This is a genomic window from Streptomyces sp. NPDC002044, from assembly GCF_040296725.1.
Classification (GTDB): Bacteria; Actinomycetota; Actinomycetes; order Streptomycetales; family Streptomycetaceae; genus Streptomyces; species Streptomyces antarcticus.
On record NZ_JBEOXU010000023.1, the window covers coordinates 1 to 55,675 of the forward strand.

Consider the following 55,675-nt stretch of genomic DNA (forward strand, 5'->3'; position numbering starts at 1 on the left):
GCCGGGACGGCCGGGACGGCCGGGACGGCCGGGACGGCCGGGACGGCCGGGACGGCCGGGACGGCCGGGACGGCCGGGACGGCCGGGACGGCACGGAGGGCGCCCCGGATGCCACGGGTGCCCCGCACGGCGGCGGGGACGCCCCTGCGGACGGCCGGTCCGGCGGCGGGCGGGCCCGGTCCCGTACGCCCGCCCGGGCCCGGACCCGGGCGCGGAAGCTGAGGCCGCCGAGGCTGTCCCCGCGGGACGTCCTGCACGTCGGCTCGGCGGGGCTGCGCTCGCGCCCCATGCGGGTGTTCCTCTCCGCGCTCGGCATCGCCATCGGCATCGCGACGATGATCGCCGTGGTCGGGATCTCCTCCTCCAGCCAGGCCAAGCTGCTGCGGGAACTCGACGCGCTGGGCACCAACATGCTGGTCGCGACCCCCGGCAAGGGCATGTTCTCCGGCCAGGACACCAAGCTGCCCGAGGACGCCCCCGGCATGATCTCCCGCATCCGGGGAGTCGAGTCGGTCGGCACCACCGGGGACGTGGCCGAGTCCGTACGCCGCTCGGAGAACATCCCGAAGGAGGAGACCGGCGGCATCGCGCTCAAGGCCGCCAAGGACGACCTCCTGGGCACCCTGCGGGCCCGGATGAGCAGCGGCACCTGGCTCAACGACGCCACCGGCCGCTACCCCTCGGTGGTCCTCGGCGACGTCTCCGCCCGCCGGCTCGGCATCACCGGACCGGGGCAGCAGGTCTTCATCGGCGGCCGGTACTTCACGGTGATCGGCGTCCTGGAACCGATCCCGCTGGCCCCGGAGATCGAGCGCTCCGCCCTCATCGGGTGGGACGCGGCCGGGCGGCTGCTCGGCTTCGACGGCCACCCGACGGCGGTGTACGAGCGGTCCGCCGACGACCGGGTGGCGGACGTCCGCGACCTCATCCCGCGCACCGCCAACCCGCGGACCCCGAGCGCCGTCGAGGTCACCGACCCCTCGGCGGCCCTCCAGGCGAAGGCGGCCACCGAGGGCGCCTTCAGCACCCTGCTGCTGGGCCTGGGCGGGATCGCCCTCCTGGTGGGCGGGGTCGGCGTCGCCAACACCATGATCATCTCGGTGCTGGAGCGGCGGCACGAGATCGGGCTGCGCCGCTCCCTGGGCGCCACGAAGGGGCAGATCCGCATCCAGTTCGTGACGGAGTCCCTGCTCCTGTCCGGACTCGGCGGCCTGGCCGGCATCGCCCTGGGCGGTGCGGCGACGGCCGTGTACGCGAGGGCGGGAGACCTCCCCTGGGTGGTACCCCTCTGGGCGGTCACGGGCGGCTTCGCCGCCACCCTGGCGATCGGCACGGTGGCCGGCCTCTACCCCGCGGTCCGCGCGGCCCGCCTCTCGCCGACGCTGGCACTGGCGGCGGGCTAGAAACGCCCCGGGGGCGGCCCGGCGGGCTCGGGCCGGTCCCGGGGCGGGACCGGCCCGGGGTCCCGGAGGGGGCGGCGTACGATGATCTGATGCGAACTCCCCGCCACGCCGCACGCGTTGTCATCGTGTCCCCGTCCGGATCGGTGTTCCTCTTCCGCGAGAACAACGTCGAGGTCGGCATCCACTGGCTGCCGCCGGGCGGCGGGATCGACCCGGGCGAGAGCCCCGAGGACTGCGTGCTGCGGGAGCTGCGCGAGGAGACCGGGTGGACGGACCTGTCGCCCGGCCGGCTGCTGTGCACGTGGGAACACGACTTCACGCACCAGGGCGTTCCGGTCCGCCAGCACGAGCACATCTACGTCACCACCGGCCCACGGCGCGAGCCGGTGCTGGAGTACCCCGGCATCCACTGGCAGTGGCTCTCCCCGGAGCGCCTCGCCTCCCTCGGCGAACCGCTGTGGCCCCCGCGCCTCCCGGACCTCCTCGCGGACACCTCCGCGCAGCCGGTCCACCTGGGGCTGATGGCCTGAGCCCGGTCCCCCCCGCCGACGGCCGCCCGGGACACCCGTACAGTGCCTGCGCACAGGTTCGACGGGAGGGGCACGCATGGAAGCGCGGGACGAGTCGGCAGGTCACAGACCCGAGGGGGCCGGGAGCACCCGGCGGCCGGGGAGGGCCCTGGGCGCGTGGGCGCTCGCCCTGCTGGTGCTCGGCGCCGCCCTCATCGGCGCGACCGCGGCGGCCACCGCCTGGGAGCAGCGGCAGGGATACGGCGTCTGGGAGACGTACGGAGCCGAGATGAAGCCCGGCTACCGGCACGGGGACCTGCTGCTGGCGAAGCCCGCCACGGGCGAAGAGGTCGAGCGGGGGGACGTGGTGATCACCTCCGTGCCCTGGTACATGAACGGCGACCTGATCATGCAGCGGGTCGTGGCGCTGCCCGGCGACCGGATCGCGCACCGGCTGGGTGACGACCGGCTGACGCTCAACGGCGAGCCGCTGGACGAGCCGTACCTCGCGGAACCCGGGATGCCCTCGACGGTCGCCTTCGACGTCTCCGTGCCCGAGGGGCACATGTTCCTCATGGCGGACAACCGGACGAAGTCCTGGGGCTCCCAGTTCGCCGACAACGGACCCGCGCCCCTCGCCGGGGTCGAGGGCCGGGTCGTGGCCCATTCCGGGACCGTGGCGGCCGCGCTGTTCGCCGGCTGGGCGTCGGGCGGGGCACTGCTCCTGACCGGGGCCGGGCTCGGCTGCGCCTGGCTGGTCGGCCGCCGCCGCCGCAAGCGCGCCCTGGCGGCCCTGACGCGGGCCCGGTCCTCCTTCCTGCACGTACGGCCCGACGGGGAACCGGAGGCCGACGGGGCCGGAGAGGCCGCCGGGGCCGCCGCGAGCCCCGCCGGAGGCCGGACCGGCCACCGGCCCGGGGTCTGAGGGGCACGACGGCCCGGACGGCACGCCTGGGCGGTGACCGGGCGGCGGTCTGGGCACTGCTGGGCGGCGGCTAGGCGGTGGCCTTGGCGTACAGCGAGGCCGCGTACGGCCCCAGGACGGTGCTGGTCGACACGTCGTCGGTGTCGCCGCCCGTCAGGATCCCGATGATCTTCCCGTCGCGGGCGATCCAGGCGCTGCCGCTGGTGCCGCCGGGGAAGTCCGCGCAGTCGAAGCGCTGCTCGGTGGCGCTCTCGCGGACCGCGACCGCCGTACAGGTACGGGGCACCTTGCGGTCGGCGGGGTAGCCGGTGACGGTGACCTCCTCACCGGCGCGGCCGCTCGTGTCCAGCGCGGCGGCGCCGGTCACGTCCTCGATGGCCCGGCCCCGGTCGTCGGGGGCCAGGCGGGCGAAGGCCAGGTCGTAGTCGTCGTCCGCGCCCCGCGCCCAGCGGTCGTCCTCGAAGACCCGTTCGAGCTTCCATGTGCCGTACGGCGCGACACCGTTCGCGTACGCCGGTGCGAAGACGGCGCCGTCCTCGCCCTGTTCCCCGTCGAGCAGGCAGTGACCTGCGGTGACGATGAGGTCGCGGCCCGGGCTGTGCACGACGGTCGCGGTGCAGAAGTGGTCGCCGTCCAGGCCCTTCGTGAACAGGGCCCCGGTGAACGCCGCGGGCCCGCCGGGCCGCGGCACCACGGCGGGCGGCAGCGTCCTCGCCGGCGGGGGCGAGAGCTGCGGCTTCGCCGCTCGCGAGCGCGAGGCGTCGCTCGCGCCGGCGTTCCCGCTCCCGCTCGCGCTCCCGGTCGCGCTCCCGGTCGGCGCGGCCTTGGCCCGTACGCCCGCCGCCCCCTCGGGCGGCGGCACCAGCTCGGCCACCGCGGCCGAGGCCCCCAACGCCGCAGCGGCGCACAACACCGCCGTCACCACGGACCGCCTGTCCACCGGCACGATGATCACTCCCCTTCGCCCCGGCGAAGCATGCCCGGCACCCGACGCCGGGTGCAAGGCCGGCCCCCGGCGCCCGGGCCCGGGCGCCCGGTCAGGCGCACCCGGTCAGGACACTCGCCTCAGGCGCCCGCCCACAGTCCGTCCGGGGTGAGGCTCAGGAGGTCGATCGCGTTGCCGCGGACGATGCGGTCCACCACGTCCGGGGCCAGGTGACCCATCTGGGCCTCGCCGACCTCGCGGGACTTGGGCCACGTGGAGTCCGAGTGCGGGTAGTCCGTCTCGTACAGGACATTGCCGACGCCGATCGCGTCCAGGTTCTTCAGGCCGAAGGCATCGTCGAAGAAGCAGCCGAAGACGTGCTCGGCGAAGAGCTCCGACGGCGGGCGCAGGACCTTGTCGGCGACCCCGCCCCAGCCGCGGTTCTCCTCCCAGACCACGTTCGCGCGCTCCAGGATGTACGGGATCCAGCCGATCTGGCCCTCCGCGTACATGATCTTCAGGTTGGGGAAGCGCTCGAACTTGCCGCTCATCAGCCAGTCGACCATCGAGAAGCAGCAGTTGGCGAAGGTGATGGTGGAGCCGACCGCCGGCGGGGCGTCCGCCGAGGTGGACGGCATGCGGGAGGAGGAGCCGATGTGCATGGCGATGACCGTGCCGGTCTCGTCGCACGCCTCCAGGAAGGGGTCCCAGTCGTCCGTGTGGATGGACGGCAGGCCCAGGTGCGGGGGTATCTCGGAGAAGGCGACGGCGCGCACGCCCCGGGCGGCGTTGCGGCGGACCTCCGCGGCGGCGAGGCGGGCGTCCCAGAGCGGGACCAGGGTGAGGGGGATGAGCCGGCCGTGGGCGTCGGGGCCGCACCACTCCTCCACCATCCAGTCGTTGTAGGCCCGGACGCCGAGGAGCCCCAGCTCCCGGTCCTTGGCCTCGGTGAAGGTCTGGCCGCAGAAGCGCGGGAAGGTGGGGAAGCAGAGGGCGGACTGGACGTGGTTGACGTCCATGTCGGCGAGCCGTTCGGGAACCGAGAAGGACCCCGGGCGCATCTGCTCGTAGGTGATGACTTCCAGCTTGATCTCGTCGCGGTCGTACCCGACGGCCGTGTCGAGGCGGGTGAGCGGGCGGTGCAGGTCCTCGTACACCCACCAGTCGCCGATCGGGCCGTCGTCGCCCCGGGCCCCCATGACGGGGGCGAACTTCCCGCCGAGGAAGGTCATTTCCTTGAGGGGGGCGCGGACGACCCGGGGGCCGGTGTCCTTGTACTTGGACGGGAGCCGGTCCCGCCAGACGTGGGGGGGCTCAACCGTGTGGTCGTCCACCGAGATGATCTTCGGGAAGGTCTCCATGAGTCCTACGGTAGCGCCCATCTGACGAACCGTCAGCTAGTTGGACGCGTATCGGAACGTGACGGGCTGACGTGTACGCGCGACACAGGGCAGACTGGCCCTGACAACGACGGAAGGCAGGGGGGACGACAGATGGACGGCGTACCGGCCATCCCGCAGCCGCGGAACCACCCCGAGGCAGCCCGGACCAGCTCCGCGGGAACCAGCCCCGCGTTCACCGGCGCCGGGACCACGGCCGCCGTCACCCGCGCCGCCGCCCGTTCCCAAGCCGCCCGGCCCACCGCCGACAGAGCCCGCCCCACCGCGGCCGGCCCCGCTACGCCCGTCCTCGGCCCCCCGCCCCCCGGAGCGGGCCCCGCCCCGGCCGCCCCCGGCGCGCCCGGAAGCGACCCCGGGGCGGGCCAAGACCCCCTCCCCGGCTCCCGGTTCGCCGTCCTCGGTCCCGTCCGGGCCTGGCGCGGCGCCGAGGCGCTGCCCTCCGGCACCCCCCAGCAGCGCGCCCTGCTCGCCGCGCTCCTGCTCCGCGACGGCCGCACCGCCACCGCGCCCGAGCTGATCGACGCCATCTGGGGCGAGGACCCGCCCCAGCAGGCCCTCGCCACCATCCGTACGTACGCCTCCCGCCTCCGCAAGGTCCTCGACCCGGGGCTGCTCGTCACCGAGTCCGGCGGCTACGCCATCCGCCTGCGCGCCGGCGCCACCCTCGACGTCGGCGTGGCCCGCGCCCTGGCCGCCGACGCCGAGACGGCCCGTACGGCGGGCGACCGCGCCCTCGCCCGTACGCTGCTGGCCCGCGCCCTGGACCTGTGGGACGGCGAACCCCTCGCCGCCGTCCCCGGCCCGTACGCGGAGACCGAGCGGACCCGGCTCGCGGAATGGCGGCTCCAGCTCGTGGAGACCCGGCTCGACCTCGATCTGGAGGTCGGCCAGCACGCCGAGGCGGTCTCCGAGCTGACCGCGCTCACCGCCGCCCACCCGCTGCGCGAGCGGCTGCGCGAGCTGCTGATGCTCGCCCTCTACCGCAGCGGCCGCCAGGCCGAGGCCCTCGCCGTGTACGCCGACACCCGCCGGCTCCTCGCCGACGAGCTGGGCGTCGACCCCTGCTCCGAACTCTCCGCGCTCCAGCAGCGCATCCTCAACGCCGACGCCGACCTCGCCCGCGCCGAGGACCCGGCGCCCGCAGCGGCGTCCGTCCAGGTAAGGCCCGCCCAATTGCCCGCCACCGTCTCCGACTTCACCGGCCGCAGCAGCTTCGTCGACGAGCTCGGCGGCATCCTGGCCGGCAGCGCCGGGGCGGGCCAGGTCATGGCCGTCTCCGCGCTCGCCGGGATCGGCGGCGTCGGCAAGACCACCCTCGCCGTGCACGTGGCCCACGCCGCCCGTCCGCACTTCCCCGACGGCCAGCTGTACGTCGACCTCCAGGGCACCGAGCCGCGCCCCGCCGAACCCGTCGCCGTCCTCGGCTCCTTCCTGCGCGCGCTCGGCACCCCCGACACCGCCATCCCCGACTCCCCCGCCGAGCGGGCCGCGCTGTACCGCTCCACCCTCGACGGCCGCCGCGTCCTGGTCCTCCTCGACAACGCCCGCGACGCCGCGCAGGTCCGCCCGCTGCTGCCCGGCACCGCGGGCTGCGCCGCGCTCGTCACCAGCCGCGTCCGCATGGCGGGCCTCGCCGGAGCCCACCTCGTCGACCTCGACGTGATGAGCCCCGAGGAGGCCCTCCAGCTGTTCACCCGGATCGTCGGCGCCGAACGCGTCGGCGCCGAACGGCAGGCGGCCCTCGACGTGGTCGGCGCCTGCGGCTTCCTGCCGCTCGCCATCCGCATCGCCGCCTCCCGCCTGGCCGCCCGCCGCACCTGGACCGTGTCCGTGCTCGCCGCGAAGCTCGCCGACGAGCGCCGCCGCCTCGACGAACTCCAGGCCGGTGACCTCGCCGTCAAGGCCACCTTCGAGCTGGGATACGGCCAGCTGGAGCCCGCCCAGCAGCGCGCCTTCCGGCTCCTGGGCCTCGCCGACGGCCCCGACATCTCCCTGGCCGCCGCCGCGGCCGTGCTGGACCTGCCCGAGCAGGACACCGAGGACCTCCTCGAGGCTTTAGTCGACTGCTCCCTGCTCGAATCCGCCGCCCCCGGCCGCTACCGCTTCCACGACCTCGTACGCCTCTACGCGCGTGCGTGCGCCGAGCGCGACGAGCAGCCCCCGAGCGGGCGCGAGGCCGCCCTCGACCGGCTGCTGGACTTCTACCTGGCCACCGCCGCCGGGGTGTACGCCCTGGAGCGCCCCGGCGACCGGCTGCCCGCGCACCTGTCCGCCACCCGCCACCCCGGGCTCGTCTTCACCGATCCGCGCGCCGCGCTGGACTGGCTGTACGCCGAGGCCGACCCGCTGCTGGCCTGCGTCCGGCAGGGCGCCGTACGCCAGGACCGGGAGGGGACACGGGTGCTGCGCCGGGCCGTGGACCTGCTGTGGGCGGCCAAGGACCTCGCGGAGTCCGGCGCGAACTCCAAGCAGTACGAGTCGGCCGCGACGGCCCTGCGCGACGCCGCCCACGGCGCCGGCGACCCCCGCGCCGAGGGCCGGGCGCGCACCACCCTCACCAACACCCACCTCGTCGCCGGCCGGTTCACCGAAGCCGACGACGAGGCCCGGCAGGCCACCGCTCTCGCCCGCGAGGCCGGTGACCCGCTGCCCAGCTGCTGGGCGCCCAACGACCGCGGGATCATCGCCCTCTACCAGGGCCGGCACGCGGACGGCGAGCGCTACCTGCTGGAGGCCATAGAGAACTTCCGCGCCGACGGCAACCACATCGGCGAGGCGAGCGCCCTGTGCAACCTCTCCCGCATCCACGTGGAGCTGGGCCGCCTCACGAGCGCCATCGACCTCGCCCGGCAGGGCATCGCCGTCTACGACCGGATGGGCCTGACCCTGCGCCTGGCCAACGGCCGCTATGCGCTGGGCATCGCCCTCACCCAGGCGGGCCGGCACGGCGAGGCCCTGGCGCAGCTCACCGAGGCGCTGTCGCTGTTCCACGACAACCGCCAGCCCCTGTGGGAGGGCGTGACGCACTTCCGGCTCGCCGAAACCCACCTGGCCGCGCGCCGGCCGACGCTGGCCGCCTCGCACGCCGAGCAGGCCATCGCGCTGCGCGGCATCGGCGGGGAGTGGCGCCGGGCCACCGTGCTGATGGTGCTGGGCAAGGCGCTGCTGAGGCTGGGCCAGTCGGACCGGGCGCGGGCCTGCTGGCGGGACGCGGAGGCGGTGTTCGAGCAGCTGGACTCCTCGGAACTGTCCGAAGTACGGGCACTGCTGGACCCCGAGATCGCCGCCTGACGGGTCCGCCGCCGCCCCCCGCACCCCCGTACACGGCTCTGACCTGCGACGCAGGACGATGAACGGGACGTTCATCGTTCGTTTATCGCCCCACGGCACGATAGGCACATCGACCCGCCGCTCGGGGGACTGGAGGGTCGGTCGGAGGACTACCCGTTCGGCGGTCCGCGGGGGAATCGCCGAACGGGCCCTACCCACCCACCAGGAGAATCCGATGACGACGAACGAGAACATCGTGCCGCTCGACAACCACGCCTCGGGCGTCGAGATCAAGCCGCTGGAGCAGCCCGCCGAGAAGCCCGCGGAAGTGCCGCTCGACGGCACCCAGGCCGCGGACGAGCAGATCCAGACGCTGGACAACCACGCGTCCGGCCCCCGCCCGTAACCAAGGCGGGCCGGCACGAGAACCACGGGGGAACACGGGTGTGCGGCGGTCACGGTGGCCCGGAGGGGGAGCCATCGCGACCGCCGCACACCCGCGCCCGGCCAGGGCGGCGGGTCACTAAGCTGGGAGTGTGTTCACCTCCCAGGGGCCGGGCGTCCGCGAACTCGCCGTGCAGGCCCTCTCCTCCGTCGAGCGCGGCTACGACCTCCTCGCGCCGAAGTTCGACCACACGCCCTTCCGCACCCCCGACCGGATGCTCGACGCCGTCGAGGAGACGCTCGCCGCGCGGGAGGGCTCCTTCGGCTCCGGCCTCGACCTGTGCTGCGGCACCGGCGCCGCGATCGGCATGCTGCGCCGGCTGTGCCGGGAGCGCGTGACCGGAGTGGACCTCAGCGCGGGCATGCTGGCCCAGGCCGCGCGGGCGCACCCGGACGCGCGGGTCGACTTCGTACGGGCCGACGCGCTGGCGCTGCCGCCCGCGCTCGGGGACGCGTACGACCTGGCGGTGAGCTTCGGGGCCTTCGGGCACTTCCTGCCGTCCGAGCGGCCCGCCCTCTTCGCCGGGGTGCACGCCGCGCTCCGCCCGGGCGGCCTGTTCGCCTTCCCGATCGGCGCGCCGATCCCGCCCCGCCACCCGGCGTGGTGGGCGGTGGCGGGCTTCGACGCGGCGATGCGGGTGCGCAACGCGCTCTGGCGGCCGCCGTTCGTCATGTACTACCGGACGTTCCCCCTGGGCCCGGTCCGCGCCGACCTGGAGGCGGCCGGCTTCACGGTGGAGACGGCCCCGCTGGAACACTTCGGGCGCCTGCCCTCGGGCGCCCCGCGCTGGCGGCTCGTACGGGCCCGCAAGGCGGCCGGCTAGCGCGCCGCCTCCGGGTCCTGGCGGATCCGGAGTTCCCGTTTGAGGACCTTGCCGCTCGCGTTGCGGGGCAGTTCGGCGACGAACTCCACCGTGCGCGGCACCTTGTAGTTGGCCATCTCCCGCCGGGACCAGGCGATCAGGTCGTCGGAGGTGAGGGTGGCGCCGGGGCGCCGGACGGCGTACGCCTTGCCGACCTCGCCGAGGCGCGGGTCGGGGACGCCGACCACCGCGACGTCCGCGATGTCCGGGTGCAGACCGAGGAGCTGCTCGATCTCGGCGGGGTAGGCGTTGAAGCCGCCCACGATGAACATGTCCTTGATCCGGTCGGTGATCCGCAGGTTCCCGGCCCGGTCCAGGACCCCGACGTCGCCGGTGCGCAGCCAGCCTTCGGGGGTGACGGCCGCCGCGGTCTCGGCCGCGTCCTCGAAGTAGCCCCGCATGACGTGGTGTCCGCGGACCCACACCTCGCCCGCCGTTCCGGCGGGCTGCGGCGAGCCGTCGGGGCCGGCGATGCGCAGCTCGGTGCCGGGGATGGGCCGGCCGGAGGTCTCGGCGATGACGCGGGCGGGGTCGGCGCGGCGGCACATGGTGACGATGCCGCTGGCCTCGGAGAGCCCGTAGGCGGTGAGGACGGTGGCGATGTGCAGCTCGCTGCGCAGCCGTTCGACGAGCTGGAGCGGGACGACGGCCGCCCCGGTGACGACGAGGCGCAGGGCGGACAGGTCGTGGTGGTCGCGCTGGGGGTGGTCCAGGAGCGACTGGTGGAGGGTCGGCGGCCCGGGGAGCACGGAGATGCGCTCGGCGGCGACGTTGGCGAGGACGGTGTCCACGTTGAAGACGGGCTGCGGGACCATCGTGGCCCCGCGCATCAGGCAGGCGATGATCCCGGCCTTGTAGCCGAAGGTGTGGAAGAAGGGGTTCACGATCAGGTAGCGGTCGCCTTCGCGCAGTCCGGCGAGCTCGCTCCAGACGGCGTAGCAGCGCAGGGACTGGGCGTGGGTGATGACGGCGCCCTTGGGGCTGCCGGTGGTGCCGGAGGTGAAGATGATGTCGGAGGGGGCGTCGGAGGGGATCGCCGCGGCGCGTGCGCGGACGGCGTCGGCGGACACGGCGTCCCCGCCCGCGAGGAAGTCCTTCCAGGTGCGGAAGGAGTCGGGGGCGTCGTCGGCGAGGACGACGACCTGCTCCAGGTGCGGCAGCCCGGGCAGCGGCCCGTCACCGGGCCCGTCGGCGGCGGCGCGGCGCAGGGAGGCGACGTACGAGGTGCCGAGGAAGGTGCCGGTGACGAACAGCAGCCGGGCGCGGCTGCGCTGGAGGACGTACGCGGCTTCGACGCCCTTGAAGCGGGTGTTCAGGGGGACGAGCACCGCGCCCGCCGAGACGGCTCCGAGGGCGGAGACGATCCATTCGAGGGTGTTGGGCGCCCAGACGGCGACCCGGTCGCCGGGCTCGACCCCGGCGGCGACACAGGCGGCCGCGGCGCGCTCGACACGTTGGCCGAGCTGGGCGTAGCTGACCCGCACGCGGCCGTCGACGACGGCCTCGCGGTCGGCGTACCGGACCGTGGCCTCCCTGACCAGCCCCGCGATGCTGCCCCAGCGCAGGTCGCCCCGCGGGTCTGCGCCCGGGCCGGCGGCGCCCTCGCCCGGCCCGCGGGCCGGCCCGCCCGCCGGCCCCGCGTACCCGCCGCCGTCCGTGCACCCGCCCTGACCTGTGCCGCCGGGGTCCGCGCCCCGGTCGCCCCGGTCGCCCCGGTCTTCGTGCGGGCCCTCAAACGGGCCCTCGCGCAGGCCCTCGTACGGGCCCTCGCCCCGGTCTTCGCGCAGGCCCTCGTACGAGCCCTCGTGCTGCTCTTCGTTCGCGCCCTCGTCGTCCATCGTCCGCCCTCCCCGGCACCAGTAGCTGACTATCCGTCAGATTAGCTGTAGCCTTCGCGGCTGTCAGTACTGGTGCACCCGGAGGTGGCGATGGCGGCAACGCTCAAGGACGCTACGGCGATAGTCGGCATCGGCCAGACCGCCTTTGCCAGACAACTGCCGCAGTCCGAGAAGGAATTGGCCTGCCGGGCCATTCTGGCGGCACTGGCCGACGCCGGCATAGAGCCCGCCGAGGTCGACGCCTTCTCCTCCTACACCATGGAGGAGACCGACGAGGTCGAGGTGGCCAAGGCCATCGGCGCCGGCGACGTCACCTTCTTCTCCAAGATCGGCTACGGCGGCGGCGGTTCCTGCGCCACCATCGGCCATCTCGCGGCCGCCGTCGCCACCGGCCAGGCCACCGTCGGCGTCGCCTGGCGCTCGCGCAAGCGCGGCTCCGGACCGCGCCCCTGGAAGAACACCGCCGTCCAGCTGCCCACCCCCGGGCAGTGGACCCGGCCCTTCGGCCTGCTGCGCCCCGCCGACGAGATCGGCATGCTGGCCCGCCGCTACATGCACGAGTACGGCGCCACCCGCGACCACCTCTTCAACGTGGCGATGGCCTGCCGCAACCGGGCCAACGAGAACCCGGCCGCGATGATGTACGAACGCCCGCTGACCCGCGAGATGTACATGACCTCCCGCATGATCAGCGACCCGCTCTGCCTCTTCGACAACTGCCTGGAGACCGACGGCGCGCTCGCCTGCGTGATCGTCTCCGCCGAACGCGCCCGGGACTGCCGCCAGAAGCCCGTCTACGTCCACTCCGCCGCCCAGGGGCTGCCCGCCCAGCACCACGGGATGGTCAACTACTGGAACGACGACCCGCTGACCGGGCCTGCCTGGACGGCCGCCCGGCACCTGTGGAAGCAGGCCGACTTCGGCCCGCAGGACGTGGACGTCGCCCAGATATACGACGCCTTCACCCCCCTCATCCCGCTCTCCCTGGAGGGCTACGGCTTCTGCGGCCGCGGCGAGGGCGCCGCCTTCACCGAGGGCGGCGCGCTGGAGATGGGCGGCCGGCTCCCGGTCAACACCGGGGGCGGCGGCCTGAGCGAGGCGTACGTCCACGGCTTCAACCTGATCAACGAGGGCGTCAAGCAGCTGCGCGGCACCTCCACCGCCCAGGTGCCGGACGCCGCGACCTGCCTGGTGACGGCGGGCGAGGGTGTCCCGACGTCCGCGATCCTGCTGAGAGCCTGAGGAGCCGACCCATGACCGCGCCCCGGACCACCCCCGCGACCGCGCCCGCATCCGCACCCGCGACCGCGCCCCTGACGGGGACGGGCTCCCCGCCCGCCCCGGACGCCGACGCGCTGCTGCTCCCCGTACCCGACGAGGACGGCGCCCCCTTCTGGGAGTACGCCGCCCGCGGCGAGCTGCGCGTCCAGGGCTGCGCCGACTGCGGCAGGCTCCGCTTCCCGCCCCGCCCCTGCTGCCCGCACTGCCGGTCCTTCGCGAGCGAGTGGCGCCCGATGAGCGGCCGCGGCCGCATCTGGTCCTACGTCCGCCCGTACCCGCCGCTGCTGCCCGCGTACGCCGCGCAGGCCCCGTACAACGTGATCCTCGTGGAGCTCGCCGACGCCCCGCACATCCGGCTGGCCGGCAACCTCGTCACCTCCGCCGACGCCCCGCTGGACTCGGTGGACCCGGCGCGGCTGCGCATCGGGGCGCGCGTCCAGGTGGTCTTCACCGAGACGGGCGCGATGGCCGTGCCGCGCTGGGTCCTGGAGAAGCCGTGACGCTGCGGGTGGAGCGCGACGCGTCGGCCGGGGTCGCGGTCGTCACCCTGGACCGGGAGCGCCGGCACAACGCCATCGACCTGGAGACGGCCGCCGAACTGAGCGCGGTGTGGCAGGAGTTCCGCTTCGACGACCAGGTCCGGGCCGTCGTGCTGACGGGCGCCGGGACGGCCGCGTTCTGCACCGGCATCGACCGGGGCGTCGACGTGCCGCAGCCGGGCTCCCCGTACTCGGTGGACGATCCGCTGGTCGCGATCGGCCCCAAGACGGCCGACCTGTGGAAGCCGGTGATCGCCGCCGTCAACGGCATGGCCTGCGGCGGGGCCTTCTACCTGCTGGGCGAATCGGAGTTCATCGTCTCCTCCGAGAGCGCGACGTTCTTCGACCCGCACACCGCCTACGGCATGGTCAGCGCGTACGAGGCCGTCTACATGGCGCAGCGGATGCCCTTCGGGGAGGCCGCCCGGATGTCCCTGATGGGCACGGCGGAACGGCTCTCCGCCCGGCGGGCCTACGAGATCGGCCTCGTCTCGGAGCTGACGGCGCCCGAGGAACTGCTCCCGGCGGCGCTCCGGTCGGCGCACACCCTGGCCGGATTCCCGACGGAGGCCGTGCAGGGCACCGTACGGGCGCTGTGGTCCGCGAAGCGGGCCGCGCTCCGGCAGGCCCTGGACCAGGCCCCGGCGCTGATCACGCTGGGGAACCTGGCGCCGGAGCGGCAGGCGGAGCTGTTCGCCTCCCGGCGGCCGGGAGGCGAGTACCGCCTGCGCTGAACGCCGGCACGGGCCGGGCCGGGGCCCTCGGGGTTCAGGAGCGCCGCTTGGTGGACTTCGGCTTGGGCTTCGAGGTGGGCCCGCTCGTGGAACCGCCCGACGACGAGGTCGGCGCGGGGCTGCCGGTGGCGGACGCCGACGAGGACACGACGGAGACCGTGCCGATCCGGCAGGTCTTGACCTCGGCGGCGCGCGCCGGTTCCTTGAGGGCGACGTCGACCGTGCCGGTCGCCCGCGCCTCCAGGGTCACCCGGGCGGTGGTCGCCTCCAGGACGCTGCCGGACGCGGTCTCCCGGTACAGGTTCACCTCGAAGGTGGCCTTGCGGTCCAGCCGGGAGGTCACCTTCACGGTCGTGACCGGCGGGGTCGCGCCGGCGCACGAGACGACCACGGCCGCGGCCGGGTCACCGCTCGGGCTCGCGGACGGCGTGGCGCTCGCCGAGCTGCCGCTGCCACCGCGCCCGCTCCCGGTGTGCGTCTTCTTCTTGCTGCTCTTGGAACTGGAGCAGCCGCCACCGCCGCTCTTGCTCTTGCCGCCGCTGCCGCTCCCGCCGGTCGACGAGAAACCGGTCAGCGCGAAAACGACGGTGATGAGCACGGCCGTGAACCGCATGTGACGTACGGCCACCATGGCCCCACCCCTCCCCCTGGACAACGGCGGGTCACGGTATCAGCCACCGGCCGGGCAACGCCCGGTCAGCACGGCGTCTCCACAACCTCCGGCGCCCGGCTCCTCCCGCGTGCGGCGGCGGGTACCCGGGCGTAGCGTCGGGACGGGGCCGCCATCCGAAGGGCCGGCCATGATCCGCAACGCACTCGGTTCGCTGCTGGGGCTCATCGGCGCGGCCGCCGCCGTCTGGAGCCCGTTCCGCGCCTGGTACGACGACCGCCAGGGCCGCGACTACCGCATCGAGGAGCTGTTCTCCGGCGCCGGCATCACCGACGACGGGGCTTCCCTGTTCGGGTCGATCCTGCTCCCCTTCCTCTTCGCCGCCCTCCTGGCACTGGTCGCGGTCGTGCTCCGCTCGCGGCTGCTCATGGGGCTGGCCGGGGTCGTCGTGCTCGGGTTCGCCGTGCTGTGGATGGTCCGCCAGGGCCAGGCCGCGGGCAGCCTCTCGGTCGGCGGTGACGGTCAGGGCCTCGGCGACGGCCTCGCCAACGCCTTCGGCGGAGGCGCGCTGCTGCTCCTGGGCGCGGCCGTGATGAGCGGCCGCCCCTCCCACCGCCGCTCCTCCCGCCGACGCCGGACCGCCGACGCCGTCCCGGCCCACCAGGACCCGGAGCCGTACGGCTCCCCGTACCCGCCGTCCCACCAGGACCCGCCGTCCCACCAGGCCCCGGGCCGGGACGCGGCCCACCCCCCGCACGAGACCTACCCCCCGGAGCCCCCGGAGCCCCCGGAACCGTCCGGCCCCGCGGGCTGGGGCCCGCGGCCGCCCCAGGGCCGGCCGTAACCCCTCGGCCCGGCCCCCCGGATACGGCGGCGGCCCCGCCCCCCGTGAGGGGGCGGGGCCGGCCGGCACGCGGGTGCGGGGGTCAGGCGGCGTCGACGACGCCCGAGGCCGCGATCTCGACCTTGCCCTTGGGGGCGCCGGACTGGGAGCCCAGGGCCTCGATCTGGTCGACCAGCGCCTGGCCCTCGACGACCTCGCCGAAGACGACGTGCTTGTTGTCGAGCCAGGAGGTGACGACGGTGGTGATGAAGAACTGCGAGCCGTTGGTGTTGCTGCCGGCGTTGGCCATCGACAGCAGGTACGGGCGGTCGTGCTTCAGCGTGAAGTTCTCGTCCGCGAACTTCTCGCCGTAGATGCTCTTGCCGCCGGTGCCGTTGTGGTTGGTGAAGTCACCGCCCTGCAGCATGAACTGGGGGATGACGCGGTGGAAGCCGGAGCCCGCGTAGCCGTAGCCGTTCTGGCCGGTGGCCAGCTCGCGGAAGTTCCGCGCGGTCTTCGGGACGACCTCGTCGAAGAGGTTGAAGACGATGCGGCCCGCGGGGGCGCCGTTGATGGTGATGTCGAAGAAAACGTTGCTCATGGGGTCCATCCTGTCACTCCCGGTGCGTTCCGCTACCGGGAGGGGGCGAGTCGCCTCAGCCCGCCGTACGGGTTCCGGTGCCCTTCGCCGCGTCCAGGGCGTACACGCAGCGGTCCTTGCTGCACGCGTAGACCACGCCCGCCTCCGCCACCGGGGCGCCCGTGATCTCGCCGCCCGTGGCCAGTTTCCAGCGGAGCTGGCCGCCCGCGGCGTCCAGCGTGTAGAGGCAGTGGTCGGCCGAGCCGAAGTGCACGCGGCCGTCCGCGACCGCCGGCAGGCCGGTGATCTCGCCGCCCGCCGCGAAGCGCCACTTCGGGGTGCCGGTGACCGCGTCGAGGGTGTACAGCGCGCTGCCCGCGCCGAGGTGCACGTTGCCGTTGGCCACGAGCACCGGGTCGGCGGAGGCCCGCGACTCCGTCGCGATCCGCCAGCGGTCCTTGCCGGTGGCCGCGTCGAGGGCGTAGACGGTGCCCAGGTGGTCGGCGAGGTAGACCCCGCCGCCGGTCACCGCGGGCCCCGGCGCGAACGCGGGGGCGGCCAGGAACACCGCGGGGGCCTCGAAGTGCCAGCGGACCCGGCCCGAGGACCGGTCCACGGACAGCACCCGGGTTCCGGCGCTGACGTAGACGTTGCCGTCGGGGGCCGGGGTGACCCGTACGGGCACGTTCCCGCAGGAAGCCGCGTCACCGACCGGGTACGACCAGGACTCGCGGCCGCTGCGGGCGTCCACGGCGCGCAGCCGGGCGTCCTGCCACACGTACACGGTGCCGTCGTGCAGGACGGGGGCCGCCTCCGGGGTCTCGAAGTCGGTCTGCGCGCCGGACAGCTCCCACAGCCGGTGCCCGGTGGACGCCTCCCAGCCCTGTACGCCGCCGCCGCGCGTGGCGGTGACGACGGTGCCGCGCTCCGCGCTCAACGCGTACACCCAGGCGTCGGTGGACAGCCGCCACCGCTCGGAGCCGTCGGTGGCGTCGAGCGCGTACAGGGAGGGGCCGTCGGAGGCGTGGATGCGGCCCTCGGAGACGGCCATGGACCAGGCGACGTCGCGGGTCTTGAACTGGCGGCGGCCGCTGGCCACGTCCAGGGCGTGGACCTCGAAGGAGGTCACGTACAGCAGGTCGCCGGCCACGGTGGGGGTGCCCCACACCTCGTTGGACATGCGGAAGCGCCACGGGCGCCAGCGGCCGCTGTCCGGGGCCGGACCCGGGTTCGGCACGGCCGCCACGACCGAGGGGGCCGCGGTGGAACCACCGGGCGGGCGGATCCAGCCGGTGGCGGAGTCCGCGGCGGCGTGCGGGGCGGGCGCCACCGCCGTCGCGCGCGGCCCGGGCCCGATCGGCACCGGGGAGCCGCCGAGGCGTACGGGCTCGCCGGACGGCACCGGGGCCATCGGCGGGTGGTGGGGGCGCTGCGGAACGGCGTGCCCGGTCCGCGGGTCCGCCCACGGGTCGGCGCCACGCTGACGGCGGTGCGTGGCGGCCCCGGAGTCCGGGCCGCGGGAGCCGCCGGGGCGGGGCGCGGGGGCGCGGACCACGGCGGCGGGGGGCGTGCGGTTCCCCGACCGGCGGGCCTCGATCATCGCGACGACCCGCTCGGGCAGCCACGCCGAGGCGGTGCCGCTGTCGTCACCGCCGTCGAAGAGGTGCGGGGCGAGCTGCGCCTGGAGGTCGGCGGGGGTCGGCCGCTGCGTGGCGTCCATCTGCATGCAGGAGTCGATGAGCGGCCGCAGCTCGTCGGGGAGCCCCTCCAGGTTGGGGCCCTCGCGCAGCAGCATGAAGACCGTCTCCACCGGATTCGCCCCGTGGTACGGCGGGTGCCCGGTCGCGGCGAAGACGAGGGTGGAGCCGAGCGAGAACACGTCGCTCGCGCCCCGGACGCTGCGCGAGTCCTTCGCCTGCTCCGGCGACATGTACGCCGGGGTGCCGACGGCGACGTTGGTCATCGTCAGCCGGGTGTTGGAGACGCCGCTCGCGATGCCGAAGTCGATCACGCGCGGCCCGTCCTCGACGACGAGCACGTTGGACGGCTTCAGGTCGCGGTGGACGAGGCCGGCGCCGTGGATGGACTGCAGCGCCTCGGCGATCCCGGCGGCCAGCCAGCGCACGCCCTGGGCGGGCATCGGCCCGCACTCGTTGACGATCTCCTCCAGGGAGGGCGCCGGGACGTAGGCGGTGGCCAGCCAGGGCACGGCGGCGCGCGGGTCGGCGTCGACGACGGCCGCCGTGTAGAAGCCGGAGACCGCGCGGGCGGCCTCGACCTCGCGGGTGAAACGCACCCGGAACAGCTGGTCCTCGGCCAGTTCGGTGCGCACCGTCTTGATCGCGACCCGCCGTCCGGACGCGGACCGCGCGAGATAGACCAGCCCCATGCCGCCGGCGCCGAGCCGTCCCAGCACCTCGAAGGGGCCGATCCGTCTCGGGTCGTGCTGCGTCAGCTGCTCCACCACTCGCCTCCACACCTCCCCGTACGGGCCCTCGCCGGGTCCGCTTCCACCAGCACGCGCGAGCCGGGCCCGGGGCGCGGCCCCGTGCAGCGTCTCACCCCCGGGCGCCGCCCGGGGTCGCGCAACCCCGATTCTGTCAGGCCCGCGCCCGGTCCGGCCCCGGGACGGGCCCGCGACGGCCCGGGGACGGTCCCGCGACGCCGCGCGGTCAGCCCGCGGGGCGGGTCCGCGGCTCCGAGAGCAGCCCGAAGACCGCCCCCTGATCGTCGGCGACGACCGCGATCCTCCCGTACGGGGTGTCGAACGGATCGGCGGTGACCCGGCCGCCCAGCCGCTGCACCGCGGCGACGGACGCGTCGCAGTCCGGGACGGCGAAGTAGGCGAGGAAGTGCGCCGGCATGGCCTCCGGGAAGGCGTCGGTGATCAGGCTGCGCCCCATCACGGCGGTGTGCGTGCCGGGGGCGCTGCCGGGCGGGGACCAGATGCGGTACTCGACGCCGGCGTCGTCCTGGTCCTGGGGGACGTAGCCGAAGACCTTGGCGTAGAAGGCGTCGACGGCGTCGCGGGCCCGTGTGTAGACCTCGGTCCAGCAGTACGTGTACGGCTCCTGCTGCGCGTCGAAGCCGTGGTGGGTGCCCGGCTGCCAGAGGCCGAAGACGGCGCCGCCGGGGTCGGCGGCCAGGGCGGCGGTCCCGTACGGGCCGACGGGCATGGGGTCCATCACCATCTGGCCCCCGGCGGCGCGGATGCGCTGGGCGCAGGCGTGGGCGTCGGTCGTGTAGAGGTAGATCCCCCAGACGGTGGGCATGCGGCCGTCCGGTTTGGGGGCGAGGGCGGCGACGTTGCGGCCCCGGCTGTACGCCTGCGTGTAGTGGCCGTACCGGTCGCCGGCGCCGTTGGCGAAGGTCCACCCGAAGAGCTCACCGTAGAAGCGCTTGCCCGCCTCGACGTCCGGCAGCGAGGCGTCGACCCAGCAGGGTGCGCCTTCCGCGAATGCGGCCATGAGCCCGGTTCCTTCCGTTGTGCGGTGGTTCGTGCCCTCTTCGCCCCTCCCCGCCATGGTTAGCCCGAAAACTTGTCCACAGCCTGTTGATAAGACTATTCGGGGGACGGCCGCGGGCAACCGGCCGGTCCCCGGGCGGCCGGGCGGCGCGGGACGGCGGCGGGTGGGCGCGGGGCGGCGTGCGCGCGGGGCCCGTACGGGCCGTACGTCCCCGACCGCCGGTACGCGACGCGGCGGGGCCCCTCAGGACCGGCTCCGGGCCAGGCCAGCGGCCCCGTAACCCCATTTGCAGGCGGCCGAATAGCGCGCCGATCACCCCTCGGTAAGCTGACGGCATGACAGGACAAGTACGCACCGTCGACGGGCGTGTCGCCGGCCGGCGCGGCCAGGCGACGCGGCAGAAGCTGCTCGACTGCCTCAGCGAGATGCTCAGCTCCTCGCCGTACCGCGACGTCAAGGTGATCGACGTCGCCCGCAAGGCCGGCACCTCTCCCGCGACCTTCTACCAGTACTTCCCGGACGTCGAGGGCGCCGTCCTGGAGATCGCCGAGCACATGGCCAGCGAGGGCGCGCAGTTGACGTCGCTCGTCGAGGGCCGCACCTGGGTCGGCAAGGCCGGGTGGTCGGCGGCGGAGGAACTGGTCGAGGGCTTCCTGGAGTTCTGGCGGCGCAACGACGCGATCCTGCGGGTCGTCGACCTCGGCGCGGCCGAGGGCGACAAGCGCTTCTACAAGATCCGCATGAAGATCCTGAACTCCGTCACCAACTCCCTCACGGAGTCGGTCAAGGACCTCCAGGCCAAGGGCAAGGTCGACAAGGACGTCAGCCCCGCGGCGATGGCCGGCTCGCTGGTCGCGATGCTGGCCGCGGTCGCCTCGCACCAGAAGGGGTTCCAGACCTGGGGCGTCAAGCAGGCCGAACTCAAGCCGAACCTGGCCCTGCTCGTCCACCTCGGCATCACGGGCAAGAAGCCGACCAAGTGACGACGGACCCTTCCGGGGTCCGTCGTCCCGGGGCGGTCCCGTGCCGCCCAACGCCTGCGATCAGCGACGCTCCAGGCGGAACAACCGGATCTCGCGCTCGATGCGCGCCTGGTACGTCGCGTACGGCGGCCAGAACACCAGGGCGGCCGCCCACGCCTCCGCCCGTTCCTCCCCCTCCAGCAGCCGGGCCCGGACCGCGATGTCCTGGCCCTTCCAACTCACGTCCGCGTCCGGGTGCTTGAGCAGGTTTCCGGTCCACGCCGGGTGCCCGGGCCGGCCGAAGTTGGAGCCGATCAGCAGCCAGGCCGCCCCGCCGTCCTCCGGCATGCAGGCCAGCGGGGTGGAACGCGGCACGCCCGTCCTGGCCCCCTTGGCGGTGAGGATCACGCCCGGCAGCATCCGGGCGCTCAGGATGACCTTGCCGCGGGTCAGCCTGTGCACCGCCTTGTCCATGGCGGGGATGAAGTGGGGCGCGACCTTGGCGAACAGCCTGGTCGAGGAGACCTTCCGCATCAGCTTGACGCCGACGCCGGGATTCACGGCCATCAGACGGCCACCTTCTCCTTCTCGGATTCCGCTTCCGCGGAGGGGGTGAAGAGGCCGGCCCGGTGCGCGGCGTGCGCCCGCAGCCGGTGGACCGGCCCGAACAGCAGCTCGTCGGACGCCGCCCGCTTGAAGTACAGGTGTGCGTCGTGCTCCCAGGTGAAGCCGATGCCGCCGTGCAGCTGGATCGCCTCGCCCGCGGTGACGCGCAGGGCCTCCAGGGCCTGGGCGAGGGCGAGTCCGCCCTGCGCCGGGTCCCACGCCGCGTAGTAGGCGGCCGAACGGGCCGCCTGCGTCTGGACGTAGAGGTCGGCGAGCCGGTGCTTGACGGCCTGGAAGGAGCCGATCGCCCGGCCGAACTGCTCGCGCCGGCGCACGTACTCCACGGTCCGGGCGAGAGCCTGGCCGGCCGCGCCGACCGCCTCGGCGGCGAGCACGGCGGCGGCGGTGGCCCCGGTGGCGGCGAGGGCCCGCGCGACGTCCACCTCCCCCCGCCCGTCGCCGAGCAGCCGCGCGGGGACGTCCCGGAGCTGGATCGCGGCCTGCGGCCGGGTCTCGTCGAGCACGGCCTGCCGCGCGCGTACGAGGCCGGGCGCGTCCTCCCGTACGAGGAACAGCAGCGTGCGGGCGCGCGCGAAGCCCCCGGTGTGCGCGGCGACCAGCAGCACCGACGCGCTGTGGCCGTCGAGCACCTGGGCCGCCTCCCCGTACAGCCGCCAGCCGTCGCCGTCGGCGCGGGCCTGGACCCCGCCCGCGCGGCCGCCGCCGGCCCACTCGCCGGAGGTGTTGTCGCCGGTCAGCGCGAGGGCGGTGGCGAGCACCGGGCCGGGGACGGCGAGGGCGGCCGTCAGACCGCCGGCCGCGAGCGCCGGGAGCAGCTCGGAGCGCTGGGCGCCGGTGCCGAGCGCGGTGATCAGCGGTACGCAGAGCCCGGCGGTGGCGAACAGCGGCGAGGGCAGCAGCACCCGCCCGGCCTCCTCGCAGGCCAGGGCCAGGTCGGCGGGGGTACAGCCGACGCCGCCGTACTCCTCGGCGACGGCGAGGCCGGGCAGCCCGAGCCGCTGGGCGAGCTGCTGCCACAGCTCGCGGTCGTGTCCGGCGGCGGTACGGACGGCGGCCTTGACCTCGTCCGGGCCGCAGCGTTTGCCCAGGATCTCGCGCAGGGTGCGGCGTATCTCTTCCTGCTCCGCGGTGAAGGCGGCATCCATCGTCGGGCTCCTCCCCGTATCTGACGGGCCGTCATGTTAGGGCGGCGGGGGCCAGATGCACAGGGGGCGGACGACGGGGCGTTGCCGCCCGGGGCCGGGAGGCGGGGCGGCACGCGGCCGGGAGGCGGGCCGCACACGGCCGGCGGGGAGGGCCGCACACGGCCGGCGGGGAGGGCGGGGCGGGGCGGTCGCCCGACGGGCCGGGGCCCGCCGGGACGGTGGCCCGGCACCCCCGCCAGGTCCGCACCCCCGCCAGGTCCGCACCCCCGCCGGGCCCGCGTCCGGGCGGCTCGCGGTCTAGCGTCTGACGCATCGTCAGATATACCGTCTCCTCATGCCTGGACCGTCGGGACAGCCCCGCCCCCTGCCCTCCCCCGCACCGCGCCGCCGGGTCGCGGTCGTCGGTGTCGCCCTCTCGGACTGCGGGCGGGTGGACGGCCCCACCCCCTACGCCCTGCACGCGCAGGCCGCCCGGCGCGCCCTGGCCGACTCCGGACTGGACCGCTCCGTCATCGACGGTTTCGCCTCGGCCGGCCTCGGCACCCTCGCCCCGGTCGAGGTGGCCGAGTACCTGGGCCTGCGCCCCACCTGGGTCGACTCCACCTCGGTCGGCGGTTCCACCTGGGAGGTCATGGCGGCCCACGCGGCGGACGCCATCGCCGCCGGGCACGCCAACGCCGTGCTGCTGGTCTACGGATCCACCGCCCGCGCGGACATCAAGGCCCGCCGCCGGACCTCGAACCTCTCCTTCGGGGCGCGGGGACCGCTGCAGTTCGAGGTCCCGTACGGGCACACGCTGATCTCCAAGTACGCGATGGCCGCCCGCCGTCACATGCACGAGTACGGCACGACGCTGGAGCAGCTCGCCTCGGTGGCCGTGCAGACCCGGGCGAACGCGGCCGCGAACCCCGACGCGATGTTCCGCGACCCCATCACCGTGGACGAGGTGCTGTCCGGCGAGATGATCGCCGACCCGTTCACCAAACTGCACTGCTGCATCCGCTCGGACGGCGGCTGCGCGGTGCTGCTGGCGGCGGAGGACTACGTACCGGACACCGCGAAGGCTCCCGTCTGGGTGCTGGGCGCGGGCGCCTCGGTCTCGCACACCACCATGTCGGAGTGGGAGGACTTCACCGTCTCCCCCGCGGCGGTCTCCGGCCGCCTGGCCTTCGAACGGGCCGGCCTGACCCCGGCGGACGTCGACCTCGCCGAGATCTACGACGCGTTCACGTACATGACCCTGGTGACCCTGGAGGACCTCGGGTTCTGCGCCAAGGGCGAGGGCGGCGCCTTCGTCGAGAAGGGCCGCCTGCTGCGCGACGGCGAACTCCCGGTCAACACCGACGGCGGCGGCCTCTCCGCCTGCCATCCGGGCATGCGCGGACTGTTCCTGCTGGTCGAGGCCGTCCGCCAGCTGCGCGGCGAGGCGGGCGCCGGCCAGGTCGTGAAGGCCGGCGGCCGCCTGCCGGAGGTCGCCCTGGCCTCGGGCACGGGCGGCTGGTTCTGCTCCTCGGGAACGATCCTGCTGGGCCGTTAGCGGGTGTCGTCAGTACTGCCAGCGCGGCTGGCCGCCGTCCTGGCGGCAGTGGATCAGCCGCCCGTTCCCCGCGTGCGTGGACCGGCCCAGGTCGGCCTTGCGGCAGAACTGGCCGGCGTTGTAGCAGTTGCCGGCGTTGGAGACGATCTCGCAGTCGGCGGGTACCGGCCGGGTCGGCGCCTGCGTCGTCGGCCGGACCGCCGGTTTCGTCGCGGGCCGGGGCGCCTGGCTGGTGGCGGGCGGCTTCGGGTCGGCGGCCGGGGCCGTGGTGCGCGGGGCGGCCGCCCGGGTGGGCGAGGGGCCCGGTACGGCCGCGGGGGCGGCGGCGGGGGCCGCCGTCGGGGACGCCGCCTCGGGCGTGGGCGTGGGCGTGGGCGTGGGTGTGGGCGTGGGTGTGGGGCTCGGGCTCGCGGTCGGGGCCGCGGCCGAGGAAACCGGCGGAGGCGTCACGGCGGGAGCCCCGCCGTCCGCCGGTCCGCAGGCGACCGCCACGCCCGCCACGAGCAGGGCGACCAGCGCCCGCCGGACCGGGCCGTTCGTACGCCGTCTTCCATCTCTAGCCATCGGTACCCCCACCAGAAGCCGTTCGAAGGAGGCACATCATATGAACGGACGCCCGTAGCGGATGCTTTTCGGCCAAACCGTGACCAAGGGCCGTCCGTACGAGGAGATACGCGGAGATTCGGGGCCCCCTGCGCGGCAGCGCGCCCGGCCCTGCGGGCGTACGGAACGACTCTGACGACACCCCCTAGCCTGTGACCATGACGCGAGAGATCGGCAGCGAAGAGTTCCGTGCCACCCTGCACTCCCTGCGCGTGTGGGACGGTCCGCTTCCCGCGTTCGACCCCGCAGCCGCGCCCGCCGGGCCGTTGCCGCTGTTCCGGGAGTGGTTCACGGACGCCGCCGGGGCCGGGCAGCCGGAGCCGCACACGATGAGCCTGGCGACGGTCGACGCGCAGGGCCGGCCCGACGTGCGGACGCTGATGCTCCACGACGCCGACGCCCGCGGCTGGCACTTCGCCACGCACGCCACCAGCGCGAAGGGCGAGCAGCTGGCCGGCCACCCGGACGCCGCGCTGGGGTTCTACTGGCCCGCCGTGGCCCGCCAGATCCGGCTGCGGGGCCGGGTCACCGCCTGCGACGCGCGGGAGAGCCGGGCGGATCTGGCGGTCCGCTCGCGCGGCGCGCTGGCCGCCGCCCTGACCGGCCGGCAGAGCGAGGTCCTCGGCTCGACGCAGGAGCTGGTGCGGGCGTCGGAGGCGGCCTGGGAGCGGGCCGGGGCCGAACCGGACGCTCCGGCGCCCACATGGACCCGGTACGTCCTGGCCCCCGTCGAGGTCGAGTTCTTCCAGGGCGACGCCGCCCGCCGCCACACCCGCCTCCGCTACCGCCAGACCCCGAACGGCGCCTGGACCCGCGAGCTGCTCTGGCCGTAACGGCCGCGGTCGGGACCGGCCCCGACCGCCCGGACCGCACCGACCGGCAGCCGCCTCCCGCCTACCCCGCCGCCGCCCGGCGGAAGACCGCCACCGCCACCCCGTCCGCCGCCTCGCGGAAGGTCACCGTCAGCGGCATGCCGACCGCCAGGTCCGCCGCCTCGCAGTCGACGACCTCCGTCATCATCCGCGGCCCCTCCGCCAGGTCGACCACGGCCGCCGTGTACGGGACCCGCTCCCCGAACGGCGGGAGGTCGTTGCGGTGCACCACCGACCAGGTGTAGAGCGTCGCGCGGCCGCTCGCCGCCTCCCACGCCACCCGGTCCTCCCCGGCCCAGCAGAACGGGCAGAACTCGCGCGGGTAGTGGTGCGCCCGCCCGCAGTCCGCGCAGCGGCGCAGCAGCAGCCGCCCCTGGGCCGCCGCGTCCCAGTAGGGGCGGGTGAAGTCGTCCGCCTCCGGGAGGTCGTACCGGGCGGTCACAGGAAGAGCCCGAAGGCGGCGTCGAGGGACCAGGTCTGCCAGCCCATGGCGAAGAGCGCGACGAGGGAGATGAGCGCCATCATGGCGTTCTGACCCTGCTCGGCCCAGTCGTGGATCATCAGCACCAGGTAGAGCAGGTTCAGCAGCAGCCCTCCGACCAGGGCGACCGGCGTCAGGAGACCGAGCACCAGGCCCAGCCCGAGGGCGAGTTCGGCGTAGACGACGAGGTACGCCATCGCCTTCGGCCGAGGCCGCACCACCTTCTCGAAGCCGCCCTTCACGAACCCCCAGCGGTGCTTGCCCGCGACGTCGGCGGCCCACGCGATGCCGGTCCCGCGCTCGAACCAGCCCTTCTTGTCCTTGTGCCGCCAGCTCTCCAGCCACCACAGGCCGAGCCCTATCCGGAGCACGGCGAGCCATTCGGCCCCACTGAGCCAGACGGTCTGCATCGGCAGCCCTCCACCCCTCCACCACGACGAGCACAATATCTGACGGTACGTCAGTTCAGCGGATCCGGAGCGTTCCCGCAAGGCCCCGGCCGTCCCCTCGCGTCACGCCCACCCCCTTCCGTGATCGATCCGCAATCGATTCCCTCCTCGTCCGAGACCCATCAACCCAGCGTGGCGATACGATCACTCCTCATGCCCGGACCCCCCACAACACCCGACATGACCACCCAGCCGACTCCCGTGTACGTCATCGGCGCCGGCCCCGGCGGCCTCGCCGCCGCCGCCGCGCTGCGCGCCCGCGGGGTCCGTACCGTCGTCGTCGAGAGGTCCGACACCGTCGGCTCCTCCTGGCGGGGCCACTACGACCGGCTCCACCTGCACACCACCCGCCGCCTCTCCGCCCTGCCCGGCCTGGCCATGCCGCGCCGCTTCGGGCGGTGGGTCTCGCGCGAGGACGTCGTGCGCTACCTGGAGAAGTACGCCGAGTTCCACGAGCTGGAGCTGGTCACCGGCGTCGAGGTGACCCGCGTCGAGCCCGCCGCCGACGAGGACGGGGGCGGCTGGACCCTGCACGCCAGCGGCGGCCGGGTGCTCACGGCCGCCGCCGTGGTCGTCGCCACCGGCTTCAACCACACCCCCCACGTGCCCGCCTGGCCCGGCCGGGACGGCTACACCGGGCGGCTGCTGCACGCGGCCGAGTACCGCGACCCCGCTCCGTACGCCGGGCAGGACGTCCTCGTCGTCGGCGTCGGCAACACCGGCGCCGAGATAGCCGTCGACCTCGCCGAGGGCGGCGCCGCCCGCGTACGGCTCGCCGTGCGCACCGCCCCGCACATCGTGCGCCGCTCCACCGCCGGCTGGCCGGCCCAGCGCACGGGGATCCTCGTACGCCGGCTGCCCGTGCGGCTCGTCGACCGGCTGGGCGCGCTCGTCGCGAGGGCCTCCGTCCCGGACCTGTCGGCGTACGGCCTCCCCCGCCCCGCCACCGGCCTGTACAGCAGGGTCCGGGAGGGGGCCATCCCCGTACAGGACGTCGGCCTGATCGACGCGGTCCGCCGGGGCGCGGTCGAGCCGGTCGCCGCCGTGGAGTCCTTCGACGGCGCCGCGGTCGTGCTCGCCGACGGCGCGCGGATCACCCCGGACGCGGTCGTCGCGGCCACCGGCTACCGGCGGGCCCTGGAGGGCACGGTCGGCCACCTGGGCGTGCTCGACGAGCGCGGCAGGCCCCGTACGCGCGGCGGCCGCGCCCCGGACGGAGCGCCCGGCCTGTACTTCACCGGGTTCACCAACCCCATCAGCGGAGCCCTGCGCGAAATGGCCCTGGACGCCGACCGGATCGCGAAGGCCGTGGCCCGGCACCTGCGCACCCGGACCTGAGCCGGGCCGGCACTCCGGCCGGAACCGGACCCGCAGGACCAGGACCCGAACCCCCGCGCCGTCGGCGCACCCCGGCCTGAACCGGGCACCTCGGCCTGAACCGCACTCTGGACCCGGTCCGAGGGCGTCTGACACCGTTCCACACACCACCTCCACCACTTTCCTGCGCAGCCCTGTTCCTGACGGCACGTCAGTTCAGTAATCTGACTACGCGTCAGTTATTGAGGTTCATCGAGCAGGAGCGGGCGGAACGATGCTTGGATCTACTCACGGCACTCTCACCACCGACTTCCGCGCACGTGTCGAAGCCTGCGGGGAGACCCCCAGGACGGCCGTCCACTCCTCGGCGGCGCCGTCCGCCGAGGACGCGGTCGCGCTGGACGTCAGCGGGCGGCCCCTGCACTCCGATGTCCCCGACCTGGACCGGTTCTTCCGGCCCGAGTCGGTGGCCGTCATCGGCGCCTCGGACGCCGAGGGCAGACCGAACACCGGGATCACCCGCCAGCTCATCGCCTGGGCGGAGCGCGTCGGCGCCCGGCTCCATCCCGTCCACCCGACCCGGACGGCCGTGTTCGGCCTCGCCTGCCACGCCTCCGTGGCCGACCTGCCCGAACAGGTGGACCTCGCCGTCCTCCTCGTCGCCGACCCGCTCCCCGTCATCGAGGAACTCGCCGAGACGAAGGTGAAGTTCGCCGTCGCCTTCGCCTCCGGCTTCGCGGAGACCGGCGACGCGGGCGCCGCCGCCCAGGACCGGCTGGCGGCCGCCGTACAGCGCTCGGGCCTGCGCCTGCTCGGCCCCAACACGAACCTCAACGCATTCGAGGAGTTCCGTCAGGACCTCGACGGGCCCGCCATCGCCCTCATCACCCAGTCCGGCCACCAGGGGCGTCCCGTCTACTCCCTCCAGGAACTGGGCATCCGCCTCTCCCACTGGGCGCCGACCGGCAACGAGGCGGACCTGGAGACCTCCGACTTCATCTCCTACTTCGCCGAGCAGCCCGAGGTGGGGGCCATCGCCTGCTACGTCGAGGGCCTCAAGGACGGCCGGTCCTTCCTCCTCGCCGCCGACCGGGCCGCGCGGGCCGGCGTACCCGTCGTGGCCGTCAAGGTCGGCCGCACCGAGACCGGCGCCCGGATGGCCGCCTCCCACACCGGGAAGCTGACCGGCGCCGACACCGTCGTGGACGCCGCCATGCGGCAGTTCGGCGTCATCCGCGTCGACGGCCTGGACGAGCTCCAGGACACCGCCGCCCTGCTCGCCCGGGCCCGCAGGCCGCAGGCCGACGGGGTCGTCGTGTACTCCATCTCCGGCGGCACCGGCGCCCACTTCTCCGACCTCGCCACCGAGGCGGGCCTCACGCTGCCCGCCCTCGACGCGGCCAAGCAGGACGAGCTCCACCAGTGGATACCGGAGTACCTGAACGTCGCCAACCCCGTCGACAACGGCGGCCACCCGGTCGGCGACTGGCGCGGCCGCAAGATCATCGACGCGATCCTCGCCGACCCGTCCGTCGGCGTCCTGATCTGTCCGATCACCGGCCCCTTCCCGCCGATGAGCGACCGGCTCGCCCAGGACCTGGTGGACGCCGCCGAGGCCACCGACAAGCTGATCTGCGTGATCTGGGGCTCCCCCGTCGGCACCGAGGACGCCTACCGCACCACCCTCCTCGGCTCCTCCCGCGTGGCCACCTTCCGCACCTTCGGCAACTGCATCACCGCCGTACGCGCCTACCTCGGCCACCACCGCTTCACCGCCGCCTACCGCTCCCCCTTCGACGAGGCCCCCCGCACGCCCTCCCCCTCCTTCCGCAAGGCCCAGGCCCTGATGCGGCCCGGCCAGCAGCTCAGCGAGCACGCGGCGAAGCAACTGCTGCGGGCGTACGGGATCCGGGTCCCCCGGGAGCAGCTCGTGACGAGCGCGGCGGCGGCCGTCCGGGCCGCCGGCCTGGTCGGCTACCCCGTCGTCATGAAGGCGTCGGGCCCCCAGCTCGCCCACAAGACCGAACTCGGCCTCGTCAAGGTCGCCCTCACCTCCGCGAGCCAGATCCGCGACGCGTACCGGGAGCTGACGGACATCGCCCGCTACGAGGACGTCCCCCTGGACGGCATCCTCGTCTGCCAGATGATCGAACGCGGCGTGGAGATGGTCGTCGGCGTCACCCAGGACGACCTGTTCGGCCCCACCGTCACCGTCGGCCTCGGCGGGGTCCTGGTGGAGGTCCTGCACGACGCGGCGGTCCGCGTCCCGCCCTTCGGCGAGGACCAGGCCCGCGACATGCTCACCGAACTGCGCGGCCACGCACTGCTGGAGGGCGTCCGGGGCGCTCCGCCGGCCGACGTGGACGCCCTGGTGGAGGTGATCCTGCGGATCCAGCGGATGGCCCTGGAACTGGGCGACGACCTCTCGGAACTGGACATCAACCCCCTGATGGTCCTCCCCCGCGGCCAGGGCGCGGTAGCCCTGGACGCCCTGGCCATCTGCCGCTGACCCCACCAGGCGACCCCGAGCCGGACAGACCCAACGGTCGGCGGGAGGGCCCCCGAGCCGGGGGCGGGGACGGGGTGGGGGGGGTTGGCCGGGACGTAAAACGTGATGTGTGGCGCGAGGGGGCCCGCACAACCCGGCGAAGTCGAACGCCATGAATCATGCAGTCCCGGACGACCCTCCACCCCGGCACCGACCCCGGCCACCCCCGCCCGGCCCCACCCCGCCCCCCGAACCCGAACCCGCCCCATCCCAAAGGGAGTCCCCCTTGAGCAGCGCGCCCCCGGACGACATCCTCCACCGCACGGACAACGGCGTCTCCTGGATCACCCTCAACCGCCCCGAGGCCATGAACGCCGTCACCTGGGACCAGCGCGAGCGCGTCATCGCGCTGCTCGGCGAAGCCTCCGCCGACCCCGCCGTGCGGGCCGTCGTCCTCACCGCCACCGGCAAAGGCTTCTGCGCCGGCGCCGACCTCCGCGGCGCCCCGCCCGCGGGCGACCGCGTCGCAGGCGACGTGGCCCGCATGATCCGGCTCGGCGCGCAACGCCTGATCACGGCGGTCCTCGACTGCGAGAAACCCGTCATCGCCGCCGTCAACGGCACCGCCGCCGGCATCGGCGCCCACCTCGCCCTCGCCTGCGACCTCGTGATCGCCGCCGAACCGGCGCGCTTCATCGAGGTGTTCGTCCGCCGCGGCCTGGTCCCGGACGGCGGCGGCGCGTACCTGCTGCCCCGTCTCGTCGGCCCGCAGAAGGCCAAGGAGCTGATGTTCTTCGGCGACGCCCTCCCGGCGGCCGACGCCGAGCGCCTGGGCCTGGTCAACAAGGTCGTCCCGGCCGGCGAGCTGGAGAAGACGGCCCGCGCCTGGGCGGAACGCCTCGCGCAGGGCCCGACCCGCGCCCTCGCCCTGACCAAGCAGCTGGTCAACGCCTCCCTCGACGGCGACCGGGCGGCCGCGCTGGCCGCCGAGGCCGCCGCTCAGGAGATCAACATGACCACGGCCGACGCGAACGAGGGCGTCGCCTCCTTCGTGGAGCGCCGCACACCCACGTACCGGGGCCGGTAGCCCGGCCGGGCCGGCACCAGTCCTCCACCAGTCCGGCAGCGGGCCGGCCCCGGCCCGCCCGGCCCGCCCGGCCCGCCCGCCCCCTACCGCTGGGACGGATCCGGCTTCAGCAGCGCGAACACCGCCCCCGCCGGGTCCGCGACCCACGCGATCCGCCCGACCTCCGGCACGTCCGCGCCCGGCATCAGCACGGACCCGCCGTTGCGCTCCACCAGTCCGGTGCTGGCGTCGACGTCGGGCACGTTGAAGTACGGCACCCAGCGCGCCTGCTCCGCGCCGCCGTCCGCCAGCGGCGCGGCCCCGCCGAAGGAGCCGTCCTCCTGGTCCCCGTCGGCGATGCTCAGCACCCGGTAGGTCATGCCCGGCGCGTCCATCTCGGCGTGCCGCCACCCGAAGAGCCCGGCGTAGAAACCGATGTCCGCGACCGGGTCGGGTACGTGAAGCTCCGCCCACACCAGCGTGTTGTCGGCCGAGGCGAGGTCGAAGCCCGCGGTCCGTCCGGGCTGCCAGCACGCGAACTGGGCGCCCTGCGGGTCGGTGAACTGCCCCAGCCAGCCTTCCCCCATGACGTCCATCGGCTCCATCCGGACGGTTCCGCCGCCTTCCCGCACCGCGGCGGCGGTGGCCTGGACGTCGGGTGTCATGAAGTGGAGCATCCAGGCGGACGAGGCGCCCTCCTCGGTGAGCTGCCCGATCGCGGCGACGGTCTTGCCGTCGACCTGGAAGAAGCCGTAGCCGCCGGTGTCGGGGCCGGCCGGGGCGAAGCGCCAGCCGAACACGGCGCTGTAGAAGGCGGTGGCCGCCGGGACGTCGGGGCTGCCGAGGTCGAGCCAGTTGGGCGATCCGGTACGGAAGTCGGTGCCGAGCATGGGGGTCCTCCGGGAGTGCGCGGACGCGGTCGCTGCCACGATGCCCAGCCCCGCGACGGCAGGGGCGTACGGGCCGCCCCCGGGCCGAGGTGTTCACCCGTACGGCGGCCACACGGAGCCGACCCACCCGGAGGTCACCCACACACGGAACGCCCCCAACCGGAGGTCACACCACCACGGAACGCCCCCACACGGGGCCACCCCGGCGGAGCACCCCACCACGGGCCCGCCGGCCCGGCGCCGTCCCGGCGGGCCCACCCCCGCAGCGGGGCCCACCCCCGGCCCGGGGCTCGCCCGCACGGGCCCCGCGCGCCCGCAAGGGCCCGACGCCCGTGCCCGGCAGCGGTGACCGGCCGACCCGCACCCCTTCCCATCTGACGGCCCGTCAGCTTCAATCAACCGTGTGATGGGACATGCAGGGATGGCGGCCACCGTCGTCCGATACCTCAGGTCAGTCGGCTCCCCCACCTCGGCCCCCACCGGACCGGTCGCGGGGCCCGAGCCCGTCGACGCCCTCCCGCGCCCCGAGCTGCGCGCGGTCCGGGCGGACGAGCGCGCGCCGGTGAGCCCCGCCGAGTTCCGCGCCGTCCTGGGGAACTTCGCCAGCGGCGTCACCGTCATCACGGCCCCGGCCGTCGAGGACGGGGACGACAGCGGCGACGGCAGCAAGGACGGCACCGGCGCCGGGGGCGGCCCGGCCGGCTTCGCCTGCCAGTCCTTCGCCTCGCTGTCGCTCGACCCGCCGCTGGTCACCTTCATGGTGGCCCGTACGTCGACCACCTGGCCGCGGATCGCCCGCGCCGGGGTGTTCTGCGTGAACATCCTCGGCGCCGAACAGGGCGCGCTGTGCCGCTCCTTCGCCGTCAGCGGCGCCGACAAGTTCGCCGGGGTCGCCCACCAGCCCGCCCCGGTCACCGGGTCGCCTCAGTTGGACGCCGTGCCCGCCTGGATCGACTGCCGGATCCACGCCGTCCACACCGGCGGCGACCACCTGATCGTCGTGGGCCGCGTCGAGGCCATGGGGGCCGCCGGTGAGGGCGCTCCGCTGCTCTTCCACAAGGGCCGCTTCGGCCGCTTCAGCGACTGACCGGGCCACCTCGGGACCACCCCGAGGCCACCCCCGGGCCCCGCCCCGAAGCCGACCGAACGGGCCCCGAAAGGGCCCCGAAAGGGCTTTGACCCCGCTCCCCGATGTTCCTCCGGGCCTCCGCTCCGTAAGCTCCCGGAAGGGCAGGGACACCTCAAGGTCCCTCCCCTTCGGAAATTCTTCGGATACGCGGGGATTTGACTTGATATTGAACCTCATGCGCCGCACCCGCGGCGCGGTCGCCGTCACGGTAGCCACCGGGGCCCTCCTGGTCGCCGCCTCGCCGGTCTCGACGGCGGCTCCGGTAGCCGCACCCCCCACCACGGCCGCCGGCGCGATCCTGATCGACGGCAGCACCGGGGCCACGCTCACCAGCAAGGCCCCCAACACCCAGCGCCAGGGCGCGAGTACCACCAAGATCATGACCGCTCAGGTGGTGCTGCGGACTCCTGGTGTGGACCTCAACAAGAAGGTCACCATCAAGCAGGAGTACGCGGACTACGTCGTCCGTGAGGGCGGGAGCACGGCCCACCTGAAGGTGGGCGCCACCCCGACGGTCCGCCAGCTGCTGTACGGGCTGATGCTCCCGTCGGGCTGCGACGCCGCCTACGCGCTCGCGGACGCCTTCGGCAAGGGCGCGACCACGTCGGCCCGCACCGCGGACTTCATCGCGCAGATGAACGCCAAGGCGAAGTCCCTGGGCATGACCAAGACCACCTACGACTCCTTCGACGGCATCTCGCCGACCGGAAAGAACCTGACGACCCCGCGCGACCTGGCGAAGCTCACCAAGTACGCCATGAAGGGCAAGGTCTTCCCGCAGCTCGTGAAGGCCACGACCTACAGCACCGGCGGCACCTCCACCGACGCCACCTGGGGCAACAGCAACCTGCTGATCCGGGAGCGTCCCACCGGCTACGCCTACCCCGGTGCCATCGGCGTCAAGACCGGCACCGGCACGGCCGCGGGCAAGTGCATCGTCTTCTCCGGCACCCGCAACGGCAAGACCGTCATCGGTGTCCTGCTGAACGACGAGGAGCGCTACGCGGACGCGATGAAGCTCATGGACTGGTCGCTCGGTTCCGCCGCCGGCTCCGGAGCGGCACTGCAACGCGGCAACACCGACCCGATCCCGGACGTCCTCGACTGACGGTGACACGGTTCACGGTTCACGGCTCCTCCGCCGACGGGTGCGAACCCGCCGGCGGGGGAGCCGACCCGTTTCCGGGCGGCTCAGAAGGTCAGCACCCCCCGCGCCACCCGCCCGTGATGCGCGTCGTCCGCCGCCTTCGCGAAGTCCTCCACCGGGTAGACCTCGGTGACCAGCTCGTCCAGCAGCAGCCGGCCCTGCCGGTACAGCTCGGCGTACAGGGCGATGTCGCGCTGGGGGCGGGAGGAGCCGTACCGGCAGCCCATGACCGTCTTGTCCAGGTACATCGACGAGACGAGGAAGGACGCCTCCTCCTTGAAGCCGGGCACCCCGAGCAGAACCGCCTGCCCGTGCCGGTCCAGCAGGTCGATCGCCTGGCGGATCAGCTGCACGTTCCCCACGCACTCGAAGGCGTGGTCCGCTCCCGTCGGCAGGACCTCCCGGACCGCCGCCGAGGAATCCGGCACGGCAGAGGCGTCGATGAAGTGCGTGGCCCCGAACCGCCGGGCCACCGCCTCCTTCGCCGGGTTCGCGTCGATCGCGACGATGGTCGTGGCCCCGGCGATGCGCGCCCCCTGGAGGACGTTCAGTCCGATGCCGCCGGTGCCGATGACGACCACGGAGTCGCCGCGGTCCACCTTCGCCCGGTTCAGTACCGCGCCGACGCCCGTCAGCACCCCGCAGCCGATCAGGGCCGCCGACGTCAGCGGGATGTCGTCGGGGATCTTGACGGCCTGCACGGCCCGGACGAGGGTGCGCTCCGCGAACGCGGAGTTCGAGGCGAACTGGAACAGCGGCTGCCCGCCCCGGGAGAAGGGCTGTCCCGGCATCCCGATGGCCTTGCGGCACATCGTGGGCCGTCCCCGGTCGCAGTCCGCGCACGCCCCGCAGTTGGCCAGAGTGGACAGGGCCACGTGGTCACCGGGCACCACGTGCGTGACACCCGCGCCGACCGCCTCCACGATCCCCGCGCCCTCGTGCCCCAGGACCACCGGCGGCGGGAACGGGATGGTCCCGTCGATCACCGACAGGTCGCTGTGGCAGAGCCCGGCCGCCGCGATGGCGACGAGCACCTCCCCCGGCCCGGGATCGCGTATCTCCAGGTCGTCGACCACCCGGGCCTGCTTGCCGTCGAACACGACGCCTCTCACCTGGACTCCTTAGGCAGGCCGAGCACGCGCTCGGCGATGATGTTCCGCTGGATCTCGTCCGAGCCGCCGTAGATGGTGTCGGCCCGGGTGAACAGGAACAGGCGCTGCCCCTCGTCGAGCCCGAGCTCGTACGGCACGCCGGGCGCCCAGGCCCCCGGGCCCGCCGCGGCGGCCGCGCCCCGCACCTCCACCGCCAGTTCCCCGAGCCGCCGGTGCCAGCCGCCCCACAGCAGCTTCGCCACGCTCGGCGCCCCCGGCCCGCCCTCGGCGCCCAGGGTGCGCAGGGCGTTCCACCGCATGGTGCGCAGCTCCGCCCACTGCCGTACGAGGCGTTCGCGCAGGACGGGATCCCCGGCCCGCGCGGAGGCGGCGTACGCGGCGACGACCCGCTCCAGTTCGGCGGCGAACCCGATCTGCTGGACCAGTGTCGACACGCCCCGTTCCAGGGCGAGCAGGCCCATGGCCACCGTCCAGCCGTCGCCTTCCCCGCCGACCAGCTCCGCCGCGACGGCCCCGTCGAAGAACACCTCGTTGAACTCCGAGGTCCCCGACAGCTGCCGGATCGGCCGGACCTCGACGCGGCCGGGCTGGTCCATCCGTACGAGGAGGAACGACAGCCCCCGGTGGCGTCGCGAGCCGGCTTCGGTGCGGGCGAGGACGAAGCACCAGTCGGCGTCCTGGGCCAGGGAGGTCCAGATCTTCTGCCCGGTGACCCGGTACAGCCCGTCGGCGGGGTCGCGGACCGCTGCGGTGCGCACGCCCGCGAGGTCGGAGCCGGCGCCGGGCTCGCTGTAGCCCTGGCACCACAGTTCCTCGCCCCGCGCGATGGCCGGCAGGAAGCGGTCCCGCTGCTCCCGGGACCCGTAGGCGAGGAGGGTGGGCGCGAGGAGGTTCTCCCCGATGTGGCCGACCCGGCCGGGGGCGCGCAGCGCCGCGTACTCCTCGGCCCACACCACCTGCCCGGTCAGGGAGAGCCGCTGCTGCCCGTAGGCCCCGGCCGGGGCGTCCCAGCCCTGCCCGATCCAGCCGCCGCGGCCCAGCTCGCGCTCCCACGCGCGCCGCTGCGCGACCCCCTCGTGCTCGCTGCCCGGCCCGCCGAGGCCCACCGCGCCCGCGTACGGGCCCGTCAGGTGCTCGGCGAGCCAGGCCCGGGCCCGGGCGCGCAGTTCCTCGTCCTCGGTACCGAAGCTGAAGTCCATCGCGCTCCCTACGCGTTGGGGCGGTCCTTGGCGGCCGCCGCCTTCGCCATGGCCTCCAGTTGCGCCAGCATGGGCATCGGGTCGGTGCCGACCGTCCCGGGCAGGAAGTCGGCGATCTTCTCGGGCGTCCAGGAACCCTCGGCGTAGCCGGCGCGCAGCTCGCGCGGCTGCGCCCAGACGGCGATCTTCGGGCCGGCGATCGTGTAGACCTGCCCGGTGATCCGCTCGCCGCCGGTGGCCACGGCCCGTTCGCTGAGCAGGTAGGTCACGAGCGCGGCGACGTCCTCGGGCTCGCCGATCTCCTTGAGCTCCATGGGCACGTTGGCCGACATGCGGGTACGGGCGACGGGGGCGACGGCGTTGGCCGTGACCCCGTACTTGGCGAGTCCGAGGGCGGCGGAGCGGACGAGGGAGATGATCCCGCCCTTGGCGGCGCTGTAGTTCGCCTGGGCGACGGAGCCCTGGTGGTTGCCGCTGGTGAAGCCGATCAGGGTGCCCGATCCCTGCCGTCGCATGACGGCGGAGGCGGCGCGGAAGACGGTGAAGGTGCCCTTGAGGTGGGTGGCGACCACCGGGTCCCACTCCTCCTCGGACATGTTGAACAGCATCCGCTCGCGCAGGATCCCGGCGACGCACACGACGCCGTCGAGGCGTCCGTACCGGGCGAGCGCGGTGTCGACGATGCGCTGGCCGCCCGCCATGGTGGAGACGTCGTCGGCGACGGCGACGGCCTCGCCGCCCGCGGCGAGGATCTCCTTCACGACGCCTTCGGCTATCTCGCTGGCGGGCTCGCCGCCCCCGATCCCCACGCCGTAGTCGTTGACGACGACCCGGGCGCCCTCGGCAGCCGCGGCGAGTGCCACGGCCCGCCCGATGCCCCGGCCGGCGCCGGTGACGGCGACGGTCTTGCCTGCCAAGAAGTTCCCCACGTCCGGCCCCTTCCCGCGTTTTCTGACGGACCGTTAGATTCTATGGGCAGCCGGATGCCCCTGCACAAGCCCCAGTCGGGGTCCGCGTTCACCGCCTTCGCAAGGAGCTGATGAGGTCCATGTCCCTGCCGCCCGGGTTCCACGACATCGCCAAGCGCGTCAACAACTGGGGCCGATGGGGCGCCGACGACGAGATCGGCACCCTGAACCTCGTCACCGACGAGGTGGTGCGGGCCGCCGCGGGCGAGATCCGCAGCGGCCGCCGCGTCCCGCTGGCGCTGCCGCTGAAGGAGGACGGCGTCCAGGTCGGCATGATCCCCGGCCGGATCAACCCGCACCACACGATGGTGCAGATCAACCAGGAGATCTTCGGTCCCGGCACGGTGGCCTGCAGCGACGACGCGGTGACGATGGGCCTCCAGGCGGGCACCCACTGGGACGCCCTCACCCACGTCTCGCACTCGGGGCGGATCTACAACGGCCGCCCGGCCTCCTCGATCACCGCGCACGGCCGCGCCGAGTTCAGCGGCATCGACAAGGCCGGGCCGATCGTCTCGCGTGGGGTCCTGCTGGACGTGGCCCGCGCGAAGGGCCTGGACCGGCTGCCGGGCGGGCACGCGGTGACCCCAGAAGACCTGTCCGAGGCCGAGGAGTTCGGCGGGGTCACCGTCCGCGCGGGCGACATCGTCCTGGTCCGTACCGGCCAGATCCAGGTCTACCTGGCGGGCGACCGGCACGGGTACGGCTTCCCGTCCCCGGGCCTGTCGATCCGCACCCCGGAGTGGTTCCACGCCCGGGACGTGGCCGCCGTCGCGAACGACACCCTGACCTTCGAGATCTTCCCGCCGGAGAACGAGGACCTCTGGCTCCCCGTCCACGCGCTCGACCTGGTCGAGATGGGCATGCACCAGGGCCAGAACTGGAATCTCGAAAAGTTGTCCACAGCCTGTGCAGAAGAGAACCGGTACGCCTTCCTGCTCTCCGCGATGCCCGAGCCCTTCGTCGGCGCGGTCGGCACCCCGGTGGCCCCGGTGGCCGTCCTCTGAGCCCGGCGGGGCGGGCGGGACGGGCGCCGCCGCGCCCGACCACCCCGGCCACGCGCGGGCCGGGCCCAGTGGAACCATGAGGTGGACATGACGCGTCACCGTACGCGCGACCCGCCCCGCCTCCACCACCAGCACCGCAGGAGAAGCCCGATGACCAACCCGTACCAGGTACCGCCGCCCCCCGCCCCCAGCCGCCGTTCGGGCGGCACCGTCGCCACCGTCATCGTCCTCGCCGTGATCATCGTCGGCGGCTACTTCGTCCTGCAGTCGGTCCGCGGGGACGACGGCAAGCCGTCGGGATCCGCCTCCGCCACGGCGTCCCCGTCCGCCAAGGCCACCGCCAAGGACCCCGGGTCGCCCGAGTCCTCCTCCGACACCTCCAGCGCGTGGAAGGTCGGCGACTGCGGCGGCCCCGACCCCGCCAAGGCCCCCGACGGGTACAAGCGGCAGGACTGCGGCGCCACCGGCGCCTCCTTCAAGGCCATCGACATCAAGGAGGCCAGCATCCTCCCCGGCGCGATCCAGTGCCCGCCCGGCACCGACCTGATGATCCAGGTGAGCATCTCCTACGGGGGCGGCACGTCGAGCGGCATCCCCACCAACACCGTCTGCGGCCGCAACCTGTCCGCCGACCACCCCGGCGACGCGGGCGCGGGCGGCGGCCAGCTGGTGCAGGGCGACTGCGTGACCTCCCAGGCCAAGGAGGTCGCCTGCGGCGGCTCGGGCGCCCAGAAGGTCCTCGGTCTCGTCAAGACGCAGTCCGAGTGCCCCTCCGGCACCACGGATCCCATCAAGCTGACCATGGGGATCGGCCGTCCGTACGACGTGATCTGCACCGACGGCTGAGCCCTCCGGAGTCCCACGGGTGGCGGCGGCGCGCGTGCACGCCCCGAGCGCGGCACGGCAGCCGCCACCCCGCGACCCGCACTCGTCAAGGCCCGTCCTTGGCGTCCCCTCGCGTCGAATCGCTCCCCACCAGGGTGATCACAATGTGACGGATCGTCAACACCTCGTTAGAGGTACACGCGCGGTTCCCGCCCGGAGGGGTGATCCTCCGGCGGCCCGTCCGACGCGCAGTCCGCCGCCGCCTTCTCCGCGCGGTCGATCTCGCACCAGATCCGTTTGCCCGCGCCCTCCCGCTGCCAGCCCCAGCGGTCCGCCAGGCCGTCCACCAGTTCCAGGCCCCGCCCGCCCGTGTCGTCGCCGGCGGCCTGCCGGGGCGCGGGGGCCCGGTCGCTCGCGTCGGCGACCTCGACCCGTACCCCCGGCTCGCCGAAGAGCATCCGCAGCACGGCCGGACAGCCCGTGTGCACGACCGCGTTCGTCACCAGCTCGGAGATCAGCAGGATCAGCGTCTCCGCGAGCGGCTCGTCGTCCCCTATGCCCGAGCCCGCCAGCCGGGAGCGGGCCCACCGGCGCGCCCGGCCGACCTCGGCGGGATCGGGTCCTACCTCCAGCTGAACCTGAAGCACCTGCACCGCTCACACCATCCGAACCGGCGGACACTTCGCCTCGCGACAGGACGGGATCACCCAGTGTGATCCCCTTGCGGAGCAGCATGGTTGACGTACAGTCACCACAACAAGCGCTTCGGGCATATTCCCGCGCGAAGGAGTAGGCGTGGTGCATACTGTGCGACGCCCGCGCCGCTCAACCGCTCGCATTCGTGGGAGCGTACCGGAGCAGGCCCCCGACTCCGGGCCGTAATGAGTCGGGCGAAGGACACGAACCGATATCAACTCTCTGTAATCGGACATGCGTCCCACCCCGTCCCTCCCGTTCCTTCTTCCGTCGTCCCGCGCCTGCCCCGCGCACTCACCGTGTACTCCCGGTGCTTTCCGTGCGCCGTTCGGTCACAGCGCGCTACGACCCCGAGGCCAGCAGCTCCTCCGCCAGCAGCTCCTCCGCCTGCGCCGCCGTCCCCCACTGCCCGGCCCGCACCCACGCCCGCTTCAGGTGCAGGTGCACGTCCGCCTCCCAGGTGAAGCCCATCCCCCCGTACACCTGGAGGCAGTCCCGGGCGCCCGCCACCGCCGCCTCGTCCGCGAGGAGCCCGGCCGCCGCGATCTCCCCGGGGTCGGCCGTCACCGCCGCCGCGTAGAGCGCCGTACGGGCCACCTCCGCCCGCACCAGCATCCGCGCGCACAGGTGTTTGACCGCCTGGAACGCCCCGACCGGCTGCCCGAACTGCTCCCGCTGCGCCGCGTACCGCACGGCCAGCTCCAGCGTCCGCAGGGCGCTGCCGACCTGGAGCGCCGCCGTCAGCAGCGTCCCCGTCGCGCGGTACTCCGAGACGTCCCCGTACGCCGCCACCCGGTGCAGCGGCGTCAGCGGATCCACCGAGCGGACCGGCTCCCCGGAGGGCACCGGCTCCCCGGAGGCGCCCAGGACGGCGTCCGCCTCCCCCAGGTACGCCACCAGGTCCCCGCCCAGGTCGAAGGCGGTGACCACGGCCTTCCCCGCCGCGGCCCCCGGGACCACCCCGGCGGCCAGGTGCGTGGCCACCAGCGGCCCCGGCAGCAGGGCCCGCCCGGCCTCCTCGAACACGAGCACCGCCTCCGGCAGCCCGAGCCCGACCCCGCCCTCGGCCTCCGGGAGCCGCAGCGCGAAGAACCCGGCCTCGCCGAGCTCCCGCCACAGCCCCCGGTCCACCACCGCCCCGCCGGGCGATTCCGCGCCGGCCACCGACGCCCGCAGCGCCTCGCGCCCGTACCGTCCCGCCAGGAGGTCCCGTACGCCCGCGCGCAGCGCCTCCTGGTCCTCGGTCGGCTGGAAGTGCACGCCCCTCACCGGCCCTTCGGAAGGCCGAGGATGCGCTCGGCGACGATGTTGCGCTGGATCTGCGAGGTGCCCGCCGCGATCGTGTACGAGAGCGACGAGAGGCGGTCCAGCGTCCACTCCTCGTCCAGTACGAGGGACCCGGCGCCCAGCACCTGCGCGGCCGTGTCGTACAGCTCCTGGCGCGCGTGCGAGTACGCGAGCTTGAAGACGGAGCCGCCGGTGCCGGGGACCCCGCCGCTGCGCTCCGCCTCGCTGACGTTCCACTGCGTGAGCCGCCACAGCGCGCCGAACTCCCCGTACAGCCGGCCCATCCGGCGCCGCAGCACCGGATCGTCCCAGCTGCCGTTCTCCTTGGCCCGGCGGGCCAGCTCGCCCAGGGTCCGGCGGCAGGCGACGACCTCGCCCACGAAGGCGGTGCCCCGCTCGAAGGAGAGCGTGACCATGGTGACCCGCCAGCCGTCGTTCTGCGCGCCGACCCGGTTGGCGACCGGGACCCGCACCTCGTCGAGGAACACCTCCGCGAACTCGGTGGACCCCGCCAGCGTCCGCAGCGGCCGCACCGTCACCCCGGGCGCGTCCATCGGCATGGCCAGCCAGGAGATCCCGCGGTGCTTGGGGGCGTCCGGGTCCGTGCGCACCAGCAGCTCGCACCAGTCGGCCACCTCGGCGTGCGAGGTCCACACCTTCGAGCCGGTGACGACGTACGCGTCGCCGTCCCGGACCGCGCGCGTGCGCAGGGACGCCAGGTCGGAGCCCGCGTCCGGCTCGCTGAACCCCTGGCACCACACCTCGTCGCCCCGCAGCACCGGCGGCAGCCAGCGCGCCCGCTGCTCCGGCGTGCCCTCGGCGGCGATGGTCGGGCCGGCGTGCAGCAGGCCGACGAAGTTCGCGCCGACGTACGGGGCGCCCGCGCGCTCGGTCTCCTCCAGGAAGATCAGGTGCTGGGTCGGCGTGGCCCCGCGGCCCCCGGCGTCGAGCGGCCAGTGCAGGCCCGCGTACCCGGCGTCGTACAGCCGGCGCTGCCAGCCCGCGTCGTAGGCGCGGCGGCCCGGCCAGTCGTCCGGGGACGGCCTGGCGGGCAGCCCGGGCAGCACGACGGCGAGCCAGGCGCGCAGCCGGGCCCGGAACTCCTGCTCCTCCTCGGTGTAGGTCAGGTCCATCAGCGGTCCAGGTCGAGGCCGAGCATGCGGATGGCGTTGCCGCGCATCAGCTTGTAGACGGTCTCCTCGTCGAGGCCCTTCACGTGGTCGAGGGCGACCTCCCTGGTGTGCGGGAAGGTCGAGTCGACGTGCGGATAGTCGGTCTCGAAGGTGGCGTTGTCCCGGCCGACCACGTCCAGCGAGGCGATGCCGTGCTTGTCGCGGAAGAAGCAGCAGAAGATCTGTCGGTAGTAGTAGGTGGACGGCGGCTCGGGGATCAGGTCCCGGACCCCGCCCCAGGCCCGGTGCTCCCGCCAGACGTCGTCGGCGCGCTCCAGGGCGTACGGGATCCAGCCCATCTGGCCTTCGCTGTAGGCGAGCTTGAGCGTCGGGAACTTCACCAGCACGCCGCTGAACAGGAAGTCCATCATCGAGGCCATCGCGTTGTTGAAGCTGAGCGCGGCCTGGACGGCGGGCGGCGCGTCCGGGGAGGCGGCGGGCATCTGGGAGCTGGACCCGATGTGCATGTTGACCACCGTGCCGGTCTCCTGGCAGACGGCGAAGAAGGGGTCCCAGTAGCCGGAGTGGATCGATGGCAGCCCGAGGTGGGTCGGGATCTCGGAGAAGGTCACCGCCCGCACGCCGCGGGCCGCGTTGCGCCGGATCTCGGCGACCGCGAGGCCGATGTCCCACAGCGGGATGATGCACAGCGGGATCAGCCGGCCGCCGCTGTCGCCGCACCACTCCTCGACCATCCAGTCGTTGTAGGCGCGCACGCAGGCGAGCGCCACCTCCTTGTCGTGGGCCTCGGCGAAGGTCTGCCCGCAAAAGCGCGGGAAGGTCGGGAAGCACAGCGAGCCCTCGACGTGGTTCAGGTCCATGTCGAGCAGCCGCGCCTTGGGGTCCCAGCAGCCGCGCCGCATCTCCTCGCGGGTGATCCCCTCCAGGGTCATGTCGTCGCGGTCGAAGCCGACGGCGGCGATGTTGCGCTTGTACGGGAACTTCAGGTCCTCATAGATCCACCAGTCGGTCGGCGGGCCGTCGGGGTCCATGGAGATGACGTACTTGCCGCCCGTGTACTGCAGCTCGCCGATGCCGGCGGTGAGCGGCTTGGGGCCGCGGTCGCGGTACTTGGCGGGCAGCCAGACATCGAACAGGTGCGCGGGCTCGATCACGTGGTCGTCGACGCTGATGATCCGAGGCAGTTCCACAGGTCTCCCCAATCTGATGGATCGTCAGAAACAAGCTAGCCCCGCCACCCCTGGACCGACAAGCGCCGGAGCTCTACGCTCTCCGCTGGATCTGACTATCCGTCAGTTAAGGGAGGTCTGGGATGCCGGACACCGCGACAGAACTGAGCCGGTCCCGCACCCTGTGGGAGCTGATCGCCCGCCGGGCCGCGCTCACCCCGCACACCACCGTCCTCATCGAGGCCGCCGAGGACCCCGCCGACGACCGCCGGCTGACCTTCGGCGAACTCCGCCACCGCTCCGAACGCGTCGCCGCCGGCCTGTACGGCATGGGTGTGCGCCCCGGCACCGTCGTCGCCTGGCAGCTCCCCACCCGCATCGAGACCGTGCTGCTCTCGGTCGCCCTCGCCCGGATCGGAGCCGTGCAGTCCCCGGTCATCCCCTTCTACCGGGACCGGGAGGTCGGCTTCGCGCTCCGCGAGTCCAAGGCCGAGTTCTTCGCCGTACCGGGCCGGTGGCGCGGCCACGACTACCCGGCGATGGCCGAGCGGCTCGGCGCCCGCGGGGTCTTCGAGGCGTACGAGGACCTCCCGGACGGCGACCCCGGCGTCCTGCCCCCGCCGCCCGCCTCCGGCACCGACGTCCGCTGGATCTACTGGACGTCGGGCACCACCTCCGACCCCAAGGGCGTCCTGCACACCGACCGGTCCCTGATCGCGGGCGGCTCCTGCCTCGCCCACGCCCTGCACCTGAGCCCGGCCGACGTCGGCTCGATGGCCTTCCCGTTCGCGCACATAGCCGGGCCCGACTACACCGTCATGCTGCTGCTCTACGGCTTCCCGGCCGTCCTCTTCGAGAAGTTCGCCATGCCGGACGCGCTCGCCGGCTACCGCCGCCACGGCGTCACGGTCGCCGGCGGCTCCACGGCCTTCTACTCCATGTTCCTCACGGAACAGCGCAAGGACCCCGGGACCAGACTCATCCCCACCCTCCGCCTCCTCGCCGGCGGCGGCGCCCCCAAGCCGCCGGAGATCTACCACGCGGTCGTACGCGAGATGGGCTGCCAGCTGACCCACGGCTACGGCATGACCGAGGTCCCGATGATCACCATGGGGGCCCCGGACGACACGGCGGACCACCTGGCCACCACCGAGGGCCGCCCCCCGGCGGGCATGTCCATCCGCGTCACCGCCCCCGACGGCACCCCGCTGCCCCCCGGCACGGACGGCGAGGTCCGCCTCAAGGGCGAGGCGGTCTGCCACGGGTACCTCGACCGGGAGCAGTCCGCGGAGGTCTTCGACGCCGACGGCTACCTGATCACCGGCGACCTCGGCCACCTCACCGGGGACGGCTACCTGGTGCTCACCGGCCGCAGCAAGGACGTCATCATCCGCAAGGGCGAGAACATCTCGGCGAAGGAGATCGAGGACCTCCTGCACCAGCTCCCCGGCGTCGCGGACGTGGCGGTCATCGGCCTCCCCGACCCGGCACGCGGCGAACGCGTCTGCGCGGTCGTGGAACAACCCCCGGGAGCCGCCCCGCTGACCCTCCCGCAACTCACCGCACACCTCCGCGCACAGGGCCTGGCCCCCCACAAGCTCCCCGAACAACTGGAACTCCTGGAATCCCTCCCCCGCAACGAGGCCCTCCGCAAAGTCCTCAAATACCGCCTACGCGAACGCTACGCCTGACCCCTCCCGGGGGGCACAGGACCGGGAACGGCACGGGGGCCAAGACCGGAACGGGCCAGGACGGAGACCAGGGACGGGGCCAGGACCGAGGACGGCACGAGGCACCGGCCCACCCCGGCCCACCGCGCCGCGCCCCAGCCCCAGCGCCGCCAGGAACCCGCACCGTGCCCCCGGCAGCCCCGCCACCCCGCCACCCCGCCGGGAGGCTACAGCCGGCTCAGCGACGCCGCCGCGAACAGCACGTCCCGGATCGCCTCCCGGTCACCGTGCTGCCCCGCGGCCGCCTCCTCCGGCGGAATATGGCCCGCGGCCAACTGGCAGAACTCGACCCCGTCCAGCGCGATCTCCGCCACCGTCCGCTCCGCCGACGGCTTCGCGGCCGGCGAGTCCAGCGCGATGTCCCAGCCGCCACCGCCCGCGCCCTCGATCTCCAGGTGCAGCGTCCGCCCCGGCGCCCCCGCCTCGACCAGGCCGCGCGCCGGCCCGGCCAGCCCGGCCCTGCGGCGCTGCGCCAGCGCCCCCGGCAGCAGCCGGGCCGCCAGGTCGATCATGCGGTTCAGGTGCGGCCCGGACGGCGCCCCGTACGGGTAGTCCACCGCCTCCGCGATGTCCCACGCGTGGACCCAGCACTCGAAGGCCCGCTCCAGGAACGCGTCCCCGAGCGGCAGCGCGAAGGCCCCGTAGTCGACGGCCAGTTCGGCGACGCCCCCGCCGGCGAAGGACACCGTACGGACCAGGGTGTGCCCCTGTTCCCGCCACGGGTCGCGGACCTTCCGGGTGGTCGGGTGCCCCGACGCTTCCCAGAAGTACTCCGTCCGCGCGGCCGGATCGGCGCCCGGCGGCGCGTCCGGCCCCAGCGGGTCGTCCAGGCCCAGGGCCGTCGCGACCATGCCGTCCACCGTCATCAGGTGACCGATCACCCCCGCCACCGTGGTCCGCTGGGAGCGCCGTTCCTCGTCCTCGAACCACTTGAGCCGTACCGGGGTGTGCCATTCCGAGTCCCCGAAGTCCTGGAGCAGCGCGTCGAGCCGCGCCGTCTCGGTGTCGTACGGGCTCGCCCACACCGGCACCGGTATGCGCGCGGGCCGCTTGCCGAGGCAGTCCTCCAGCACCCGCGACCGCAGCAGCGGCTTCAGGTCGAGGGTCTCCTCCGGGTGCAGCAGGCCCACCGCGTCCCGCAGCCGCAGCGCCTCCTCCGCGCACGGCGCGCACTCGGTGAGGTGCTCCTCCACCGCGTGCGTCTCCTCCGCCGAGCACGCGGCCAGCGCCCACGCCCCGAGCAGGGACTTCAGCACGGCGTGCGAGGGCCGGACGTACCCCGCCTCACAGCGCGGCCCCGCGGACGGCGGCTCGGGCGCCCCGGCGGAATCGGGCGGCACGGACGGCTCCGACGGCACCGGCGGCCCGGCCGAATCCGGCGGCACGGAGGGCACGGCCCGCTCCGCCGGCCCGGGCGCGCACCACGGGTCCAGGTCGTCGGCGGGGCCGCGCGGGCCCGGTATCCGGGCGGGGCCCGCCGGCCGCTCGTAGCCGTCGTCGGGACGCTCGGCGGGGCCGGTCATCGGGGCGTTCCATAGCTGTGGGGGCCGTATCCGGGAGGGGTGGTGTCCTCCAGCGGGAGGGTGTTGGCGGTCGACAGCAGTTGCAGCCCCAGCCGCAGCCGGCGGCGTGCCTCGTCCTCGGTGATCTGGAGGTCGGCGGCGGCCTGGCGGTAGTCGCGCCGCTTGAAGTACGCGAGTTCCAGCGCGGCGCGCAGCGGCGCGGGCATGGAGGTGACGATGAAGTCGGCACGGGCCGCGGCGCTGGCACTGCGCACCTTCTGCTCCAGTTCCTCGTGCGAGCCGCGGCCCCGTTCGGCCTGGCGCAGCCGGTCCACGGCCTGGCTCTGGGCGATCCGGGCGACCCAGGACCGCATGGAACCCTCCTTGGGGTCGTAGGCGTCCGGGTTCTCCCAGATGTAGCCGAAGACCTCGCGGGTGATCCGGTCCGCGGCCTTCTCCTCACCGAGCACCCGGTGCGCCAGGCTGTGCACGAGCGAGGCGAAGCGGTCGTACAGCTCCCCGAGCGCGGCGGCCTCACCGCGGGCGAGGCGCTGCTGCATGCGGCGGTCCCAGCGCGGTGGTGCGTCCTTCGGCATAGTGCCCCCAGCCGTGTGTCGACGCATCGAATGTAGTGGGCACATGGCGTTGTGCGCCTGTTTTGGGGGAAGCCCGCCCCGAAAATGCGCTGTGCGTGATAAAGGCGCGGCACGGCGGGAACGCTGGTACGAGCATGGGCACATGGGTACAGGCGTACGCGCCCCGTCGCGCTCCCCGTGCGCGGGTTCGATGTCGCCACCTCCTTGACCGCTTCGCTTAACGCGCAGGCCACGTAGGCCGTACGCTCCTGCATTGTCTTGATCTGAACCCCACCGCACACGTGAAGGCGGAACGCCGAACATGGACAGCGCAGAATACGAGCGCAAGATCGCCGCCCGATTCGCCACCTTCGACCAGGACGGGTCCGGCTATATCGACCGGGAGGACTTCAGCGCGGCCGCGAAGGCCGTACTGACCGAATTCGGTACCACCGCACGCTCCGACAAGGGCCAGGCCGTCTTCGCCGGCGCCGAGGCGTTCTGGCAGGGCATGGCGGGCATCGCGGACGTCGACGGTGACCAGCGGGTGTCCCGCGAGGAGTTCATCACCGGCGCGGCGAAGCGCCTGCGGGACAGCCCCCAGCGGTTCGCGGAGATCGCGCGGCCGTTCCTGCGGGCCGTGATCGCGGTCGCGGACACGGCGGGCGCCGGAGCGACGCCACCGGCCACGGCGCGGGTGCTGACCGTGCTCGGCACGCCTCCGGAGCAGGCCGCGCAGGTGGCGGCGGCCCTGGACACGGACGGCGACGGCCGCATCTCGGAGGACGAGATCCTGGCGGCGTTCGCCTCGTACTGCGGCGTGGAGGCCCCGGACGCCTGACGCCCGCGGCAGGGCCGGGAGGCCGACGGCGGGGTCCCGCGGCCCCGCCCCTCCCCCTGCCCGGGGGCAGCCCGCACGGCGGCGGCCCCGGTGGCCCCACCGGGAACGGCAACGGCAGCGGCTAGGCGAAGACCACCGTGCGCGCGCCGTTCAGCAGCACCCGGTGCTCGCTGTGCCACTTCACCGCGCGCGCCAGCGCCTGGCACTCCACGTCCCGCCCGATCGCGACCAGCTGGTCCGGGGTCACCTCGTGGCCCACCCGCTCGACCTCCTGCTCGATGATCGGACCCTCGTCCAGGTCGGCGGTGACGTAGTGGGCGGTCGCGCCGATCAGCTTCACCCCGCGCGCGTGCGCCTGGTGATACGGCTTCGCGCCCTTGAAGCTCGGCAGGAACGAGTGGTGGATGTTGATGATCCGCCCGCTCAGCTCCTTGCACAGCGTGTCCGACAGCACCTGCATGTAGCGGGCGAGGACCACCAGCTCGACGTTCTCCGTCCGCACCAGCTCCAGCAGCTCCGCCTCGGCGGCCGCCTTCGTGTCCTTCGTCACCGGGATGTGCACGAACGGCAGGTCGTACGAACCGACCAGTTCCGCGAAGTCGGTGTGGTTGGAGACCACGGCCGCGATCTCCACCGGCAGGGCGCCGATGCTGGAGCGGAACAGCAGGTCGTTCAGGCAGTGGCCGAACTTCGACACCATCAGCACGATCCGCATGCGCTCGTCGGAGCGGTGGATCTGCCAGTCCATCCGGAAGGAGTCCCCGATCGCGGCGAAGCTGGCGCGCAGCTTGTCCACGGTCACCGCGGGCTCGGCCTCGAAGTGCACCCGCATGAAGAAGAGCCCGGTCCCCCGGTCTCCGAACTGCTGGCTGTCCACGATGTTGCAGCCGGTCATGAAGAGGTAGCTCGACACGGCGTGCACGATGCCCTGCCTGTCGGGGCAGGACACGGTCAGGACGTACTGCTGGAGGGGCTGGGCCGGGGCCTCGGGCTGCGGGTCGCTCATGACCCGACAGCCTTTCACACCGTGCGGGTCAGGATCCTCAGCAGCTCCAGCGACCGCGGCCGCTCGTCGGGGTCGTCCCCGTCCGCCGTGGCCAGCCGTACGTGTGCCTCGCGCGCGGCGCGCACCGCCTCGGGCCACGCGTGGTGCTCCAGGTAGGCGGAGACGGGTGCGTCGGAACCGACCTGGTGCATGATCCGCAGCACCCGCAGCACGGCGAGGTCGACGACGGCCGCCTCCTGGGAGTCCCGCAGGATCGTGCCGACGTACTTCTCGGCCGACCAGCTGTCGAGCCAGGTGTCCTCCACCAGCCGGTACACGGCGTCGGTGACGTCCCCGTACCCGTCGGTGCCGGCGAGCCAGACCTCTTCGTGGAAGACGGGGTCGGAGAGCATGTGCAGCGCCGAGCGCACGTTGCTGCGCCAGCGCCACCACGGCATGTCGTTGAGGGGCATGCCGCCCATGGTGGAGGAGCGGCCGCCGTGGCGGGAAGAGTTCTTCGAACCTTGGGCGAATGTCACGCTTTCGATCGTACGTTCCCGTCCGGCGCGATCTTGAGGCGCCCGTGGCGCCGGGGGACCCGCACCTTCCCCGGCAATTCACCTGGACGTCACCGAATGTTGTGTACACCTCACACTTCAGTTCCCCGTGGGGCGGAATGGTGCATGGACATGACCGATTGGCGCCGCGCAGCAACCCTCTCCCGCACCCTCCTCGCCGCAGCGATGGGCGCGTGTCTCGTCGCCGGGTGCGGGGTGATACCCGGGGGCTCCGGGGGCTCCGGGGGCTCGGGCGACACCCTCACCGTCATGACCTTCGCCCCCGAAGGCACCGCCGCGACCAACATGCCCGGAATGCCCGCCATGGCCCGGGCGTACGAGCGCTGGGTGAACTCCAAGGGCGGCGTCAACGGCCGCACCCTGCGCGTCCTGACCTGCAACGAGAAGAACACCCCCACCGGCGCGGCCGACTGCGCCCGCAAGGCGATCTCCGAGAAGGCCGTGGCCGTCGTCGGCTCCTACAGCCAGCACGGGCGCGCCTTCATGGCCCCGCTGGAGGCCGAGGGCATCCCCTTCCTCGGCGGGTACGGGGTCTCCTCCGAGGAGTTCCAGTCCACCCTGTCCTACCCCGTCAACGGCGGTCAGCCCGTCCTCCTCGCCGGCGCCGGCCACCAGCTCGGCCGCGCCTGCGGCCAGGTCGCGCTGGTCCGCCCCGACACCCTCGCGGGCGACTCCCTGCCCGTCCTGCTCAACGCCGGGCTGCGCGCCAACAAGATGGGCGACGCCTCGGACATCCGGGCCGCCGAGGACTCGGCGGACTTCGCCCCGCAGGCCCGCGAGGCCCTGGCCAACACCAGCGGCGGCAAGGAGCGGGGCTGCGTGACGGCGGTGCTCGGCGAGCGGACGGAGACCTTCTTCGACGCCTTCCGCCGGGCCGACGTCCAGAAGAAGAACCCGCAGATCTCCTCGGTGCTGGGCAGCCTCAGCCAGTCGCTCGTGGACCGCACCGGCGGCCGGGAAAGCCCCTTCGAGGGCGCGTACCTGACCAGCTGGTACCCGGTGTCCACCGATCCCGTGTGGGAGCCGATGCGCACGGTGATCTCCGACCACGCCGTCGGCCAGGACGGCCTGGACGCCGCCGACAGCGGGGCGCAGACCACCTGGATCGCGTACACCGTGCTGAACGAGATCGTGAACCGCTTCAAGCGCGACGAGGACGTCACCGCCCGCAAGCTCTCACGCGCGCTGAACCAGTCGCAGGCCGTCGCGACCGGCGGCCTGACCCCGGACCTGAGCTGGCGCTACCAGGACATGCGCGCGGTCGGCGGCTTCCCCCGCATCGTCAACGGCCGGGTCAGCTTCCAGGTCGTCCAGGCCGGCCGGCTCGTCGCCCAGCAGGGCGAGCAGTCGATGGACATGACCCCGACGCTGGAACAGGCGCCCCGGGCGGCCTGACCGGCCGGGGGTTCAGGGGCGGCTCGCCGCCCCTGAACCCGGACCGGGTCTCAGAGCTGCGACTTGTCGCGCTTCGTGAGGGAGTACTTGGCCGCGATCGTGTTCCACAGGGTCGCGGCCTGCTCCTTGGACCGCGTCGCGTCGCCGCTCGCCTTGTTGCCGGCGGCGGCGTTGTCGGTCGACTTGGCCTTGCCGTCCTTGCAGCCCTTGTCGCCGCTCACGTCCTGCGCCCAGGCCGCGTAGCTGGTGTCGGCGGCCGCCGAGGACTGCCAGGCCCTGGTCAGGGCGGCGCTCAGCTTCACGTGGTCCGGGAGCTGGTCGACCTTCAGCTCCTTGAGGCGTGTGACGAGCTCCTCGCGCTGGCGGGCCGCGTCGCGCAGGTCCGCCGCCGCCTGGTCCAGGTTGGCGCAGACCTTGATGTCCTCGACGGCCTTGATCACCGCTTCCCGGCTGTCGTTGCTGTCCGCGAGCAGCTTGTCCAGCTGGACGGCCTGCGGGCTGCCCGGGTCCACCCGGGGCTCACCGGCCGGGGCCGAGCCGCCCGCGGCGCTCGGCGCGGCCGGGATCGCGCCGGGGTCGTTGTTCTGCGGCTTGCCGTCGCCGAGCAGCGAGCCGACGCCGAGGCCGACGACGGCCAGGCCGATGACGACCGCGGCGATGATCGCCGGCGAGACCTTGCGCGGGGCCTCCGGCGGCGGGGGCGGAGCCGCGGCGAACTGCTGCTGCGGGTGGTGGGGTTGCTGCGGGTGGGGTATGGGCCCCTGTCCGCGCGGCGGGTACGGGCGCGGCGGCGGCTGCTGCTGTCGCCGCACCGGTTCGCGCACCGGTTCGCGCACCGGTTCGCGGACCGGCGGCAGTTGCTGCGTGTGCCCGGCGGAGTCGTCGCCCCCGCGGAACAGCCCGTCGAACTCGGCGGCGGGCACCGGGGCGATGTACTGCGTCGCCGCCTCACCGGGCGCGGGCCCGGCCGGCACCGGCGGGATGTACTGGGTGGCGTCGTCCCCCGGACCGGCCGGCACCGGCGGGATGTACTGCGTCGCGTCGTCCCCCGGACCGGCGGGCACGGGGGCGATGTACTGCGTCGCCGCCTCACCGGGCGCGGGTCCCGCGGGCACCGGCGGGATGTACTGGGTGGCGTCGTCCCCCGGCCCGGCCGGCACCGGCGGGATGTACTGGGTCACCGCTTCGGGCAGCGGCGGGTAGCCGTAGCCGTGCGGATCCCCCGGGCCCTCGTACCCCGGGCCCACCACGTGCCCGGCCCCGGCCGGTCCCGGCCCCGGCTGCGGGTATCCGTACCCGTACCCGGGCGCCGGAAGGCCGTGCGGATCCTGCCCGGGCTGCGGATAGCCGTACGCGGGCTGCCCCGGCTGCGGGGGGCCGTACGCCGACTGCCCCGGCTGCGGGGGGTAGGCGGGCTGCGGGGTGCCGTACGCGGACTCGCCCGGCTGCGGGGGGCCGTACGGGGGCTGCTGCCCGGGCGGGGCTGCCTGCTGTTGCCGCGGGTACTCCTCGGGCCCGTCCGGCCGCGCCGGGTGGGCGGGGTCCGGACCCCACGGGGCACCCGGCTGGGGGGCGCCCCCTCGTCCGTTCTCCGTCACCGGGACTCCTTCTCCGACTCGCCCGAACACACCTGCGGAACCGTCGGCTCACGCTACCCGGTCGCCCGGGGCTACCGTCAGGCCGCCCGGGATCCCGCCCAAGATCATCCCGGGACTCGGACCGGCCCGGGCGGCGGCCAAGGCGGCCCGGCCCCGCCCAGGACGGCTCCCCGGGGCCCGTGCGGCGCGTGCCCGCCCGGGACCGGCCGGGGGGTCCCGGGCGGGCACGGCCCGCCCGCGGTCAGGCGACCCGGGCCTCCAGGCAGGCGCCGAACTCGCGGACCGCCGGCTCCTCCCGGTACGGCGCCAGCCGCGAGCGGAAGTCCTCCAGGTACTCCTCGCCCCGGGTCGAGCGGAGCCCCGCCAGCAGGTCCGCCGCCCGCGTGGCGGTCCGGCACGCCTCCTCCACCTCCCGCTGCTGGACCTGCGCCGCCGCCAGCAGCAGCAGCCCGATCGCCCGGCGGCGCGCCTTGCCGTCCGGCAGCCCCCGCAGCGCCTCCTCCGCGCGCCGGCCCGCCGCCTCCGCCTGGCCCAGGTCCCGGTGGCAGTGCGCCAGTTCGTCCGCGAGGTACGCGCTGTCGAAGTGCCCGATCCACGCCGGATCGTCGCCCGACTCCGGTTCCGCCCGCTCCAGCGCCGTCAGCGCCCGCCCCGACAGCACCGCCGTCGCCCGTACGTCGCCGAGCAGCGCGTGCCCGCGCGCCTCGGCCGCGTAGAACAGCGCCTCCACGCGCGGGGTGACCTGCCCCCGCGTGCCCTCCTGCGCGGCCCGCGCGAGCTGCGCGATCTCCCGGGGGTTGCCCAGCTCGGCGGCCAGGTGGCTCATGGACGCCGCCAGCACATATCCGCCGTACGCCCGGTCACCGGCCGCCTGAGCCAGGCGCAGCGCCTGGATGTAGTAGCGCTGCGCGAGCCCCGGCTGGCCCGTGTCCACCGCCATGTAGCCCGCCAGCTCGGTCAGCCGCGCCACCGCCGCGAACAGCGCCCGCCCCACCGGCTCCTTGTACGCGCCGCCGATCAGCCCGGACACCACGGAGTTGAGGTAGTGCACGACCACCGGCCGGACGTGTCCGCTGCCGAAGCGGTGGTCGAGCTCCTTGAGCGCCTCGGTGGTCGCCCGTACCGCCTCCACGTCGGACATGCCGACCCGTGACCCGCCGCTGCGGGCGACCTGCGTGTCGGCGCCGGTGATCAGCCAGTCGCGGCTCGGCTCGACCAGCGCGGAGGCGGCGACGCTCGACCCCGCCAGGAAGTCGCGGCGGCCCACGTCGCTGCGCCACAGCTCGCAGACCTGCTCGATCGCGCCGACGACCGTCGGGGAGAACTGCAGGCCGATCCCCGAGGCGAGGTTCTTGCCGTTGGCCATGCCGATCTCGTCGATGGTGACGGTCCGGCCGAGCTTGCGCCCGATCGCCTCCGCGATGATGCCCGGGGCCCGCCCGCGCGGCTGCTGGCCGCGCAGCCAGCGGGCCACGGAGGTCTTGTCGTAGCGGAGGTCGAGGCCGTGCTCCGCGCCGCACATGTTGACGCGCCGGGCGAGGCCGGCGTTGGAACACCCGGCTTCCTGGATGAGCGCCTGCAGCCGTTCGTTCGGCTGGCGGGCGACGAGAGTCCTGGCTGCCATGAAAACCCCCTGTAACCGCGGGTGATCGCTGTAATGATCACTTCCCGCCTGAAGTGCGGGGAATCTTCCGCTCTGCGTGGTGTCGCTACCCAACTCCCGCGCCCCGGCCTCCTACGCGCCCCCGCCCGTGCCCCGATGCGCCCCACGTGCAGGATCGATGCCCCGTCCACCGGCCGGTTTACGCCCGTAACCCCGGGTGACCCGCGGAGTTGTGATGGGCGTGGAAGAGACCATCGGAGTCACGGAGACCGCCCCCATCCCCAAGCAGCGCGGCGAACAGTTGCTGGACCATGCCGTCCGGTACGCGGAGGAACGGCACTGGGACGTCTTCGCCGGCACCTGGCTGGAGTCCGGAGACGGGCGGGAGGTCTGCTCCTGCGGTACGGCGGACTGCCCGGCCCCCGGCGCGCACCCGGCGGTGAAGGACTGGGCGGCGCAGGCCACCGGCAGCGCGGTGCAGGTCCGGCGGGTCTGGGGGAGGCACCCGGCGGCCTCGATCCTCATGCCGACGGGCCGTACGTTCGACGCGCTGGACGTCCCGGACGCGGCCGGCTTCCTGGCGCTCGCGCGCCTGGAGCGGATGCAGCGCACCATCGGGCCCGTCGCCCTCACCCCCGACCACCGGATGCTGTTCTTCGTCCTGCCGGGCGCCGGCGCCAAGGTGCCGGACCTCGTACGGAAACTGGGCTGGTCACCGGCCTCGATCGACCTGTCCGCGCGCGGCGAGGGCGAGTACGTGGCGGCCCCGCCCACCCGCTTCGGCGGCCGTGGCTCGGTCCAGTGGGCGCGGCGCCCCACCCCGGCGAACCGGTGGCTGCCGGACACGGAGGAGCTGATCGACGCGCTCGCGTACGCGTGCGGGCGCGAGGCGGCCGCGGCCCGGGCGCGCAAGGGGGCATGACGGCAGCGTGGGCCGCCGCAAGTTCATGACATAAGTAACTGCTCGTCCTCTTCCCGTCCTCCTATGGTGAGGAAAGAACGACCAACGGGGACGGAACGAGAGGCGGGCGCATGCCGGACCAGGCTGATGCGACGGGTGGAACGTACGTGACGGACGGTGCGCGATCCGCGCCGTCCGCCGTGCGGGTGGAGGGCCTCTGGAAGCGCTTCGGCGAACAGGTGGCGGT

At 74.1% G+C, this 55,675-nt stretch carries 51 protein-coding genes (1 of these 51 cut by a window edge); 25 read left to right on the plus strand and 26 right to left on the minus strand.

All coding sequences use genetic code 11. The features are described from left to right. Positions 1 to 218: 218 nt before the first annotated feature. From ABT106_RS08875 to lepB, 3 genes are all read left to right on the plus strand, one after another. Positions 219 to 1,403, plus strand: coding sequence for an ABC transporter permease (locus tag ABT106_RS08875; RefSeq protein ID WP_351274547.1), 1,185 nt, complete (start codon positions 219 to 221; stop codon positions 1,401 to 1,403). Positions 1,404 to 1,492: 89 nt separating this feature from the next. Next, positions 1,493 to 1,933, plus strand: a complete 441-nt coding sequence (locus ABT106_RS08880; protein WP_351274413.1) for an NUDIX hydrolase — start codon at positions 1,493 to 1,495, stop codon at positions 1,931 to 1,933. Between the two features lie 76 nt (positions 1,934 to 2,009). Beyond that, on the plus strand, positions 2,010 to 2,837 hold the full coding sequence (gene lepB, locus ABT106_RS08885) for a signal peptidase I (protein ID WP_351274415.1): 828 nt from the start codon (positions 2,010 to 2,012) through the stop codon (positions 2,835 to 2,837). A 70-nt stretch (positions 2,838 to 2,907) separates the two neighbouring features. Here lepB and ABT106_RS08890 read toward each other — a convergent pair whose 3' ends face one another. Next, positions 2,908 to 3,777 carry a trypsin-like serine peptidase gene (locus tag ABT106_RS08890; protein WP_351274417.1) on the minus strand — a complete coding sequence of 290 codons (870 nt, stop codon included), beginning with the start codon at positions 3,775 to 3,777 and terminating at the stop codon, positions 2,908 to 2,910. 125 nt (positions 3,778 to 3,902) lie between these two features. Next, on the minus strand, positions 3,903 to 5,123 hold the full coding sequence (locus tag ABT106_RS08895; protein ID WP_351274420.1) for an amidohydrolase family protein: 1,221 nt from the start codon (positions 5,121 to 5,123) through the stop codon (positions 3,903 to 3,905). A 132-nt stretch (positions 5,124 to 5,255) separates the two neighbouring features. On the opposite strand from ABT106_RS08895, the gene afsR reads away from it, so the two are divergent. The 3 genes from afsR to ABT106_RS08910 all read left to right on the plus strand — a co-directional run bounded on the left by afsR (position 5,256) and on the right by ABT106_RS08910 (position 9,700). Next, on the plus strand, positions 5,256 to 8,453 hold the full coding sequence (gene afsR, locus ABT106_RS08900; RefSeq protein WP_351274422.1) for an SARP-family global regulator AfsR: 3,198 nt from the start codon (positions 5,256 to 5,258) through the stop codon (positions 8,451 to 8,453). 214 nt (positions 8,454 to 8,667) lie between these two features. Further along, on the plus strand, positions 8,668 to 8,838 hold the full coding sequence (locus ABT106_RS08905) for a hypothetical protein (RefSeq protein WP_351274424.1): 171 nt from the start codon (positions 8,668 to 8,670) through the stop codon (positions 8,836 to 8,838). A gap of 130 nt (positions 8,839 to 8,968) precedes the next feature. After that, positions 8,969 to 9,700 carry a class I SAM-dependent methyltransferase gene (locus ABT106_RS08910; protein WP_351274427.1) on the plus strand — a complete coding sequence of 244 codons (732 nt, stop codon included), beginning with the start codon at positions 8,969 to 8,971 and terminating at the stop codon, positions 9,698 to 9,700. On the opposite strand, the gene ABT106_RS08915 is transcribed toward ABT106_RS08910, so the two are convergent. Further along, a complete protein-coding gene (locus ABT106_RS08915; RefSeq protein ID WP_351274429.1) occupies positions 9,697 to 11,577 on the minus strand; it encodes a FadD3 family acyl-CoA ligase in 1,881 nt (626 codons plus the stop codon). The genes ABT106_RS08910 and ABT106_RS08915 overlap by 4 nt on opposite strands. A 90-nt stretch (positions 11,578 to 11,667) precedes the next feature. Here ABT106_RS08915 and ABT106_RS08920 point away from each other — a divergent pair, with 90 nt between their 5' ends. From ABT106_RS08920 to ABT106_RS08930, 3 genes are all read left to right on the plus strand, one after another. Next, on the plus strand, positions 11,668 to 12,819 hold the full coding sequence (locus ABT106_RS08920) for a lipid-transfer protein (protein ID WP_351274431.1): 1,152 nt from the start codon (positions 11,668 to 11,670) through the stop codon (positions 12,817 to 12,819). A 113-nt stretch (positions 12,820 to 12,932) separates the two neighbouring features. Continuing rightward, positions 12,933 to 13,358, plus strand: a complete 426-nt coding sequence (locus ABT106_RS08925; protein ID WP_351274549.1) for a Zn-ribbon domain-containing OB-fold protein — start codon at positions 12,933 to 12,935, stop codon at positions 13,356 to 13,358. Continuing rightward, on the plus strand, positions 13,355 to 14,131 hold the full coding sequence (locus tag ABT106_RS08930; RefSeq protein ID WP_351274434.1) for an enoyl-CoA hydratase/isomerase family protein: 777 nt from the start codon (positions 13,355 to 13,357) through the stop codon (positions 14,129 to 14,131). Before ABT106_RS08925 ends, ABT106_RS08930 begins: the two co-directional genes overlap by 4 nt. Before the next feature lie 34 nt (positions 14,132 to 14,165). On the opposite strand, the gene ABT106_RS08935 is transcribed toward ABT106_RS08930, so the two are convergent. After that, positions 14,166 to 14,762 carry a hypothetical protein gene (locus ABT106_RS08935; protein WP_351274437.1) on the minus strand — a complete coding sequence of 199 codons (597 nt, stop codon included), beginning with the start codon at positions 14,760 to 14,762 and terminating at the stop codon, positions 14,166 to 14,168. 169 nt (positions 14,763 to 14,931) lie between these two features. On the opposite strand from ABT106_RS08935, the gene ABT106_RS08940 reads away from it, so the two are divergent. Further along, on the plus strand, positions 14,932 to 15,585 hold the full coding sequence (locus ABT106_RS08940) for a hypothetical protein (RefSeq protein WP_351274440.1): 654 nt from the start codon (positions 14,932 to 14,934) through the stop codon (positions 15,583 to 15,585). Between the two features lie 82 nt (positions 15,586 to 15,667). On the opposite strand, the gene ABT106_RS08945 is transcribed toward ABT106_RS08940, so the two are convergent. The 3 genes from ABT106_RS08945 to ABT106_RS08955 form a co-directional block, all read right to left on the minus strand. Continuing rightward, positions 15,668 to 16,165: a peptidylprolyl isomerase gene (locus tag ABT106_RS08945; RefSeq protein ID WP_351274443.1), complete on the minus strand. Its 498-nt coding sequence runs from the start codon at positions 16,163 to 16,165 to the stop codon at positions 15,668 to 15,670. Positions 16,166 to 16,220: 55 nt separating this feature from the next. After that, on the minus strand, positions 16,221 to 18,611 hold the full coding sequence (gene afsK, locus ABT106_RS08950) for a protein serine/threonine kinase AfsK (RefSeq protein WP_351274445.1): 2,391 nt from the start codon (positions 18,609 to 18,611) through the stop codon (positions 16,221 to 16,223). 205 nt (positions 18,612 to 18,816) lie between these two features. Continuing rightward, positions 18,817 to 19,611 (minus strand): VOC family protein, encoded by a 795-nt coding sequence (locus tag ABT106_RS08955; RefSeq protein WP_351274448.1) that lies wholly within the window; start codon positions 19,609 to 19,611, stop codon positions 18,817 to 18,819. 335 nt (positions 19,612 to 19,946) lie between these two features. Here ABT106_RS08955 and ABT106_RS08960 point away from each other — a divergent pair, with 335 nt between their 5' ends. Continuing rightward, positions 19,947 to 20,594, plus strand: a complete 648-nt coding sequence (locus ABT106_RS08960) for a TetR family transcriptional regulator (RefSeq protein WP_267727096.1) — start codon at positions 19,947 to 19,949, stop codon at positions 20,592 to 20,594. Between the two features lie 60 nt (positions 20,595 to 20,654). On the opposite strand, the gene ABT106_RS08965 is transcribed toward ABT106_RS08960, so the two are convergent. Then, positions 20,655 to 21,140, minus strand: coding sequence for a nitroreductase family deazaflavin-dependent oxidoreductase (locus ABT106_RS08965; RefSeq protein ID WP_351274452.1), 486 nt, complete (start codon positions 21,138 to 21,140; stop codon positions 20,655 to 20,657). Next, on the minus strand, positions 21,140 to 22,345 hold the full coding sequence (locus ABT106_RS08970) for an acyl-CoA dehydrogenase family protein (RefSeq protein WP_351274454.1): 1,206 nt from the start codon (positions 22,343 to 22,345) through the stop codon (positions 21,140 to 21,142). Before ABT106_RS08970 ends, ABT106_RS08965 begins: the two co-directional genes overlap by 1 nt. Positions 22,346 to 22,679: 334 nt before the next feature. Between ABT106_RS08970 and ABT106_RS08975 the strand changes: the two genes are divergently transcribed. Then, positions 22,680 to 23,882 (plus strand): thiolase C-terminal domain-containing protein, encoded by a 1,203-nt coding sequence (locus tag ABT106_RS08975; RefSeq protein ID WP_351274457.1) that lies wholly within the window; start codon positions 22,680 to 22,682, stop codon positions 23,880 to 23,882. 9 nt (positions 23,883 to 23,891) lie between these two features. Here the strand turns inward: ABT106_RS08975 and ABT106_RS08980 are convergent, their stop codons facing one another. Continuing rightward, a complete protein-coding gene (locus ABT106_RS08980; protein ID WP_351274459.1) occupies positions 23,892 to 24,446 on the minus strand; it encodes a hypothetical protein in 555 nt (184 codons plus the stop codon). A gap of 197 nt (positions 24,447 to 24,643) precedes the next feature. On the opposite strand from ABT106_RS08980, the gene ABT106_RS08985 reads away from it, so the two are divergent. Beyond that, positions 24,644 to 25,318 (plus strand): pyridoxine/pyridoxamine 5'-phosphate oxidase, encoded by a 675-nt coding sequence (locus ABT106_RS08985; protein ID WP_351274462.1) that lies wholly within the window; start codon positions 24,644 to 24,646, stop codon positions 25,316 to 25,318. Between the two features lie 61 nt (positions 25,319 to 25,379). On the opposite strand, the gene ABT106_RS08990 is transcribed toward ABT106_RS08985, so the two are convergent. Together ABT106_RS08990 and ABT106_RS08995 are read right to left on the minus strand one after the other, a co-directional pair. Next, complete coding sequence (locus ABT106_RS08990) at positions 25,380 to 25,799, minus strand: Zn-ribbon domain-containing OB-fold protein (RefSeq protein ID WP_351274465.1); 420 nt, start codon at positions 25,797 to 25,799, stop codon at positions 25,380 to 25,382. After that, a complete protein-coding gene (locus ABT106_RS08995; protein WP_351274468.1) occupies positions 25,796 to 26,248 on the minus strand; it encodes a DoxX family membrane protein in 453 nt (150 codons plus the stop codon). Before ABT106_RS08995 ends, ABT106_RS08990 begins: the two co-directional genes overlap by 4 nt. Before the next feature lie 219 nt (positions 26,249 to 26,467). Between ABT106_RS08995 and ABT106_RS09000 the strand changes: the two genes are divergently transcribed. The 3 genes from ABT106_RS09000 (at position 26,468) to ABT106_RS09010 (ending at position 31,179) form a co-directional block, all read left to right on the plus strand. Then, positions 26,468 to 27,625: a flavin-containing monooxygenase gene (locus ABT106_RS09000; RefSeq protein ID WP_351274471.1), complete on the plus strand. Its 1,158-nt coding sequence runs from the start codon at positions 26,468 to 26,470 to the stop codon at positions 27,623 to 27,625. A 253-nt stretch (positions 27,626 to 27,878) separates the two neighbouring features. Then, positions 27,879 to 30,113 (plus strand): acetate--CoA ligase family protein, encoded by a 2,235-nt coding sequence (locus tag ABT106_RS09005; RefSeq protein WP_351274473.1) that lies wholly within the window; start codon positions 27,879 to 27,881, stop codon positions 30,111 to 30,113. Positions 30,114 to 30,378: 265 nt separating this feature from the next. Then, positions 30,379 to 31,179, plus strand: a complete 801-nt coding sequence (locus tag ABT106_RS09010; protein ID WP_351274476.1) for an enoyl-CoA hydratase/isomerase family protein — start codon at positions 30,379 to 30,381, stop codon at positions 31,177 to 31,179. An 83-nt stretch (positions 31,180 to 31,262) separates the two neighbouring features. Here ABT106_RS09010 and ABT106_RS09015 read toward each other — a convergent pair whose 3' ends face one another. Then, positions 31,263 to 32,048, minus strand: coding sequence for a VOC family protein (locus ABT106_RS09015; RefSeq protein ID WP_351274479.1), 786 nt, complete (start codon positions 32,046 to 32,048; stop codon positions 31,263 to 31,265). Positions 32,049 to 32,469: 421 nt separating this feature from the next. On the opposite strand from ABT106_RS09015, the gene ABT106_RS09020 reads away from it, so the two are divergent. Both ABT106_RS09020 and ABT106_RS09025 read left to right on the plus strand, forming a co-directional pair. After that, positions 32,470 to 33,135 (plus strand): flavin reductase family protein, encoded by a 666-nt coding sequence (locus ABT106_RS09020; RefSeq protein ID WP_351274552.1) that lies wholly within the window; start codon positions 32,470 to 32,472, stop codon positions 33,133 to 33,135. A 217-nt stretch (positions 33,136 to 33,352) separates the two neighbouring features. Beyond that, a complete protein-coding gene (locus ABT106_RS09025; RefSeq protein ID WP_351274482.1) occupies positions 33,353 to 34,285 on the plus strand; it encodes a D-alanyl-D-alanine carboxypeptidase family protein in 933 nt (310 codons plus the stop codon). 83 nt (positions 34,286 to 34,368) lie between these two features. Here ABT106_RS09025 and ABT106_RS09030 read toward each other — a convergent pair whose 3' ends face one another. Genes ABT106_RS09030 through ABT106_RS09040 form a run of 3 tightly spaced genes read right to left on the minus strand, consistent with a single transcriptional unit; the run spans position 34,369 to position 37,564 of the window. Continuing rightward, entirely contained in the window at positions 34,369 to 35,436 is a 1,068-nt protein-coding gene (locus tag ABT106_RS09030; RefSeq protein ID WP_351274484.1) for a Zn-dependent alcohol dehydrogenase, read from the minus strand. Beyond that, positions 35,433 to 36,635 (minus strand): acyl-CoA dehydrogenase family protein, encoded by a 1,203-nt coding sequence (locus tag ABT106_RS09035; RefSeq protein WP_351274486.1) that lies wholly within the window; start codon positions 36,633 to 36,635, stop codon positions 35,433 to 35,435. Before ABT106_RS09035 ends, ABT106_RS09030 begins: the two co-directional genes overlap by 4 nt. An 8-nt stretch (positions 36,636 to 36,643) precedes the next feature. Continuing rightward, positions 36,644 to 37,564, minus strand: a complete 921-nt coding sequence (locus ABT106_RS09040; RefSeq protein WP_351274488.1) for an SDR family NAD(P)-dependent oxidoreductase — start codon at positions 37,562 to 37,564, stop codon at positions 36,644 to 36,646. A 119-nt stretch (positions 37,565 to 37,683) separates the two neighbouring features. Between ABT106_RS09040 and ABT106_RS09045 the strand changes: the two genes are divergently transcribed. After that, entirely contained in the window at positions 37,684 to 38,610 is a 927-nt protein-coding gene (locus ABT106_RS09045) for a cyclase family protein (protein ID WP_351274554.1), read from the plus strand. 150 nt (positions 38,611 to 38,760) lie between these two features. Beyond that, positions 38,761 to 39,456, plus strand: a complete 696-nt coding sequence (locus tag ABT106_RS09050; protein WP_351274491.1) for a hypothetical protein — start codon at positions 38,761 to 38,763, stop codon at positions 39,454 to 39,456. Between the two features lie 167 nt (positions 39,457 to 39,623). Here ABT106_RS09050 and ABT106_RS09055 read toward each other — a convergent pair whose 3' ends face one another. From ABT106_RS09055 to ABT106_RS09070, 4 genes are all read right to left on the minus strand, one after another. Next, complete coding sequence (locus ABT106_RS09055; protein WP_351274494.1) at positions 39,624 to 40,088, minus strand: ATP-binding protein; 465 nt, start codon at positions 40,086 to 40,088, stop codon at positions 39,624 to 39,626. 385 nt (positions 40,089 to 40,473) lie between these two features. Then, on the minus strand, positions 40,474 to 41,391 hold the full coding sequence (locus ABT106_RS09060; RefSeq protein WP_351274497.1) for an acyl-CoA dehydrogenase family protein: 918 nt from the start codon (positions 41,389 to 41,391) through the stop codon (positions 40,474 to 40,476). Between the two features lie 5 nt (positions 41,392 to 41,396). Further along, positions 41,397 to 42,551 (minus strand): acyl-CoA dehydrogenase, encoded by a 1,155-nt coding sequence (locus ABT106_RS09065; RefSeq protein WP_351274499.1) that lies wholly within the window; start codon positions 42,549 to 42,551, stop codon positions 41,397 to 41,399. After that, a complete protein-coding gene (locus ABT106_RS09070) occupies positions 42,551 to 43,741 on the minus strand; it encodes an amidohydrolase family protein (protein WP_351274501.1) in 1,191 nt (396 codons plus the stop codon). The genes ABT106_RS09065 and ABT106_RS09070 overlap by 1 nt, the downstream gene beginning before the upstream one ends. A gap of 122 nt (positions 43,742 to 43,863) precedes the next feature. On the opposite strand from ABT106_RS09070, the gene ABT106_RS09075 reads away from it, so the two are divergent. After that, positions 43,864 to 45,411 (plus strand): class I adenylate-forming enzyme family protein, encoded by a 1,548-nt coding sequence (locus tag ABT106_RS09075; RefSeq protein WP_351274504.1) that lies wholly within the window; start codon positions 43,864 to 43,866, stop codon positions 45,409 to 45,411. Positions 45,412 to 45,617: 206 nt separating this feature from the next. Here the strand turns inward: ABT106_RS09075 and ABT106_RS09080 are convergent, their stop codons facing one another. Next, positions 45,618 to 46,973, minus strand: coding sequence for a zf-HC2 domain-containing protein (locus tag ABT106_RS09080; protein WP_351274507.1), 1,356 nt, complete (start codon positions 46,971 to 46,973; stop codon positions 45,618 to 45,620). Further along, complete coding sequence (locus tag ABT106_RS09085) at positions 46,970 to 47,548, minus strand: sigma-70 family RNA polymerase sigma factor (protein ID WP_351274510.1); 579 nt, start codon at positions 47,546 to 47,548, stop codon at positions 46,970 to 46,972. Before ABT106_RS09085 ends, ABT106_RS09080 begins: the two co-directional genes overlap by 4 nt. Before the next feature lie 301 nt (positions 47,549 to 47,849). On the opposite strand from ABT106_RS09085, the gene ABT106_RS09090 reads away from it, so the two are divergent. After that, entirely contained in the window at positions 47,850 to 48,368 is a 519-nt protein-coding gene (locus ABT106_RS09090) for an EF-hand domain-containing protein (protein ID WP_351274512.1), read from the plus strand. A gap of 121 nt (positions 48,369 to 48,489) precedes the next feature. Here the strand turns inward: ABT106_RS09090 and purU are convergent, their stop codons facing one another. Both purU and ABT106_RS09100 read right to left on the minus strand, forming a co-directional pair. Continuing rightward, positions 48,490 to 49,374: a formyltetrahydrofolate deformylase gene (purU, locus tag ABT106_RS09095; protein WP_351274515.1), complete on the minus strand. Its 885-nt coding sequence runs from the start codon at positions 49,372 to 49,374 to the stop codon at positions 48,490 to 48,492. Positions 49,375 to 49,388: 14 nt separating this feature from the next. After that, entirely contained in the window at positions 49,389 to 49,835 is a 447-nt protein-coding gene (locus ABT106_RS09100) for an SCO4402 family protein (protein WP_351274556.1), read from the minus strand. Between the two features lie 207 nt (positions 49,836 to 50,042). Here ABT106_RS09100 and ABT106_RS09105 point away from each other — a divergent pair, with 207 nt between their 5' ends. Then, complete coding sequence (locus ABT106_RS09105) at positions 50,043 to 51,326, plus strand: ABC transporter substrate-binding protein (protein WP_351274558.1); 1,284 nt, start codon at positions 50,043 to 50,045, stop codon at positions 51,324 to 51,326. A gap of 50 nt (positions 51,327 to 51,376) precedes the next feature. On the opposite strand, the gene ABT106_RS09110 is transcribed toward ABT106_RS09105, so the two are convergent. Beyond that, complete coding sequence (locus ABT106_RS09110) at positions 51,377 to 52,924, minus strand: hypothetical protein (protein ID WP_351274518.1); 1,548 nt, start codon at positions 52,922 to 52,924, stop codon at positions 51,377 to 51,379. Between the two features lie 241 nt (positions 52,925 to 53,165). Next, on the minus strand, positions 53,166 to 54,548 hold the full coding sequence (locus ABT106_RS09115) for an NsdA family TPR-like regulatory protein (protein WP_351274521.1): 1,383 nt from the start codon (positions 54,546 to 54,548) through the stop codon (positions 53,166 to 53,168). Between the two features lie 220 nt (positions 54,549 to 54,768). Here ABT106_RS09115 and ABT106_RS09120 point away from each other — a divergent pair, with 220 nt between their 5' ends. Then, positions 54,769 to 55,449: a bifunctional DNA primase/polymerase gene (locus tag ABT106_RS09120; RefSeq protein WP_351274524.1), complete on the plus strand. Its 681-nt coding sequence runs from the start codon at positions 54,769 to 54,771 to the stop codon at positions 55,447 to 55,449. A gap of 110 nt (positions 55,450 to 55,559) precedes the next feature. Further along, positions 55,560 to 55,675 carry the start of an ABC transporter ATP-binding protein gene (locus ABT106_RS09125; RefSeq protein ID WP_351274526.1) on the plus strand. It continues 727 nt past the right edge of the window, so only the first 116 of its 843 coding nucleotides appear in the window; it begins with the start codon at positions 55,560 to 55,562; its stop codon lies off the right edge, out of view.

What these genes read in the sequence shown, in the direction of transcription:
- ABT106_RS08880 (WP_351274413.1), top strand. Translation starts at nt 1,493, where the DNA reads ATGCGAACTCCCCGCCACGCCGCACGCGTTGTCATCGTGTCCCCGTCC.
- lepB (WP_351274415.1), top strand. Translation starts at nt 2,010, where the DNA reads ATGGAAGCGCGGGACGAGTCGGCAGGTCACAGACCCGAGGGGGCCGGG.
- ABT106_RS08895 (WP_351274420.1), bottom strand. Translation starts at nt 5,123, where the DNA reads ATGGAGACCTTCCCGAAGATCATCTCGGTGGACGACCACACGGTTGAG.
- afsR (WP_351274422.1), top strand. Translation starts at nt 5,256, where the DNA reads ATGGACGGCGTACCGGCCATCCCGCAGCCGCGGAACCACCCCGAGGCA.
- ABT106_RS08905 (WP_351274424.1), top strand. Translation starts at nt 8,668, where the DNA reads ATGACGACGAACGAGAACATCGTGCCGCTCGACAACCACGCCTCGGGC.
- ABT106_RS08915 (WP_351274429.1), bottom strand. Translation starts at nt 11,577, where the DNA reads ATGGACGACGAGGGCGCGAACGAAGAGCAGCACGAGGGCTCGTACGAG.
- ABT106_RS08920 (WP_351274431.1), top strand. Translation starts at nt 11,668, where the DNA reads ATGGCGGCAACGCTCAAGGACGCTACGGCGATAGTCGGCATCGGCCAG.
- ABT106_RS08935 (WP_351274437.1), bottom strand. Translation starts at nt 14,762, where the DNA reads ATGGTGGCCGTACGTCACATGCGGTTCACGGCCGTGCTCATCACCGTC.
- ABT106_RS08940 (WP_351274440.1), top strand. Translation starts at nt 14,932, where the DNA reads ATGATCCGCAACGCACTCGGTTCGCTGCTGGGGCTCATCGGCGCGGCC.
- ABT106_RS08945 (WP_351274443.1), bottom strand. Translation starts at nt 16,165, where the DNA reads ATGAGCAACGTTTTCTTCGACATCACCATCAACGGCGCCCCCGCGGGC.
- ABT106_RS08955 (WP_351274448.1), bottom strand. Translation starts at nt 19,611, where the DNA reads ATGGCCGCATTCGCGGAAGGCGCACCCTGCTGGGTCGACGCCTCGCTG.
- ABT106_RS08960 (WP_267727096.1), top strand. Translation starts at nt 19,947, where the DNA reads ATGACAGGACAAGTACGCACCGTCGACGGGCGTGTCGCCGGCCGGCGC.
- ABT106_RS08965 (WP_351274452.1), bottom strand. Translation starts at nt 21,140, where the DNA reads ATGGCCGTGAATCCCGGCGTCGGCGTCAAGCTGATGCGGAAGGTCTCC.
- ABT106_RS08970 (WP_351274454.1), bottom strand. Translation starts at nt 22,345, where the DNA reads ATGGATGCCGCCTTCACCGCGGAGCAGGAAGAGATACGCCGCACCCTG.
- ABT106_RS08975 (WP_351274457.1), top strand. Translation starts at nt 22,680, where the DNA reads ATGCCTGGACCGTCGGGACAGCCCCGCCCCCTGCCCTCCCCCGCACCG.
- ABT106_RS08980 (WP_351274459.1), bottom strand. Translation starts at nt 24,446, where the DNA reads ATGGCTAGAGATGGAAGACGGCGTACGAACGGCCCGGTCCGGCGGGCG.
- ABT106_RS08985 (WP_351274462.1), top strand. Translation starts at nt 24,644, where the DNA reads ATGACGCGAGAGATCGGCAGCGAAGAGTTCCGTGCCACCCTGCACTCC.
- ABT106_RS08995 (WP_351274468.1), bottom strand. Translation starts at nt 26,248, where the DNA reads ATGCAGACCGTCTGGCTCAGTGGGGCCGAATGGCTCGCCGTGCTCCGG.
- ABT106_RS09000 (WP_351274471.1), top strand. Translation starts at nt 26,468, where the DNA reads ATGACCACCCAGCCGACTCCCGTGTACGTCATCGGCGCCGGCCCCGGC.
- ABT106_RS09005 (WP_351274473.1), top strand. Translation starts at nt 27,879, where the DNA reads ATGCTTGGATCTACTCACGGCACTCTCACCACCGACTTCCGCGCACGT.
- ABT106_RS09015 (WP_351274479.1), bottom strand. Translation starts at nt 32,048, where the DNA reads ATGCTCGGCACCGACTTCCGTACCGGATCGCCCAACTGGCTCGACCTC.
- ABT106_RS09020 (WP_351274552.1), top strand. Translation starts at nt 32,470, where the DNA reads ATGGCGGCCACCGTCGTCCGATACCTCAGGTCAGTCGGCTCCCCCACC.
- ABT106_RS09025 (WP_351274482.1), top strand. Translation starts at nt 33,353, where the DNA reads ATGCGCCGCACCCGCGGCGCGGTCGCCGTCACGGTAGCCACCGGGGCC.
- ABT106_RS09035 (WP_351274486.1), bottom strand. Translation starts at nt 36,635, where the DNA reads ATGGACTTCAGCTTCGGTACCGAGGACGAGGAACTGCGCGCCCGGGCC.
- ABT106_RS09045 (WP_351274554.1), top strand. Translation starts at nt 37,684, where the DNA reads ATGTCCCTGCCGCCCGGGTTCCACGACATCGCCAAGCGCGTCAACAAC.
- ABT106_RS09050 (WP_351274491.1), top strand. Translation starts at nt 38,761, where the DNA reads ATGACCAACCCGTACCAGGTACCGCCGCCCCCCGCCCCCAGCCGCCGT.
- ABT106_RS09065 (WP_351274499.1), bottom strand. Translation starts at nt 42,551, where the DNA reads ATGGACCTGACCTACACCGAGGAGGAGCAGGAGTTCCGGGCCCGGCTG.
- ABT106_RS09075 (WP_351274504.1), top strand. Translation starts at nt 43,864, where the DNA reads ATGCCGGACACCGCGACAGAACTGAGCCGGTCCCGCACCCTGTGGGAG.
- ABT106_RS09080 (WP_351274507.1), bottom strand. Translation starts at nt 46,973, where the DNA reads ATGACCGGCCCCGCCGAGCGTCCCGACGACGGCTACGAGCGGCCGGCG.
- ABT106_RS09085 (WP_351274510.1), bottom strand. Translation starts at nt 47,548, where the DNA reads ATGCCGAAGGACGCACCACCGCGCTGGGACCGCCGCATGCAGCAGCGC.
- ABT106_RS09090 (WP_351274512.1), top strand. Translation starts at nt 47,850, where the DNA reads ATGGACAGCGCAGAATACGAGCGCAAGATCGCCGCCCGATTCGCCACC.
- purU (WP_351274515.1), bottom strand. Translation starts at nt 49,374, where the DNA reads ATGAGCGACCCGCAGCCCGAGGCCCCGGCCCAGCCCCTCCAGCAGTAC.
- ABT106_RS09100 (WP_351274556.1), bottom strand. Translation starts at nt 49,835, where the DNA reads ATGGGCGGCATGCCCCTCAACGACATGCCGTGGTGGCGCTGGCGCAGC.
- ABT106_RS09105 (WP_351274558.1), top strand. Translation starts at nt 50,043, where the DNA reads ATGACCGATTGGCGCCGCGCAGCAACCCTCTCCCGCACCCTCCTCGCC.
- ABT106_RS09115 (WP_351274521.1), bottom strand. Translation starts at nt 54,548, where the DNA reads ATGGCAGCCAGGACTCTCGTCGCCCGCCAGCCGAACGAACGGCTGCAG.